Genomic DNA, 56,828 nt, shown 5'->3' with positions numbered 1-56,828 from the left:
CAGGCTGGTGGCCTCCTGCAGCGGAACGCTGTCGGGCACCGGGACAGCCGGATCGGTCGACGGGGGCAGGTCGGGGTCGGTGAGGTCGTCACCGAACCAGGCGCCCACGTCCGGCAGGTCGCCGTCGTCGAGCCCGACAGTGGGGTTGTCGTCGTGGGCCGGCGGGGTGGCGAGTCCGATGATCAGGCTGGACGCGTCGGTAAACCAGCCGGGGTGGTGCCGGCGTCCGCCGGCCCCGCACGCGCCGGTCAGGGCGTGGTCGCGGGTCAGGTCGACCACCGCGTCGCCGGGCCGGCTGTAGGCGGCGACGAGCCGGTAGGCCAGTCGGGCGCCGATGCTGCGGCCGGTGTCGGCGTCGCCGCGGGCGGTGCGCCACACGGTGACCGGGACCGGCGGGTCGCCGACGACCAGGTCGATCAGGGTCGGGTCAGCGCCGGGCGGGTCGACGGGATGGACAGGGTCGTGGTGGTGCTGCGGCGTGTGCTCGCTCATGTGGTGTCGGCTCCGCGCCGCGCATGCAGTGCGCTGACACCCTCAAACCGGTGTTTGTGTGCCCTGGCGAACGCCTGCCGTTCTCACCGCCACTCACAGCCGCTCACAACGATCTACAGGTGCCGCTCACAGCAGCTGCCCGCCTGGGTTCCGTCGGCGACCGTCGCTCAGGGGCGGGTCGGCCGCCGGCCGAGCCTTGGCGGGTTTGCCGCTGGGTCAGCGAGGCGCTGAAGGGCTGTCGGCGGATGTGCAGCGCGGGTGACATGGCATCCGGTCGCGACATCGGCGGCGTTGTCATGACACCGGGCCGCCGGCGGGGTGTGACGTGGCCGCCGGCGCTGGCTCCGGCGTTCCTGACACCGCGCACGCGTCGATGTCAGCCGCCACCGCGAGCGTGAGAGTGGCTGTGAGTGTCACCGCCGGCCGGTGTCATCGCCGCGCCGCCGCTCGCTCGAGGGTCACCGGCACGCCGTCCGACAGCGATGACATGGCCTCCACGAGAGTGCCGCAGCCCAGGCCAGCGGCATTGTCACCCGCCGCTGTCAACGACGGCAGCCGATGCCAAAGATCGAGTGTCAGGTGCGGTGGCGTGGCGGCCGCGGTGGTGCCGGACCTGTCCTGGCCTGCGCTGTGAGGGTCGTGTGTGCCGGCCGTGGCGTAATCGGGTCCCGGCGCCACCGCGACACGACGGCGGTGTCAGTCGACGATTCTTTCTGACATTGGAGTGGTGACATGAGTGTGTCCGACATGGACTGGCCCGCCTCGCCCCTGGACGCCGCTGACGCCGCGTTCGTGGCGCTGACGAGTGACCCGGCGCCCCTGTCCATCGACCTTGACATGTTCGACCCGGACGACGGCCTGCCGTCGGGTGTGACGGCCCTGCCGGCAGTGCGGGACTGGCTGCTGCGGCATCCGCGCGCCTACACGGCGCGGGACATGTTGTGGCGGGAGTTGATCCGCCGTGCCCGTATGTGCGGGCCGCAGTGGGTGATCGCCGCGGTCGGGATGGCGATGCCAGCGCTGCGCCGCTACGCCGGGCAGCTGTGCGCCGGCTACGGCGGCGACCCGGACGACATCGACGCGGAGATCCTGACGGGATTCCTGGCGGCGCTGCGCGACCACGTGGACGTGGCCCGGCCGGCGCCGTACGCGGCGTTGTGCCGGGTCGGATGGCGGGCCGGTCAAGAGCTGCGCAGGCAGGCCAGCGAGTTCACGCCGTTGGAGGACGTGGACCACGTCACGGGGCCGCGCACCCCTAAGGTGCCGTACGGCCATCCGGACGTGCTGGTGCGCCGCGCGGTGGGCCTGGGGATCCTCGACCCCGTCGACGAGGAGCCCTACATCGACGTGCGGTTGGGGCGGCGGGCGGTCGAGCCGATCGCCGCTCGGCTCGGCATTACCGCGGACGCCCTGCGGATGCGGCTACGCCGCATCGACACCCGCATCGCCGACGCCTTGGCCCGCGGGCTGCTCACCGGAGTGTCGGCCCTGCAGCCCGCTGACGAGCGGGAAGCCCAAGCGCAACGCCGGGCCGCGCTGCGCCGGGCCTGCGAACGCCGCGCCCTCGCCCAAGTGGCGACGGTGCAAGCCGCGTAGACTGCAGCCCCCAGTTCCCATAGAAGACCGGCGACGAACCGAACAACCACGCGCGCCCTCACCGATGACCATGGCGAGGGCGCCGCAGCACGTTACCGGGTACGTCCGCTCCCCCGTGGGTTGACGACATCGGTGACCTGCCGCCGGTCTGGGCTGAGCCGGCCGGACCGCGGATACGGCTTCGCCGCCACCACCAGCTTCCGCATTCACAGGAGCTCACAGCGGCTCACAGCGTGCCGCTCGCCCTTTCTTTTGGCCTGGGTGCGCGGGCTATGACGGACATGTCGGCAACTCACAGTGCGGGGAGCCCGACGGCTCTATGCCCGCCCTTCGAGACCTGCCGCGGGCCGGGCGGCGCCTGCATGTTCGGGTCCGGCGGTGCGGGTCAACGGTCGTCGCTGAACAGGTAGTGCAGGTACCGCTGCGGGTCGGCCAGGAACGAGCGGGTCAACACCACCGGCTGCGCCTCGTCGTAGCTGACCTCGCTGATGGTGCCGGTGACGTCGATCTGCAGGATCCGCGCGTGCGGTACGGCCAGCAGGATCGGTGAATGGGTGGCCACGACGAACTGCGAGCCGGTCTCGGCGAGGTCGCGGATCCGGGTGAGCATCGCCAGGCAGCCGTGCACCGACAGCGCCGCCTCCGGCTCGTCGAGCAGGTACAGTCCACGCGATCCGAACCGGTGGGTAGCCAGGTCGAGGAATGACTCGCCGTGGGAACGCTCGTGCAGGCTGCGGCCGCCGTAGCTATTGCCGACACCGAGGCGGTCGATCTCAGTGGCCACGTTGTAGAACGACTCGGCGCGCAGGAAGAACCCGGTGCGTGGCTTACCGATCCCGCGAACCAGTCGCAGGTACTCGCCGAGGGGCGATTCGGTGGCGCGGGTGCTGAACCGGAAGTTGGCTGATCCGCCCTCGGGGTTGAATCCCGCCGCCACCGCGATCGCCTCGATCAACGTCGACTTGCCGGTGCCGTTGTCGCCGACCAGGAACGTCACCGCCGGATCCAGCTTCAGCCGGCCCGCCGCCCGCAGCCCTGCGACGACGGGCAGCGTGAATGGATAGCCCGACAGGTCCGCGTCGGCCTCGGCCAGCTCCACCCACCGCAGGAAACCGCCGCCGTCTCGACGTCGGGCCGACGCACTGGGACCGGTCATCACCACGCGACCCCCTGCCTCGCCGCCATGTCCTCCACCGCCTCAACGGTAGTTGGCCAGGCAACCAGCCTCGCCGCCTCAGCGGATGAGGCAGGCGCCTCACCGCCGTCGGAGGGCGCAGCAAGCACTGCACGTACTTTCCGCTGTGAGGCCCGGCGCATCAGCTCCCGCCAACGGTCACCCTAGGTAGTTACAAGTATTTCGACATGCTGTCCGCCCGCCCGGAGTTCCAGGTGTCCGCTGGCACCGCACGGGACTGTGATCTGCGCTGTGAGAGTCGCGGGCCGCGTGTGAGCGGCTGTGAGTTGTTCAGGCGTTCGCCAGAGCACACAAACGGCGGTTTGAGGGTGCGGAACCACCACGCCCCGACCGTGGGCGTCGATCACGTTCCGCCCGCCGCCGGGCCCGGAACACGTCGGGCCGTCGTGAGCCGGGCGCCTCGGGTGCCGCGCAGTGCTTGGTGCGCTGACACCTCATCGAACACATCGCTACCCGACAAGGGAGGACGTGCTCCTCCCGAGGACAGTGCGGTTCGTGGCGTCCCTCGTGCCCACGCGCCCGGCGGCGGTCTTCCTTTCTTGCCCGCCCGCTAGCGCCCTGCCGCATGCCGTTGCATGGCGGCCGGGGCCGGAGGTGAACCCACCATGTCCCGCATCCCGGCACGTCTTCGTGCCCTCCCCCACTCCCGCACCGCCCGTCGGGCCAGCCGCGCCGCCGCCGTCACCGCGGAGGTGATGCTGTTGCTGTCGGTGCCCGCCGCCGCGTACGCCGACACCGGTCTGCCGGTGCTGGCGGCGAACTCGCTGCCGGTCGTGATCGCGAATCTGCAGTCGTGGCTGATCGGCATCCTCGCCGCCCTGGCCACCCTGTTCCTCGTCCTGGCCGGTGTCTACTGGGCCACGGCCGGGGGTGACCCGGCGCAGGTCGACAAGGCCAAGGGGGCGTTGAAGAACGCCCTGGTCGGCTACGGCCTGGCCGTCCTCGCCCCGGTGCTGCTGGACATCGTCCAGGGCATCGTCGGAGGCTGATCATGGGTTGGCTGCTCGACCAGATCCTGGACTGGCTGGCGGCGGCGATCCTCGCGACCCTGGACGCCCTGTTCGGGTTGATCAGCAGCGCGCTGCTGGTCACCCCGAACGTCACCGGCCTGCCGCAGGTGCAGGCGCTGACCGGCCGTTCGGTCCTCGTCGTGGACACCGTCTTCGTCCTGGCGTTCGTCGCCGCCGGCGTGCTCACCATGACCGCGGGCGGCAGCGAAACTTCCCGCTACACCGCCAAAGACCTCGTCCCGAGGCTGATCGTGGGGTTCGTCGCCGCGCATTTCTCCCAGTTGTGGTGCGGCATGCTCATCGACCTCGCCAACGCCCTTACCGCCGCTCTCACCACGTCCGACGGTGACAGCAACGGCGCGCTGCGGGCGATCAAAACCCATATCGCCGCCGGGCAGGACAAGACCGCAGTGCTGCTGTTCGTTGTCTGCGTGGCGATCATCGCGGTCCTGCTCGCTGGCACCGCGTTCAGTGTGATCGTCAGGTTCGCCGCCGTTTTCGTCCTGACGGCCTTCGCTCCCCTGGCCCTCGCCTGCCACGCCTTGCCGCAGACCGATCCGATCGCCCGCCTGTGGTGGAAGTCGTACGTCGGCACGCTGGCGGTGCCGGTGGTGCAGGGGTTCACCCTGTATGCCGGGCAGTGGATCCTCACCGACCCCGAGCACCTGCTGCCCGTGCTCGGGCTGCCGGTGGAGCCGGGCGGGGTCATCAACCTGTTTGTCGTGATGGTCATGTTGTGGACCACGCTGCGGGTGCCCGCCCTGATGCGCCGCTATGTGGCCGCCAGCGGCGGTGGCCGGGGCGCGAACATGATCGGCGCGGCGGTGCGGGTGATCGTGGTCCAGCAGGTCACCCGGTCCGTTCCCGGCCTCGGCCGGGGCCTGCGGGCGGTGGGCCGATGAACTCCCGCGACAACAGCGAGTCGGGTCGGGCGCGGATGCCCGCCGACGTGGACGCACCCGACAAGGTCCTCTACGGGCTGACGTTCCGTCAGCTGGCGATCCTCGCCGTCGCCGCTCTCGCCTTCTACGGCGCCTGGCGTGCCCTGCACCAGGTCTTGCCCCTACCGGTGCTCGTCGGCGCCGCCGTGGTGATTGGTGGGGTGGTGTTCGGCGTCGCGGTCGGCCGGCGTGACGGCCTGTCCCTGGACGTGTGGCTGCTCGCCGCCGTCCGCCACTCACGAGCGCCGCGGGCGCTGTCGACCACCGACACGACGTCGAAGACCCCGGACTGGGTGCAGGCGCCGAAGACGAAGGTGATGTTGCCCGGACCGCTGAAGCTGCCCGCCGACGCCATCGACGACGCCGGCGAGATATGGCTCGGTGCCGGCCGGGCGGCGATGGTCGCCGCCACCAACGTCAACCTCGCCCTGCGCACCCCGGACGAGCAGGCCGCACTGGTCGACACCTTCGGCCGCTGGCTCAACAGCTTGTCGACCCCGACGCAGATCGTCGTGTCCGCGCAGCCGGTCGACCTGCGCTCCCACGCCCGCACGCTGGCCCAGGCAGTCGAGGCGCTCCCGCATCCGGCCCTGGCCGATGCGGCGGCCGACCACGCCCGGTTCCTCGAGGATCTCGCCCAACGGCGGGACCCGCTGCGTCGGCAGGTCCTCATCGTCACCCGCGCCAGCGCCGGTGAGCGGACTGACCACGCCGCCCGCCGCAGGGCGGAGGACACCGTCCGGGCCCTGTCCGGGCTCGGCGTCGCCACCCGCGCCCTGGACGGCGCGGCCGTCACCGCCGCGATCGCCGCGGCGGCAGACCCCTACCGGCCACCCCGGCCCGGCGGCCTGGCCGCCCCCGACACCGTGATCTCTGGCCCGGCTCCCGACAGCCGCCCCAGGCGCAGAGAGAAGCGATCGAGATGAGAAGCCGCAACCGCTCCCGCACCCCTACCGACGGTGGCCGTCAGTCTGCTGGGCTGGCGGCCACCGTCGCACCGGCGTCGGTCGAGGTGACCCCGCGGATGTTGCGCATCGGTGACGGGTACGCCGCGACCCTCGTGGTGACCGGCTACCCGGCCGAGGTCGGCCCGGCCTGGCTTGAACCATTGCTGTCCTGGCCGGGCCGCCTCGACCTCGCCCTGCACATCGAGCCCCTGCCCGCTCCGGTGGCGGCGTCCCGGCTGCGCAACCAGCGGGCCCGGTTCGAGTCGTCGAGGCGGGCCGACGCCGACCGGGGCAAGCTGTCCGACCCCTACGTGGAGGCCGCCGCGGACGACGCCGCCGACCTCGCCGAACGCCTCGCCCGCGGCGCGGCGAAGCTGTTTCGCGTCGGCCTGTACCTGACGGTGCACGCCCGCACCGAGGAGGAGTTGCTGGACGCGTGTGCGCAGGTCAAGGCCGCCGCCGCGTCCACCCTGATCGAGGTGCAGCCGGCCACCTGGCGGCACCTCGCCGGGTGGACCACCACCCTGCCCCTGGCCACGGACTCGCTGCAGATGCTGCGCACCATGGACACGCAGGCATTGGCGGCCGCGTTCCCGCTCGCCAGCGCCGACCTGCCCGCGCCGCTGCCCGGTGACCCGCCCGCCGAGGGTGGGGTGCTCTACGGCGTCAACCCGGACTCCGGAGGGATCGTGTGGTGGGACCGGTGGGCGCAGGAGAACCACAACTGCGTGGTCCTGGCCCGCTCCGGCGCCGGCAAGAGCTACTTCGTCAAGCTGGAGATCCTGCGCAACCTCTACCAGCGGGTGCAGGTGGCGGTGATCGACCCCGAGGACGAGTACGTGCGCCTTGCCGACGCGGTCGGCGGGACCATCGTCCGCCTCGGCGTGCACGGCGTGAAGATCAACCCGTTCGACCTGCCTGCCGGCGACACCCGCCCGGATGTGCTCACCCGCCGCGGGTTGTTCCTGCACACGCTGATCAGCGTCCTGCTCGGCCAGCAGCCGCCACCGGCGGAACGCGCCGCGCTGGACCGGGCGATCCTGGCCGTCTACCGGACCGCTGGCATCACCCCCGACCCCGCCACCCACCACCGCCCCGCCCCGCTCCTGCGCGACCTCGCCGCCACCCTCGCCGCTGACGACGACGAGGCCGCCCGGCAGCTCGCCGCGCGGCTCGCCCCGTGGGTCGACGGCTCGTTCTCCGACCTGTTCGACGGGCCGACCACGACCCGACCGGACGGGCACCTGGTGGTGTGGTCGCTGCGGCACCTTGCCGACGAGCTGCGCACCGTCGGCACCCTGCTCGCCCTCGACGCAATCTGGCGGGCGGTGGACGCCGTCGACCCGGCGCGGCTGGCCACCCGCCGGCTCGTCGTGGTCGACGAGGCGTGGCTGCTCATGCGCGACGGCGAAGGCGCCCGGTTCCTGTTCCGCATGTCCAAGGCCGCCCGCAAGCGCCACGCCGGCCTGACCGTCATCACCCAGGACGTCGCCGACGTCCTCGGCACCGACCTCGGCCAGGCCGTCGTCGCCAACGCCGCCACCCAGGTGCTGCTCAAGCAGGCCCCGCAGGCCATCGACGCCATCGGCGACGCGTTCGGCCTCACCGCCGGGGAACGGCGGCTGCTGCTCGCCGCCCGAGTCGGCCAAGGGCTGCTGATCTCCGGCACCAACCGCAGCAGCTTCGAGGCCATCTCCTCCGACGCCGAGCACCTGCTGTGCACAACGCGGCCGGCGGAGCTGGCTGGCCTCGACGACGAGGAGAACGACCTGTGAGGCCACCAGAAACACTGTCGTTGCTCGTATCGCCGCCACCGGCGCCCAGCCCGCCCGGGCCGGGCGCCGGCCTCGTCGTGCCGGCGACCGGGCCCAGCCGCTGGGTCGCCGACGCCGCCGACTGGGCGGTGCAGCGGCCGTGGCTGCTCGCTGTGGCTGCGGCAGGGTTCATCGCCTCCGTCGCCGGCCGCAACCTGCTCGACCTGTGGCGGCACCGCCGGCACGCCGACAATGCCCGCACCGTGACGATCGCCCCGCCACCGCAGGTCGACGCCACCGGCGCCGCGGCGCTGTGGGCGAACCTGGCCGGCACCCTGACCCCGTCCCGGCGCCGCCGGCTGCTCTACGGCAGCCCGCACGTGGTGTGGCAGTACACGTGGACCGGGCGGCGGCTGCTGATCTCGATCTGGGTGCCGGGCAGCGTGCCGCAGGGTGCGGTCGAGGCGGCGGTGCGGGCCGCGTGGCCCGGTGCCGCGACATCCACCATCGCGGCAGGCCCGCCGATCCCGCTCGAGGTGCGTGCCGCGGTGGGCGGGCATCTCCTGCCCACCGCCGCCGAATGGTTGCCCCTCGCGACCGATCATGACAGCGATCCGCTGCGGGCGCTGATGTCCGCCGGATCCGGACTCAAGGCCAACGAGCACGCCTGCGTGCAGGTCCTCGCCCGTCCCGCCACTACCCGTCGTGCGGCACGGGCGCGGCGGGCGGCCGGGCGGCTGCGTGACGGCAAAACCGCCGTCCCGATGCTCAATCCGGCGGCGCCGCTGCTGTGGCTGATCGAGCTGTTCCTTCCCCCTCGGACCGTCGGCTCCCGGTCGACCGTCCCGGCCGGACGCCGCGACCCCGGCGTCGAGCGGGACGTGCGGGCGATCCTGGACAAGACCTCCCACCCGCTGTGGCAGACCGGCATCCGCTACGCCGTCGCCAAGAACAGCCAGCGCAGCGGGACCGACCCGCAGGGCCGGCTACGGGCCGTTGCGGACGCGGTCGCCTCCAGTTTCGCCGTCTACGCCGGCCGTAACCGGCTCGCGCACGGGGCCCGCATGTCCTCGCCGGTCGCGGTGCTTGCCCGCCGTCGCCTCGGTGCGGGGTTCCTGACCTCGACGCTGGAGCTGGCCGCGCTCGCCGCGCTGCCGCGGGACCTGGCCGTGCCCGGCCTGGACCGGGCGCGGGCGAAGTCCATGCCCGCCCCGGTGGCCGTGCCCACCGGCGGTCGCGGCGCGAAGGTCCTCGGTGACGCGGAGGTCGGCGGCCACGCGGTGGCCCTGGCGGTGCCGGATGCGAGGTATCACATGCACGTGATCGGATCCACCGGCTCTGGGAAGACGACGCTGCTGGTGAACATGGCCGTCGACGACATCACCGCCGGCCGCGGGACGGTGGTCATCGACCCGCACGGGGACATGGTCCTGGACATCCTTGACCGGCTCCCTGCCAGGGTCGCGGACCGGGTGGTGCTGTTCGACCCCGACCAGCCCAACCCGCCGACGCTGAACCCGCTGTCCGGCGACGACCCCGACCTGGTGGTCGACAACCTCGTGTCGATTTTTGGGAACATCTTCGCCAAGGCGTGGGGACCCCGGATGGACGACGTGATGCGGGTGGCCTGCCTGACCCTGCTGCGACACGCCAACGTCACCCTCCAACACATCCCACCCTTGCTGAACTCGGCGCAGTTCCGGTCGGCGATGACGGTCAACCTCGACGACCCGGCCGGCCTCAGTGGGTTCTGGCAGTGGTACGACGAGCTCAACCCCGCCCTGCGTTCCCAGGTCATCGGGCCCGTCCTCGCCCGCCTGCGAGCGTTCCTGCTGCGCGACTTCGTCAAGCGCACCATGCGCTACCCACGCTCCAGCTTCGACATGGGCGAGGTCCTCGACGGCGGTGTCCTGCTGGTGCGCATCCCCAAGGGCACCCTGGGCGAGGACACCAGCAAGCTACTCGGCTCCCTCGTCCTCGCTCAGGTGTGGCAGGCCGCCACCGCCCGGGCGAAGACCTCACCCGAGCGTCGCCGGGACGCGACCCTGATCATCGACGAGGCGCAGAACTTCCTCACCCTGGCCAACTCGCTGGACACGATGCTCGCCGAGGCCCGCAAGTACCGGCTGTCCCTCGTCCTGTCCCACCAGGACCTCGCGCAGTTCCCCCGCGACCTGCTCGCCGCCGCCTCCGCGAACGCCCGCAACAAGATCTACTTCTCGTGCGCGCCGGAGGACGCTCGCGTCCTCGCACGGCACACCCTGCCCGAACTCGACGAGCACGACCTGACTCACCTCGACGCCTATACCGCCGCCGCCCGCCTCGTGGTCGACGGATGCCAGACACCAGCGTTCACCTTGAAGACGCGTCCACCCAAGCCAGTCGTCGGCGAGGCCACCGCCATCCGGCAGGTTGCTGCGGCGGCGGTGCCCGCACAGGACACCAGCGCCATCGACGACCTCGTTGAGCAGTACTCACGGCGAGGCGGCCACGCCTCCCGAAGCAACGGCCGCCGACGGTAGAGAGGCGCCGCCTTCAGGCCCGCCGCTGACTGCCTCTGCCCCTGTCTGCCAGCGACCGGTCCCGGGAGTTTCCGCTTGTCCTTCCGCGCGGGCTTCAGCCGACCTTCACCAGCGCTCACCCCTTGAAGGGCAGCCAGTACCCGGCATGTGGCCTGTCAGGGCAGCACACGGCCCGTGCCCGGGAGCGGCCGCCCTCGCCGGCAATTCCCGACACCCTCCCCACAGGAGGGTCCATCCCTTCTACCCCCCCAAGGAGAACGCTCGTGTCCCGCTCCCTCATGCGCGACCGTCTCGACCATCTCCGCAGGCTCACCCTGCGCGACCGCCAGCTGCTGGCGTGGCTCGCCGAGCACTACATCCTGTCCGCCGGCCAGATCACCCAGGCCCTATTCCCCTCAGCCCGCTCCGCCCGCCTGCGCCTGGCGACCTTGCACTCCATCGAGGCCGTCAACCGGTTCGTCGACGTCACCACCGGCGACCGGCAATACCTCTACACCCTCGGCCCACTCGGCATGCTCGTGCATCCCACCACCTTCCACGACCCCGACCACCCTGGCGCCCGCACCCCGCGCACCAGCTTCGACCGCGTCGCGCGGATCGTCGGAAGCCGCAATCTGCGGCATCTGCTCGGCACCAATCAGCTGTTCATCGACCTGATCCAACACACCCGCAGCCACCACAGCACCCACCTGCGACGGTGGTGGTCCGAACAACACGCCACGGCCGCGTTCGCCATCGCCGGCATCCGCCCCGACGGGCACGGCATCTGGTCCGCTGACGGCCGGACGGTCGGGTTCTTCCTCGAACACGACAACGCCACCGAGCCCCTCGGCACGGTGCTGGCAAAACTGCGCGCCTACAGCCGGCTCGCCGAGTTCGGCCCCCGTTACCCGGTGCTGCTTCGCGTGCCGAGCCGCCGCCGCGAAGCCAACCTCCTCGACGCCCTCGCCGGCGTGCCCACCGTCATGCCGGTCGCCGTCGGCGTCCACGACGAGCACCCCGCCGGACCCGCCTGGAGCCTCACCGCAGAACCCGGCCTGCGCCGGTGCCTGCACGAGCTGCCCAGCAACCACGGACCCGTCAACCCGGCGACCAACCCCCACCGCCCCATCGAGGACATCGACGGCTAGGGCGCGTATCGGGTCGTGATCAATGAGCACCGCAGCTTCCGGGGCCGGGTGCCCCGTCGGGGTCCGGGGCCCGGCGATCTGCGGCTGCGCCGTGTGGGCGCGAGTGACCGGAAGCGATGCCGCAGGCAGGCAGCGGGGCCCGAGGACCCCGGCTGTGTGCCCGCCGGGACGGTGCGTCAGAGCATGGCGAGCCGGTCCACCAGCAGCTCCACCCTCGGCTCGGTGTCCTCCGGCGGCAGCCGTCCCGCCCGGGTCAGGGTCGCCAGCCCGTGCAGGGCCGCCCAGAACACCTCGGTGAACAGGCCCGGGTGGACGCCGTCGCCGGCGACCTCTCCGAGGCTCTCCAGCAGGGCGGCGAAGGCGTCCTTCAGAGGTTCTGGGGTGTCCGCCTTCGCGAACGCCAGGCCGCCGTCGAGCTGGAACATGGCGTCGTAGACCGCCGGGTTGCGTGCGGCGAAGTCGAGGTAGGTGCGGGCGAGGGCGGTGACCCGGGCGCGCGGGCCGTCCGCGGCGGAGGTCGCGGCCCGCAGCGCCGCGGCCATCTCGGCGGCGCCGTCGAGGGCGACGGCGCCGATGATCTCGCGCTTGCTGCGGAAGTGGCTGTAGAGGACGGGCTGGCTGTATTCGATGCGCTCGGCGAGCCGGCGGGTGGTGACCGCGTCCCAGTCCTGCTGCTCGGCGAGTTCGCGGGCTGTCGCCACGATGAGGCGCTCGCGCTCCGCCCGTTCGCGCTCCTTGCGTTCCTGTACCGACATGATTCGATCCTAGCACCGCTAGACAAGCGAGCGACAGCAGTACTAGTGTTGCCACGTTCGCTATCAATGCTAGATCCCAGGAGGGGTCATCATGCTCAACGCACTCGAGGTGTTCACCACCGTGGTCGTCGGCGTGATGGTGGGGGTGGAGTTCGCCGTCGCCTTCGTCATCAACCCGATCCTCGACGGCCTCCCGGGCGACAGTGGCCAACTCGGCCGCGCCCACGGGGGCCGGATGCTCGGCGCCGTGATGCCGGTCTGGTACATCACCTCGCTCGTCCTCGTTGCGGTCTGGGCCATCGCCGGATGGCACCACCACGGCAACGGCCTCGTCGTCACCGCCGGCGCGCTGCTGATCCTCAGCGTGATCATGTCGATCCTGCTGCTCGTCCCGATCAACAACCGGGGCAAGACGTGGACCCCCGACGACCGGCCCGCCGACTGGAAGCAGCAGATGAACCGCTGGGACCGCTTCCACTACGTCCGCGTCGCCGTCATCATCGCCGCCTTCGCCCTGCTGGTCGCCGCCCTCACCTGAGCCCCCGGGGCGACACCGCGCACGCGGCGCACAATCCCACTCCCCGGGCGGCAGTGGGCCACCGAAATTCCGACATCCGGGTATGCAGCTGCCGCTGAGAGCCCACAACTGCGATCCGACAAGCTACGCCCCTCGATGACCTGCGCGGCTCTCGGCTCTGGTTCGGGTGAGGTCTTTGATCCAGATCACCGAGGCACGCAGCTGAAGCCCGGCGAGGTAGCTTTCCGGGGTCTTGTCGTAGCGGGTCGCGATGCCCCGCCACGCCTTGAGCTTGTTGATCAGGCGCTCGACGGTGTTCCTCTCCTTGTAGAGCTCGGCGTCGTGGCCGACGGGGCGTCCCCCTTTGCGGCCCTTCCTCTTCCGGTTGGCGGCCTGGTCCCGTTTCTCCGGGATGACGGCCTTGATGCCGCGCCTGCGCAGGTGGGCGCGGTTGCCGCGGGACGAGTACGCCTTGTCCCCGGCGACCGCGTCCGGGCGGGTGCGGGGACGGCCGATGGGCCCGCGAACGCGCACCTTGTCCAGTATGGGGATGAACTGCGGGCCATCGGCGGCCTGCCCCGCGGTCAGGACGAACGCCAGCGGGCGGCACCTGCGGTCGGCGGCGAGATGGACCTTGCTGGTCTGCCCGCCCCGAGAGCGTCCCAGGAGTGCGGCCTTCAGTCGGAGTTTGCGACGGCGCCGGATGCGTCGTCGCTCTTCCCGCCCGGGATCGTCTTCGGTCTTCCGCCCGTTTTGCTCTTCGCAACCGCCCCCTTTGACCTGAGCCTCTCCTCCTCGGTGGCCTTCTCCAGCGCGTCGAGCACGCAGGGATCGAGGTGCATCCCGGCGGCGTCGTGGTGGGCTCGGGCGGTGCTGGAGTCGATACTGACCAGCGACAGGTCCACCTCGCCCCGCTTCGCGCCCTCGGCTATCAGCCCCTTCAGCAGGGCCTCGAAGACACCGGCGTCGCGCCACTGCTGGAAACGGTTGTGGACGATCGACCAGGCACCGAACTCGGCGGGCATTTCCGCCACTGCCCGCCCGTCCGAAACCGCCACAGCACCCCCTCGAACTGCTACCGCAGCCGCACCGGATACGGGCCATACTCGCCGATCGGCAGGTACGGCTCGATGAACTCCCACTCCACATCGGCCAGTTGCGCACGTGTCATGCAAGACGATCTACCTGATCGAAGATCAGCGCGAGGGGAAAACCCGCTCATTGATCACGACCCGATACGCGCCCTAACAGCCCCAGCGCCGCTCGCAGCCCAGGTCAGCGCACCGGCTGTTGCCTTGCCCGTACTAACGAGTTGGGGAGCGGTTCGGGTCGACTTGCAAGAGTTACTACGACATCGTATAGTCCGAAATCGTGACTTCTTCCTCGACGCCGCCCCAGCAGTCGGCGCTGCTCGCGCTGCAGCGCGCCACTCATGCCACCCTGCAGATACTCACCGCCGAGCTGGTCGACCTCGATCTGACCGCTTCGGAGATCAACGCGATGGCTATCCTCGCGGACGGCCACGGCCGCACCATCTCCGAGCTCGGAACCGCGGCCGGCACTCGCCCGACCACACTGACCAGCGTGCTGGACCGATTGGAGCGCCGCGGCCACATCACGCGCGGCACCCGCCCGGGCGACCGCCGGGTCGTGGTCATCGGGCTGACCTCCTCCGGCCGCCTCGCCGCCGACACAATCCGCCAGACCCTGGCCGAGGTGGAAGCCCGCGCGCTCGGCGGCCTGCCCGCCGAGGCCATCGCCGACTTCCACACCGTCCTGCGCGCCCTGGCTGAGGTGTCCTCATGACCCCAACCGAATCCGGGGCACCCCGGGACACCTGCGTCTTCGATGAGCTGATGGCCGAGGTGACGGCATCCGCCGGCACCTTCGGCCACCGCGAGCACGTCCACCTGACCTGGCTGGCGGTGCGCCGTGTCGGCATGCCCGCGGCCATAGCCCTGGTCAGCGACGGCATCCAGCGCACCGCCCGCTACGCGGGAGTGCCCCAGAAATACCACACCACCGTCAGCCAGGCCTGGGTGGAGCTGGTAGCCCACCATGCGGCCGAGCACGAGCTGCAGGATTTCGCGGCCTTCGCCGAACGGCATCCCGCGCTGCTCGACAAGCGCCTGCTCACCCGTTTCTACCGCTCCGCGACGCTGGCCAGTGCCCAGGCCCGAACCAGCTGGGTCGAGCCCGACCTTGCCCCGTTCCCTTGGATGGCCCGCAACCGGTAGCGGCCGGAAAACACCCGCTCCACCGGTGGCCACTCCACGAAGCGAACGGACGAGGCGAATTGTGAGTCAAGCCTGGGCCCGCACGGCCCTGTCCCACCCTGCCCTGTCCGGCATCTCCCGTGCCCACCTCGGCGCGTTGCCCGAGCACTAGCCGTCGTAATCTGTGCACCTGGACCGAGCCGCCTACGAGTACCTGCAGGTTGGACAGGTCGACGTCGTAGTGGCTGTCTCGGCGGTTGTCGTACAGGATCTTGTCGCCGGGGTAGCTACCGCCGACGAGCGTCCAGGGGACGAGCCGGAGCGCCTCCGGGTCGTGAAAGCCGTAGGTGACGAAGCCGTATCCGGCGGCCCGTCCACCGCACCGGATCGCTTTACGGCCGCCTTGCCGTTGATGGTGACGACGAGCCATTCCATGCTTGTGCTGTCAAAGGTGAACGCACCTTCGTGCAGCACGGCGCTCACCTTGCCGCGGCCCGAGGCCGGGCGTCCGTCAATGTGACTGTCAGAAACAAGATCACCTGTGAGTGGGGTCTGTGCTCACGGCACCAACCTCCCCAACCCGCCACCAGAGTCTGTTGATCTCTCACAGTGCAGGTCGGCGCCCCTGCATCGCGGATATGCGGTCGGGAGGCGCTGTGAGCGGCGGCCGCTAGCGTTCTCGGCAACACCCCACCCCACATATCGCTCCAGCCGGTTCGGTCCCACCTCAGGGATTCCTCGCCGCACCCCACCCGGTGTGCCACGCCCACCCGCTACGGCCGGTCGGCACGCCCACCGCGCGGTAACCCCTGACGGTCGCACCCACCACCCGCGCCACCGCATCCCTTCTGTCTCTGACCTGACCCATGTACCCGGTGGGCCGGTCACCCCTGCGCGCCTATGCGCGCGCCCACCCGAAGGAGGAACCCCGCCTTGGCCGACACCATCAACGGCACTGCGCTGACCCGTCACGGCAGCCGCGTGCCCACCCTCCCGCCCAGGCCGGCCCCCGCCAGGGCCACCACGGCTCCCACGCCGAGGCCAGCCCCCGCCCGGGCCGCCACTGCCGCCCCGCGACCCACGGTCACGCCGGCGCCGACCATCGCCACGATGATCGTGTGCCTGCCCGACGAGTTGCCCGCCGCGGCGCTCACCGCGCATCACCGCGACAAGCACTTCGGTGTCACCGGCACCCTCACGCCCCTGTTCTGGGCTGTTCCGCAGCTGCGACTGTGGCAGCGCCAGCAGATGATCGGCCTGCGCAAGGGCCGCCCCGCCTCGTGCGCGGGCGGACCGGTGCGGATGCTCGACCTTCAGGGCATGCGCCACGCCGCGGCAGTGGGAGCTGGGATCCGCTACCAGATCTGGCAGCAGGTCGTGCACGGCACCCGCCCGGCCACCCCCTGGCCGGTGTTCGAAACCCGCCACCTCACCGACCCCGACAGGTACCCCTTCGACACCGCGACCGCGGACTTCCACGCCCAGCCCCGCGTCAACGCAATGCGGATGCACGCAGCTGCCACCCCCAGCCCTGGGCAGCCCGGCGTGGGTGAGTTGGAGATGTACCAGGCGGGCCAGATGGCCTATCAGCACTACACCGCCACCAGCGCCGTCGCCGGTGACGCCATGCTCACCGCCGACGGCCGCAAACTCGCCCCCGCCAGTGACGCCCTCACCCATCGGGTGACCTACCTCGAGGAGGCGCTGCGCCACCTCGACACCCTCGAGCCAGGCCAGCGACTGCTCGCGGTCACCCTGTAGCCCCACCCCACAGGTGCCGGCCGGACGGCGCGCCGTGATCCCTGCACAGGAGGGACCTCAGGCGGGCCGCCCGGCCGGTCCGCGTGCAGAGCCAGACGAGCCGGATCGGCGACAGCACAGGGCTGCCATGCGTCGTCGACATAGGGACGCCCCCGAGCCGGTACCAGCGCCTTGCGCCGGTTCGGCTGGTGCTGTGTCGCCTGCCCACCCCCCTCGGCGACCGGCAGGCAGGTGTCGGGCGACCACCACGCCGGGTGCCCCGGGCATGGGGCGCCGATCCCTGCTCGGCCCGTCACAGGCCGCCCTGTTCCTCTTCCTCCCCTTTCCAATTGATGTCCACCCGTGCCGCCCGTTCCCGTCGCCGTCTGCGGCCGCTGGCAGTGCCACCTGCCTGTCCCGAGATTCGGTCCACGCACTTGATCACTGCCGCCATCGAAGCGTGGATCAGTGCGCGGACCCCAACTCCCGCACCCACTCCGACCCGAAAGGACAACGCGCATGACCGACACTCCGCAAGCGACCGCTCCGGCGCCCAGCACGATCAGGGTGCTGGCCGCGCTCGCCGAACTCGGTGAGGCCACCACCGCCGCCGTCGCGGAGCACGCCGGGATCGGCTACTCCACGACCACTCCGAAACTGCGCGCGTGGGAAGAGTCCGGCCAGGCGGAACGGTTCCGCACCGGCGGCGGCCGCACGTTGTGGCGGCTGACCGACGCCGGCCGCACCGCCACCGCCGCCACATCCCCATCCCGCCCGGACGGCGGCCAACCCGTGCCGGCGCTGGCCACCCCCGATCCGTCCACCGAGCCGCACGCCGTGGAAGAGCAGCCCCAAGACGGCGACGGCTCCTCAGTCGAACCCGACGACCCGCCGGCCGCCGAGGGCGACGACGAGCCGGCAGAGTCGGACCCCGGCGTTGACGTACCGGCGGCCCCGCAGGCCCCGACCACGACCACGTCCGCCGACACCGATCGTGCGGTGGAAGCGCCGGCAGAGCCGAGGCCCGAGGACGAGCGGCACGGTTCCGAAGCCGTGGACACGCCGCAGGACGAGGCCCGCCCTGGGAAGGCCCGCCGTGCGGGCGGGTCGCTGCGCGGGGCGGTGCTGGACATCCTCGAGGCCCACCCCGACCGGGAGTACAGGACCGGTGAGCTCGCGAAGCTCGTCGACGCTGGCAACGAAGGGACCGGCGCGGCCAAGGCCAGCCCGGGTGCGGTCGCCAACGCGGTCACCAAGCTCGTCGCGGACGGCAAGGCGGTGCAGACCGTCGATCGGCCGGCCACCTTTCAACTCGCCCCCGCCACCGGCGGCCAGTAGCCACCACCTGTCAGAGCCCGAGGGCGGGCGTCGTAGTTTGCGGCCTCACGCCCGCCCCCGGTGCTCCTTCGTACAAAGGAGCAGACAGAAGTGTCTCCCATCCTGCAAGCGATCGTCACCACTGTCGGCGGGATCCTCGCCGGCCTCGCCCTCGCCGGAGCCCTGCTCTGGCGCCAACAGCAGGCCCTCGAAGCGGCCCGCTACGACGCCACCCACGACGAGATCACCGGCCTGCCCAACCGGCGGCTGCTGCTCACCCGCCTGCGCGGCGCCCTTGCCGACGGCGCGCCGTGTGGGCTGGTGCTGCTCGACCTCGACGGGTTCAAGACTGTCAACGACACCTTCGGCCACGACACCGGCAACGTCCTGCTCGCCCAGGTGGGGCGGCTCCTCGCTGGCCTCGACGCCCCCGTGCAGCTCGCCGCCCGCCTCTCCGGCGACGAGTTCGCGCTGCTCGTCCGAGGTGACCGGGACGATGTGGCCACCGCTGCCCGCGCCGCCTGCCACGCCATCGGCGGCGCCCCCGTCCGCCTCGACACCGGCGAGGTCAGCGTCCGCGCCTCCGTCGGCTACAGCATCGCCCGGCTCGGCATGAGCCCCCGGCAGGTCCTCGCCGACGCCGACCAGGCCATGTACCACGCCAAACGCGACGGCAGCGGGGTGCAGGGCCACGACCCGTTCGCCACACCGCCCAACGGCGGACGTAGCCGCGACCGCCACCACCACTGACGAACCCACCAACCCAGCACCGACATGCGAAGGACCCCGCAGCCACCGGCTGCGGGGTCCTTCGCGTTGGCGCGCCTGCTCTCTTGAGGAGATGACGTGTTGTCCTTCACCGCCGTCCATGCCCTGTCCGAGTGCCTCCTGGCCGCTCACGCCGAAGCCGACCTCACCGGATGGGGTAACCCGTCGACACTGCTGCTCATCCACGACCAGCCCCTCGACGCGGTCAGCCCCACCTACCGGCGCACGATGCGCAGCGTCGAGTTCCCGCTGCACCCCGACGACCGCCACATCGACCCGGCTACCCTGCCCGACCTGCTGCACCGCCTCGCCGCCGACCTCGACCAATCCGGCGGCGCGGCCGTCGGGTATCGGGCAACGCTCGACGCGATCGTCACGCTGATCCGCCGCACCACGCCCGACGCCCGCCTCCACGCGTGGGCCGCCCTCTACACCGACTCCGGTGGGGACACCTCGCTGGTCCGCCGCGTCGACGCCGTCGACACCGACGGCCGCCTTTACCAGGTCACCCAGGCCCGCGGCGAGGGCCAGCCGCTGCTGGCCACCACCGATCACCCTGAGCCCGACAGCGCCCCCGCGACGTGGCAAGGACTGGCCGCGCTCCTCGCCGCGACCCTCCGCCGAACCGCCACAAGCCTGCCCGGGAGCCCGGCCGCCGGTGCCGCGTCGTGGCCTGCGGGCAAGGAGGAGCCGATCTTCATCAGCTGGGGGCCTGATGGGGTGTCGCTGCGGTGCCGGGTCTGCGGGGCCGTCGACGAGTTCGTCCAGGACGAGGTCCCGTCGATGGCCGGCTACGGCGAGGACACCTACGCCCGCTGCACCCGCTGCGGATCGGTGGAGACCAGCGACCCGATCTTCGGCTGGCGAGCCAAACCCGCAACCTGGCCCGGCCAGCCCGAGGGAAGCGCGCGGTGAGCGGCCAGCATGGCGGCATTCGAGGGCCGGCGTCGTCACCGTGTGGGACATGCCCCTACCGCCGCGATGTCCCCTCCGGCGTCTGGGATGCCTCCGAGTACGCCAAACTACCGGCGTATGACGCGCCCACGGCCCTGCAGCCGCCCGGGTTGTTCCTCTGCCACCAGGCAAACGGGCGGGTGTGTGCGGGCTGGGCCGGCTGTCACGACACCCACCACCTCCTCGCCCTGCGACTGGCCGCGCTGAAGGACATGAGCCCGGACGAGGTCGCGGCGACCCGTGACTACGTCTGCCCCGTGCCCCTGTTCGGCTCCGGTCGGGAAGCGGCCGAGCACGGCATGGCGCGCATCACGGACCCGGACGCGCGGGCCCGCCGGGCGATGGACCGCCTGCGCCCGAAGATCACCGCACGAGGCCTCGACGCGGCCGTCAGGGCGCTTCCGGTTCCGCCGTCACCGGTCGACGGGGACTGCCTCACCTGGTCCCCCGCCACCGCCGGGCGGCTGCGGCAACAGGGGTATCCGGCTCAGGTGATCGACGTGGCCGGCTGGACCAACCGGCAGGCCAACCTCATCGGCTTCGTGCACCGCACGGTCCTCGTCGCCGACCCCGACGCAGAGCCGGCCAGCGGCCTTGTGGTGGACGTGACCGCCCGGCAGTTCGACCCGACCCTGCCCGCCCGCTGGCTCACCGCCTGGCCGGACTACCTGACCACCCTGGCCGACGCCACCGACGTGGAATGCGTGACCCGCTGGCCCGAGCCACAAACCTGACCAACCCCCGATCCAGCAGCACCTACCCGCACGTTCCGAAGGCCACGCGGCCCTGAACATCCGTGTGGCCTTCGCCGTGCTCGCCACGCCACCCAGCCCCATGCCCCAGGCCCCGCTGTCGAAAAGAGGTTCCTTGTGAGCACCCGCTGCTACATCGGCACAACCGACCCGCACCGGCCGCACCTGGTCCACGCCCGGTTCGTGCTCTTCGACGGTCACCCGGCCGCCGTCATTCCCGCGCTCGCCGGGATCTGGACCGGCCACGCCCGCCACGACACCCGGGCGCTGATCGCCGCTGTCGTCGCCCACGACTGGGCGTACCTCGACCCCACCATCACCGCCGCCCCCACATGCGGATTCGCCGGGCAACACCCGGTTCCCGGCGTCGGCATGACCCTGGCCAGCACCAGCTCGGACGGCACGGTCGAGGCGCCCGAACCGGTCACCGTGTTCCCGCTGTCCCAGGCCGCGCACCTCGACGGGCTGTGGATCTACCTCATCGACCCCACCGCCGCGCGCGTCACCGTGCACACCGACGACGGTGAACCCGTCGCCCACTACCACCTCGACACCCACGGTCCGACCGCGGAACGGGCGGTGCTCCGATGAGCGCGCGGGCGCTCGGCGGAGTCGCCGCCGCGGTGGTGGCCCTGCTGGTCCTATGCGCCGGCGCGGCAGGCGCCCTGGTCACCGGTGGGGGCAGCACCGCCGCCGGCTGCTACCGCAGCGTCGGCCCCGACGGGTCACCACAACTGCCGCCGATCAGCCCGACACCACCGGCCGGCGGATACACCGGCAGCCAGGGGTGGAGCAGCGAGCAGACAGCCAACGCGGCCATCATCGTCACCGTCGGCGCGCAGCGGCAGGTCCCGCCGCGCGGCTGGGTCATCGCCCTCGCCACGGCGATGCAGGAGTCGTCGCTGGTCAACCTGCCTGGCGGGGACCGTGACTCGATCGGGCTGTTCCAGCAACGCCCCTCCCAAGGCTGGGGCACCCCCGCACAGCTGCAGGGCCCGCGTGACGCCGCCGGCAGGTTCTACGACGCGCTCCTCGCGGTCGACGGGTGGCAGGCCATGCCGCTGACCGACGCCGCTCAGGCCGTGCAACGCTCCGCCTTTCCCGGCGCCTACGCCAGGTGGGAAGACGACGCCATCGCCCTAGTCCGGATCCTGGCCGGCGGTGCCGGGACCGGGCCGTTCGCCGGGGATCTGGAACAGGCGATGAGCAACCCGCTGTGCCTCATCGACGGTGGAGACGGCCAGTTCGGCGGCGGGACGGTACCGCTACCGCCAGGGTTCAGCCTGCCGCCGGGCACCCCGCTGCCGGTCGTCACCGCGATCGGTTGGGCCCTCGCCCAGCTCGGCAGCCCCTACACCTTCGGCGGGGACTGCACCGCCCCGCACTCCGGCATCCCCTTACGCCAATGCGACTGCTCATCACTGCTGCAGCAGGCCTACCGCGCCGCCGGCATCCCCATCCCCCGCACCACCAGCGAACAGATCCACGCTGGCGCACCGGTCGCCGACATGGACCAGCTGCGGCCCGGGGACCTGCTGTTCATCCCCGGTAGCCGCGGCACTGCCAGCCGGCCCGGCCACGTCGGCATGCACCTTGGACAAGGACTGCTCGTGCAGGCCCCCCACACCGGCGACGTCGTCAAGATCAGCCGACTGTCGGCCTGGCGCGGCCAACTCGCCGCCGTCCGCCGCATCGTCAACTAGGTCCCGTCTGGAGTTGTGATCACGGTGGTGTGGGGACCGGCCGGTCGGCCGCTCCATGCTGGGAGAACGGTGGCGTGACGCGCCGGGAGCTGAGTGACGACGGGTGGGCGTTGGTTGAACCGTTCCTGCCGATCGGGGCCTACGGTCCCTATCCGCAGCGGTTGCGGACCAGTTCGAGGGCGTGATCTGGCGGTTTCGTACCGGCAGCCAATGGCGGGAGATGCCCACGGAGTTCGGGGCCTGGCAGACGGTCTACGCCCGGTTCACCCAGTGGCGCGACGCTGGGGTGTTCGCCGCCTTGATGGAGGGGATGATCGCTGAGGCCGCCCGGCGTGACCAGGCCGACCTGTCGCTGGTCAGCGTGGACTCCACGGTGGCGCGGGCGCATCACGATGCGGCCGGGATGGTCGTTGACCCGGCGGTGCTGGCGGCCCTGGAGCAGGCCGCGGGGGCGAAAAGGGGGATCCGGGATGCGGGCAAACCGCCCCAGTGACCGTCGAGGACCAGGCCCGGGCGGCGGTACGGGCCGAGCGTCGCCGGCTGCTACGGCGCCATCGTGCCCGGCTGGCGGCGGCCGGGTTGGGGCGCTCGCGTGGTGGATTGACCAGCAAGGTGCACCTGGCCGCCGACCGTCGCCGTCGGCCCCTGGCCTTCGTCCTCACCCCGGGGCAGGCCGCCGACAGTCCCCGGTTCGAGGCGGTGTTGGAACGGGTGCGGGTGCGCCGACCGGTGGGGCGGCCACGGACCCGGCCGGAGGCGGTGGCTGCGGCCAAGGTCGACCGGTTCGTCGCGGCCCAGCCTCGCCTCCGGTTGCACTACGCCGCCCGCTACAGCCCGCAGGACAACCCGGTCGAGCGGCTCTGGGCCGCGCTGGTCGCATATCTGGCCAACACCGCCGTCGACTGGCACGACCGCATTCACCAGGCACGGGTGTTCTTCCGACGACGGACCCCGACCGACAACCTGGCCACCGCAGCCCCATGGAGCTCACCCTGGCTGCCACCCAGTTACATGCAGAACTTCAGGCAGACTGCTTAGCCCGGGCGGCGTCCCCATGCCGAGATCAGCGGCGCGAGGGTGAGGTCGAGCTCGCCGGCATCGACGGCGGCCAGGTGCGCGTCGATCTCGACGTCGTTGGCCAGCCCTGCGGCGAGCAACTCGGCGCGGACCATGCGCACCGTCGCGGTCTCCAGCCGGTCGCAGCCTACCCCGCCGACCGGGAAGCAGCCGGCCGCCGTGACATCGACCAGGCCCGCCGCACGCAACGCCCGCGGCAGCGTACGGCCGTAGCGCAGATCGGCGCCGCGGCGGGTCATCAACTCCCGGACGGCGCGCCGCAGCCGGTTGGCGCGCCGCTGCGCCGGGCCAACCTCATCGAGGCAGGCCAGCGGCTGCAGCTCGGTGTCGGCATCCTCTACCAATAGCCAACCGCCGGGCCGCAGCGCCGCCACCATCGTCGCCAACGCCCGGGCACGGTCGGGCACGTGAACGAGCACGAGCCGCGCGTGTACCAGGTCAAACGTGCCTGGCTGCGGCGGCGGGTCCCCGACGATGTCGTGCCGGAGCACCTCGTACCCGCCGTGCGGGTCCAACCAGGCCGGATTGATGTCCGTGGCCAGCACGTAACCGGTTGGTCCGACGGCCGTGGCGAGTGCCTCGGGAATGCTGGGGCCTCCGGCACCAACTTCCCAGCAGCGCCAGCCCGCCCTCACTCCGAGCCGGTCGAAGTGCCCACGCGTGACACCGTCGAACAGCTCGGCCAGCCAGGTGAACCGCTCGCCCGCCTCCACCCGGGCGTTGTCGAGCAGGTAGCGGTGATCCGGGGAAGACTCGGGGGCGTCCGGCGATGGGGGCCTGGACCGCGCGCCAGCAGTATTCACCGGCCCGCCCGCGGTCGTGTCCGGCTCGGGCCCGGGGTCGACGACGGGCTGCGATGAACTCATGCCCACATCCTCACGCCCTACCGCGTGCTGTGTCAGCGCGACACGGGATGAAACCAGACACAGCCTGGCTCCAGCCAACCAGGCCGACCCCTCACCCTCGACACGATCGCCCGCTCATCCGGGACCTCGGTGTCCCGACGCTCCCCGGCCGCCTGGCCGCGTTGCGCCAACTCGTACTCCAGGTCCCGCCGCCGATCGTCGCTTAGGTCCTATTTGTAGTTGGTTCAGGTGGTGGGTTGAAGGCTGCGGAGCCAGATCAGCGCCCCGCGTAGCTGGAGCCCTGCCATATAGCTGTCGGGCGTCTTGTCATAGCGGGTGGCCAGGCCCCGCCACGCCTTGATCTTGTTGATGCACCGCTCCACCGTGTTGCGGCGGCGCCGCGTCGACGTAGCCCAGAGCAGTCGTCCAGAAGGCCGCCAGGGCCGGTGGGTCCGCGCTGTCGAAGGTCATGGTCCACATGTCGGCCATCTGGCCAGCCTTCACCAACCACCTGGGCTGGGCAACCCGCGCGCTGCCAGCCCCTTGTCCGACCGTCTTCGGTCCCGCTCCTACGCAGCACGGAGGTTCCCCGTGACCTGTTCCACCCCCATTCGCGCCATCAGACGCATCGTCACCGTCACCTGGGACAACGCAGCCCGCCTGGCGATGCGCCTCCGCGCCGGCGACCGTAACCGCCGCACCCGCCACACCATGCCGCCGGACACCGCCTGGCAGCAGGTCCTCGACGCGCTGCACGCCGCAAGCGCCACCACCGGCCGGTCCGCGGCGCAGTGGTGGGCGCAAGACACCCTCGGCGGCCGGTCCCGCGATGACGTCACTGGTGCCGCCCGGCGGATCCTCGCCGGCCTCGACGACGGCGACCCGGAAATCCTCGACGGGCTACCCGCAGCGGACCGCTACCTCCCAGCACACGACGAGGGCCGGTACGCCGAGGCCGCCCCGGACGGCGCGCCCAGATGGGCCGAGCTGACCGCCGCCCGCTGCGACCAGACGCGGTGGGCGTCGTGTGACGGCTTCGACGACGCGGTCACCGTGGAGGTTGCGCGACACTGCCGGATCGTCCTGAGCCCGACCGGGGACGACCGCGACCTGAGCCACCTGCAGCCAGACGAGCTGCGCATCGGCGCGCCCGGGGTGTTCGCCGGGGACTGGACGTGGACGCCGAACGCCGACGGGGAGATGCGCATCCCGGTCGGGTTCGTCGGCACGCTCGTGGACACGTGGAACGGGTGGGCCGTGTTCACCTGCAGCCGGGACGTGGCGGAGGCGATCGTCGCCGAGCAGCGGGCCGCCCGCGACCGCTACCGGCAGCATCTCGCCGCTCACGGCGTCACCGAGGAGCGGCGCAACCGCCTACTAGACGAGTCCCTCGCGCGGATGCGCTTCGACGGCGACGTCATCGACGTCGACGAGACCGTCATCCACGGCGACCCGGAAGCGGTGCACCGCATCGCCCCCGACGCCGAGGGCCGATACACCGTCATGGGCCGCGCCTGGACCTGGACCGCCGTGCACCCCTACGACTGCGACCGCATCGCCGGTGACATTCCCGCCCCGGCCGGCCAGCCGACGCCCGACGCCCGACCTTGACCCTCCCCTACGACCTCCCTGACCCCTTGGAAGGACCACGACCATGCTCGATGACTGTGACGACGAGTTCGGCGAGTACGGCCACGAGGAGATCCTGCAAGCCCTGACCCGGCACCTGCTCACCAGCGCCGACCTCGACCAGCTCTGCGACGACGCCGACCTGCCCCAGCTCACCCACGACGACGGCGCCCCGGTGACCATCACCTCGGCCCGCGTCTACCGCGACGCCGGGGTGCTGACCCTCGACCGGGGTGTGTGGCTGGAACTGTCCGACGGCAGCGTGTTCGGCCTGACCGTGCACATCTCCCGCCGCCCGCGCAGCGAGGTCACCCTCCGCCGCCGCTAAGGCTCACTTGCGCCAGTCCGGCTCGACTTGATCGATCCCGGGTTCGGTGCGTTCGTTGTCGTCGCCCACCCGCCCGGTGGCGGCGACACCGCTAACCCGCAGCCCTTCGGGCTGTGTCTTGAGCACGTCACGGACGTTGCTGGCCGCCCCTGCCACGGGGTGGGCCCGCCACTGCCCGTCTCCGCCGCGCGGACAACCAACGCCCGCGCACCCGGAGACGGGTGCGCGGGCCCGACCCCTACGACAGGAGGCCCGCATGGACCCTGCAACCCCATCCACCACCAGCCAGGCCGTGCCCGACTCCGGCGACGGACGCCGGCCCGGCTACCTCTACCGGCAGGTCGCCGTCTACCTCGCCAGCCAACCCGACCAGTGGTTGAAGGTTGGCCAGGTCACCACCGCGATCGCCGCCCGCTCCACCGGGGCGGTGTTCGAAGCCTTGAAGAAGATGGCCGGCGCCGGCTACGCCACGCACTACACCGGCCCGCACCGCTTCCAGGTCACGAAGGCGGGCATTGACGCCGCCGGCGCTATGCCACCACCCGCCCCGCGCACCCCCGGCAGCGGCCGCGGGTCGGGGCGCCGGCAGCCGGTGCCCCGGCCAAACGGTGACCTGTACTTCCCGCGCAAGCTCGCCGGCGCCACGGACGTGGACGTGCTGCGCCGGCTGCGCGACAAGCGCATCCCCGTCCTGCTGTACGGGCCGCCCGGCACCGGCAAGACCGCCCTCGTCGAGGCCGCCTTTCCCGACCTACTCACTGTGGCCGGGACCGGCGACACCGTCGTGGAGGACTTCCTCGGCAACTTCATCCCGCTGCCCGACGGCGGCTACGAGTTCGTCTACGGCCCCCTCGTGACCGCGATGCGGGAAGGGCGGGCGCTGCTCATCGACGACGCCACCCTCATCCCGCCGAAAGTCCTCGCCGTGCTGTACCCGGCGATGGACGGCCGGCGGGTCATCACCATCCCCGGCTACCGCAACGAACGCGTCGAGGCCGTCGACGGGTTCTACGTCATCGCCGGCCACAACCCCGGCGTACACGGCGCCATCCTCACCGAGGCCCTCGCGTCCCGGTTCGACGTGCACATCGAGGTCACCACCGACTGGGACCTCGCCCGCCACCTCGGCGTCCCCTCCCCCGCCGTGCAAGCGGCCATCGCGCTCAACACCGACCTGGCGGCGGGGCGGGTGTCGTGGGCGCCGCAGCTCCGGGAGCTGCTCGGCTTCGCCCGCGTCCGCAGAACCCTCGGCCTGCCCGCGGCGGTGGCCAACCTCGCCGGCCGCGCCCCCGAGGACGACCGGTCGGCGGTCACCGCCGCCCTGCAACAGCACTTCGGCGGGGACGTGACCGCACTGACCCTCGGCAAGCAACGCTGACAGGAGCCCCCTCATGCCTCATCCCTCCACCCATCGACAGCCCGGCCACACCACTCCGGCCGGCGGTGATCCGGACTGGCAGGACTGGAGCGACGCCTGGACCCGGCACATCCCGGTCCTGACCGGCCGCACCGACCTGACCGTCACGGTCGCGCCCGGCGCGGGCGGCGGCACCCCCGCCTGCTTCTACCCCGACCAGCGCCGGATCGAAGTCGACGCCACTCACATCGGCGCCCCCGACACCGCCAACCCGAAGCGGGCCGGCCACAAGCGGCTCGTGCCCACCGCCTACGGGCTGCTCGTCCACGAGGCCGCGCACGCCGCCCACAGCCAGTGGCGCACCCCGCCCGGCACCCCACCCGTCGTCGCCGCCGTCGCCGAGGTCCTCGAGGAATCCCGCATCGAGTACCGACAGCGCAGCCGCCGGCGCGGTGACCGCAGGTGGCTGCGGCACACCGTTACCACCCTGATCAGCGCCGGTGACGCCCCCGTCGACGACCCATGGCACGCCGCGCACCTCGCCGGGCTCCTCCTCGCCCGCGTCGACGCCCGCATCATCACCGCCAAGGACATCCGCGGCGTCCGCGCCGCCGTCACCGCGATCCTCGGCCGCAAGCGGCTCCTGCAGCTGCGAGACGTGTGGCGGCAGGCTCACGCCACCGACGACTCCGACGCCGACAGCATGGTCAACCTGGCGTGGCGGTGGTGCCGAATCCTCGGCATCGACCCCCGCCTGCAGCCGCAGACACCGGTACCGGATCCGGGAGTGTTCGCCGGCCGGCTCGCCCCCGCCCTGACCGACTACCTCGCCCACGCCGCCGGGCTCACCCCCGCCGAGTACCGGGCACAGCAGCTCAACGCCCGGTTCTCCGCCCCCGCGACCTGCAGCCGACGCGAGCCCACCGACGCCGAACGCGCCGCCGCCCGCCACCTCGCCGCCCGGCTGCGCCGCGCCCGCACCCACCAACCCGAACCCGACACCCGGCCCAGCCTCATCCCACCCGGCAGGCTACGCACCCGCCACGCCATCACCGCCCAGGCGCAGCGCACCGCCGGCACCATCCCCACCGCCACACCCTGGCAGCAGCGAGCCACGCTGCCGCCGCCGAAGCCGACCCTGCACCTGGGCGTCATCGTCGACGTGTCGTACTCGATGCACCCCTACGCCGGACCCATGTCGTCGGCCGGGTGGATCCTCGCCCACGCCGCCCGCAGCAACGACGCCGTCACCGCCACCATCGCCTTCGGCAGCGACGTCACCCTGCTCATCGGCCCACGGCAACGCCCCACCCACGTGCAGGACATGAACACCTTCGGCGGCAGCAGCACCTTCATCGACGCCGTCAAACTCGCCGACGAGCTGCTGCACCTGCGTCAACCCGGCAGGCTGCGGATGCTCGCGGTCGTCTCCGACGGCGACCTCGACGACATCCCGGCGGCGCAGCGGCTCGTCAGCACCCTGCACCGCGCCGGATGCGCCGTGTTGTGGCTACGCCCCGCCGACCTGGACGGGCACACCTTCACCAACACCACCACCGTCCTGGTCGCCGACCCGGTGCAGGCCACCGACCACATCGCCGACGCCGCCGTCACCGCCCTCGAGCAGGCCTGACAACCGCCAGCTGACCGGCCCTGGACAGACGGCCCCCGGCGACGCCAGACGCCGCAGAACGGCCCCGCGTGCCTCGTCGACCGACACCGATCGGTTCTTCCCCCGCACCGCCTCCAGCCGCTTGCCCGGCTACCCGCGCGACCGCGCACCCCGGGCACGGCCGCACCGCCGTGCCCGGACTTTCCATCCCCACATCTGGGAGACGTCGTGAGCGACAAGCACCGCCTACCGGTCACCTCACCGGCTGACCTGATCGTCGCCGTGCCCTACCTGCTCGGCTTCCACCTTTTCCGAACCACGAAGCTTGTCGATGTGTCAGAGATCTCGGATGACCGGGATGCCGAGCAAGGTCGAGCCGCTGTTAATGGCCCGGCGATCGAGGTTGACCAGCTTCTTTTCGGCCTCGGCGAGGCTGACCTGCAGGCCCTGGACCTCGCCGTGCCAGCCGTTGCGTTGGGCTTCGGCGATGCGGTCGGCGAGATTGCGGATGATTTCGATGAGGCGGGGGCGCTGGTTGTGGTCGACGCGCAGGACCGGGCAGCGGATGCAGGAGTGTTCGTGGCGGCAGGGTGACCCGTAGGGCCGTGCGCAGGTCCCGAGTTCGACCTTACGCAGCTCGAAATGCTGCTGGAACTCTCGCCACTCTTCGTCCGTGGGCTCGCGGTATTCGGCGGCGGGGCGGATCGCCCGGCGTTGGTCGAGGAAGGCCCGGTAGGTGTTGATCAGATCCTCTTGGAAGATCACCAGGTAGTGCTGGGTGGTGTTGATGTTGCGGTGGCCGAGGATCTTCGCCGCGATGTGGACGGGCAGGCCGTTGCTGACGGCTTCGGTGGTGAAGATCCGGCGGAAGTCGTGCGGCGTGTAGCGCAGCGGCCGCCCGGCCAGATCGCGCAGGTCGGTGCGCTTGAGAGTGTCGTTGAGCAGCTCGCGGACGGTGTGCATGGACAGCACTTGCTGGCAGGTGCCCCAGCGGCGCTGGAACAGGTGCGGCAGCGGGGGTCCGGTGACCGCTTCGTAGTGGTCGTAGCGGGCAACCAGGGGGACGCTGCCGCCGTGGCGGCGACGCAACCGGCTGATGATGCAGGCCAGGACACTCGCCAGTTCCGGGCTGACCAGCAGCAGCCGTTCCTCGTTGGTCTTCGACGGGACGATCTGCAGCAACGGGACGGGCTCACCGGTGCTGGGCAACTGGTAAGAGATCAGCGCGAGGTGGGTCAGTTCCAACAGTTCCTCGACCCGGACCCCGCTGTGACGCAGGGTCTCGATGACCGCCCAGGCCCAGAACGCAGAGTCCTCCTCCCGCGTCGCGTTGATCTTCTGCCCGGTGGCCAGGTTCAACGCCGTCACCTGGTCGGGGCCGCCTCTGGTGCGCGGGTCGGACCTGGTGCGCCGGTAGGTGACCCCGTTGTGGACGAACTCGGTCTCCATCCCGGCTCCGCTGGCCGCAGTGAGCAGGCCCTCGGTGAAGACGCGGTGGGTGTCGGCGGCGTTGACGAGATCCAGCAGCAGCGGCATGCGTTCGCGGACCCTCTGGTGCATCTCGGCGAGGTTCTTCTGCTTCTTGCGGCTGGTGCCGTCGGTATCGCCCCGGCGCACCGGGCAAGGCGCCGCCCAGGCCGCCCAGAACGCGTCTTCGGTGGCCCACTCGGCGATGTCGAGGTAGAGGGTGCGCACCTGCCCCATCACGTCGAACCGGCTCTGCCGTTCCCGCACCCGCCCGTCGGTGCCGGTGATGGTGAGCAGGCCAAGCTTCCACGCCTCGGCGACCTCGGCGGGCAGGTGCAGCGTCTCCAGCCCGGGGTGCAGACGTTCGATCTCGGCCCAGAAGATCCCTGCCAGGGTCGCGGCTAGCTGCCGCAGCGTGCTGTAGTCGACCGCCGGGCGGCGTTCGTCGAGGTAGCGGATCAGCACGTGGCGGATCGTGGCCGACTGGATCGGATACCGGTCGACCAGCTCTGCGGTCGCCTGCGGCCCGCGGCGCAGATGCTGGCGCATGCTGCTGTCGGTGGGCAGGACCCCGATCTCGCGCAGCAGGTCCCAAGCCAGAACGGTGCCGGTCGGAACCGTCCGGGTGCGCCCGTTAAAGGATGCCCGGTAGTCGTCAACGTCGGCCGTGGTCAGCTGATCGACGTCACGACCGGTGCGGAAGACCATCTTGGCGATCGTGACCCGCGCGTCGTGATACTGATGATCGTTGACGCCCATCACGACGGCGGCCTGACGCAGCCGCGTGAACGTGTCCGCGCCCGTGGTGGCGATCATCTCCGCGATCAGGACAGCTGGCTTGTAGTGGCGGAAGAAGCCATAACCGGGCCGCAGCACCCGATTGAGGATCAGGCAGCGAAGCCCGGCAGTCACCTCGGCCCGCTTGTGCGCACGGGTTCCCGGTGCGTCGGCAACGAAAACGTCGATCCACCCGGTGTCGGCGTCACCGCCAGCGTTGTGCCATCGTTCCTGCCAGCCCGATCCTGGATGGCCGCCCAGCCAGTCCAGTACCACCGCGGCGCCACGCACCTGTTTGCGCTGCCCGGACACCGACGTCGGAAACGCAGGGTGGGTGGTCAGCAGCTGCAGCACTTGCTCGGCGGGCAGCAGATCAGCCGGCCCGGCCGCGCTGCAGCCCGGCACCGGCACTACGGCCGCCACGACCTGGCCGCCGGTCGATCGTGCCAGCGTCGCGGTCGTCAACGCAGGTCACCGCCGAACAGCACGCGCAGGTCGTCGGCGTCGTATCCGACGCGCGGCGCGGGCATCCGCGGCGCCGGCTGCTGGCGGGCAGAAAGGTGCTCCACAACCCGTTCGATCACGGCCTCGTCGTCTTCGACCAGGTAGATATCGGCGGTCGTGGACAGGTGCGCGTGGCCGAGGATGACCTGGACATCGCGCAGCGACAGCCGCTTGTCCCGGGCCATCCGCAGCGCGCATGTGTGCCGCAGGTCGTGCATCGTCCAGTTCGTGCCCAGCAGGTGGTTCGCCCGGCGCAGCACCGCCCGCAACGCGTCATAGGTCAACGGCTGGTGCGCCAGGCCCTGGCCGCGGTCGCGGCGGCGCAGCGTCTGCCAGACCACGTCCTGCCCGGTCAGGGTGACGGCTTCGGCGAGCCAGAGTCGCAGCCACACGAACGCGTCCGCGCTGGCCGGCAGCCACTGCTCCGCACCGCTGCCCTTGCGCCGGACCCGCACCAGCTGCTCACCCCAGTCCAAGTCGCAGCAACGGATGCCGAGTAGCTCCCCGGCCCGGGCGGCGTTGCTGACAGCCAGCGCCAGCAGCGCCCGGTCGCGGTTCGATCGCAACCCGGCGAACAGGTCCAGCCACTGCTCATCGCTCATCGCGCGGGGTCGGCGCTTGGGCAGCTTCGGGTTATAGCGGATGCGGCCCTCGGGCCGGTAAAGCTGCATCGGGTTGTGGTGCGCGTTGCGCCGACCACCCCGAGCCCGCGCCAACACCACCGGGTTAACCAGCGGACCCTCGCCGAGCTCGATCCAAAACACGTAGAAGCTGCGGATGATCGCGTTGCCGTGACGGATCGTGCGCGGCCCGAACCGGTCGTCCAGATACCGCTTGCCGCTGATCAGGTTCACCGTCCCCGCCGTTGCGGCCGACGCCACCCGAGGCGAATTGCGGTCCTTGACCGCCTGGCCCAGCCACAGCACCAGATCACGCACCTCCGCCGAGGTCGCCCTGTCCCACTCGACGCCCACCACGCGAAGCCACCGCCACCAGCGCAACAGCGCGTACGCATAGCTGCGCACGCTGCCCGGCCGGTTACCCCGCGCCACGAAGTCCCGCAAGAACACCCGGATCGGCTCGACAGGCACCCCGCCGTCGTCGACCACAAGCCACGGAACCACACCCTCGAAAGAGACGACATGACCCCACTTCGGCAACGCGATCGCCGCGATGTCACGTTCCACCCGACCGACCCTCCGAGTCCACTACCAACATCAAGTCGCACGAGTCATACCCGCACGCTCACCCCGCTGGCAGTGCTGAACACGGCGTGTCGCTCCCTAGTCCGGTCAATAGACCCCGCCGACAGCCTCGTCCTCGTCGGTCTCGCCGGCACCCGCGTCGCCGTCGCCAGCCGCACCGACCTACCCGACCCCGCCAATGCGGTCGACTGGGCCGACGAGCTGATGCCTCAACAGCTGCGCATGCTCCTCCACGCCGGCGTGACCACCACGATCGTCATCGGCTACGGCCCCGCCACCCGGATCACCCCCGTCGTCGACACCGTCACACCCCGGCTGCGTGATGCCGGCTTCGACGTGTTCGACGCGCTGCGGGTCACCGACCGCCGCTACTACTCCTACCTCTGCCAGGAACCCACCTGCTGCCCCATCGACGGGGTGCCCTTCGACCCCGACCGCAGCGACCTCACCCTGCACGCCATCGTCGCCGGTTGCAGCACCCTGCCCGACCGGCGGGCGCTCGTTGCCAGCATCGCCCTCATCGACGGTCCCGCCCGCACCGCCGTCACCCGCGCCACCTACAAGGCCCGGGCACGCCGCCGCGCCCTGACGGCCGAGGGTGGCCGGAACGCGCTGATCCGCGCGGGCGAAGACATCGTGCGGGCAACGTTCGCCCGCTACGCCGACGACCAGGTGCTCACCGACGACGAGCTGGCCTGGCTCACGGTGCTCCTACCGATCACCGCGACCCGCGACACCGCGTGGCGGGCCACCGACTCGCAGCCCTGGCATGTCGCGCTGTGGAGCGACATCACCCGCCGCGCCCAACCCGACCTCGCCGCCGCACCCGCCAGCCTGCTCGCCTTCGCCGCCTGGCGCAGCGGCGCCGGAGCGTTGGCCTCCGTCGCCGTCGACCGGGCCCTGCAGGCGAACCCCACCTACTCCCTCGCCCAGCTCATCGACCGGGTGCTACGCGAAGGGCTCCCGCCGTCCGTGCTCGACGGCTGGCCCGCCCAGGACTTCCCCACCGCGCCCTGAACCCGCTCGCCATCACCGGTCACGCCACCATCCCGGAAGGAAACCTGTGTCTGCCTATCTCGATGTCCTGCGACACCTCATCCGCAGGGAGGGTTATGCCCTCGACGCGGACGAGTTGGACCAGACCTGTGCGCAGCATCCCGACGCCGTGTGCGCGCTGTTCTCGGCCGGCTGCACCATCGCTGCCGCCGACGCGCAGATCGCCACGCTGACCAACGCGGCGGACCTGCTCTGCGACGTTCACTCCGACGGCGACATCAACACGGTCCTGTCCATGCGAGAGCACCTCGACCGCGTCGCCGACGCCCTCACCCGCGCCCTCGCCCAGCGAGACAAGGCCACCGCCCGCCTACGGCGGGAGTGCGACGCCCTCACCGACCTGGGCACCGGTCTGATCACCCGTCCCGGCGACAGCACCCCTCCCCTTGATCACCCCGACAGCGCATACCCGGCCACGCCGTGACCACAGCTGCATAGAGCCCACCGACACGCACCGGCGAGCCGGCCCTCTACCGGCACCGCCGGCAATTCCCGCGCCCCGCGCCTCATCCCGGCCGCGGGGCGCCTCCACATCCGTTGACTGAAACCAGAACAGGAGCACACCGCAGATGACCAACGCGGACAGCCCACCCCGCGAGCCGGCACTCGAAACCATCCTGCGCACCAGCTGGGAGACCTTCCACCCCGGCCAGCAGGCACCACTGGGCTGGCTCACCCACACCACCGCCCAGGTCCTGTCCCACCTGCGCCAGACCCACACCCAGCCCGACACCGCCCGGCACCCGGACGCGATCGACCGGTTCCACCGGCAACTGCGGGAAGCGCTCGCCGACGCCATCTGCACCGAGCAGGTCAGCACCGACGCCGCGAACAGCCTCCTGGAGGTCCTCGACCTGCCGCTGCTGCCCCGCCGCTGGCAGGTCCGCCTCACCCTGCCCCTGCTCATCGACATCACCGCCACCACCCGCGAGGACGCCTTCACCAACGCGGAAAACACCATCGAAGCCGCGCTCGCCGATCTACCCGCCCACATCGAGTGGGACGGGCAGGAAGGCTACGAAGCCCTCGGCGGTGACCTCGACGCCGACGAGCCACTCCGCCAGGACGGCGATGGCACCGCCCACGGCTGACACTCGGCCTCCTCCCGCGTACGCGCCGGCACTCGACTGGGCCTTGCACGAGCTGCGGCGCTATCAGGGTCTCGGCCGTGCGCGCTCTCGTCCTTCCCTTCGCGCGGCGTCCCGGTCCTGACCGGGACGCCGCCGCTGCTTTCTCCCTGGAGATAGTGATGCCGTATCGCATGTGGTGGCGCACGCAGGACGTGCTGCCCCTCGCCGAAACCACCATGGCCGCAGCCCGCCGCGGTGCCCGGCGGCGACGCCGCCCCGCCCTCCTCTTGACCAGCGGCCCCGATGGCCTCTCGCTGACCGGTTCACCCGGTCCCGCCGGCCACCCCACTGCTCCGAGGGCGCGGGCGGAGACCTGGGTGCGGCCCGCCACGGCGCCGCCCGCGCCGGAATTCCGGGTGGTGCTCCCGCTGCCCCGCTGCCGGATCGGCCGGCGCAGCCTATGGCGGCTGCTCCACAAGGCAAGACTTCGCCGGTTGCACTGGATCAGCATCACCGTCGACCCCTCCCGCGGCGGCCGGGTTCGCTACGAGGCGGCCGCCAGCCGAGGTGATGTTCTGCCGCCCGGGGCCACGTGGACGCCGATGGCCGTCACCTGCGACGTCGTCGGCGGCCGGGCGTTCCGCGCGCTGGTCGCCGACGGCCACACCAGCATCGACGACGGCGCGGTGCTTGCCCGGTTCCCCCGCTACGCGGCGCAACTCATGGCCACCCACCTCGACGGGCTGCGGCTCGGTGACATGCCCGGCGAGCACCCGATGCTGCGCTTCGACGCCGACACCGTTGTCGTCGAGTGGGAACACGACGAGTTCGCCTTCACCCGCCGCATCGAGTGCGACCGCATCAATCCGGACGCCAACGGCTGCTACGCCATCGGCGCCTACCAGTGGCCCTGGACACCGCTGCCCATCCCCGACAGCGGCACCCGCCGGGAGGATGCCGCCACCGGGCAGACGCACCCGCTGCCACCGGCCGCGGTGGCCCGATACGCCGATCTGATCCTGGCCGAAATCGACGACGACATCGCCGAGAGCGTCGTGCCGGCGGGTGTGCGCTCCTTCGCCGACCTGCACCGATACGTAGACGCCAATGACTACCTGATCGCCGCCGGCGTCCCCCACGACGCCACCCCCACCACAATCGAGGTCACCGTCGACGTGCAGAACGAGGTCACCGCCCGGCTGCGCACACCCGACCGGCCGTTCTGCACTTGCGACACCTGTGCCTTCCCCGCCCACGACCACGCCACGTACACCGGCCGCGACGGCGAGGACCTCGACGTTGCGGCACCGATGCGGTGCCACCACTGCGGCCAGCCCGCCCACTACGACGAACGGCTACAGGACTACCGACACGACGACCCCTCCACACCCGACTGCTTCCTCATCCGGAGAGACACCTGACCGGCGGCGCGGGACGCGGGCAGCTGCCCGATGTCACGGCGACGACTTGATCTATCCGGAAAGCCGAGCGTCACTCATCGCGGCCGCCACCCCGGCGTACCCGACAGCGGTCCCCCACACCGCTGGCCAGGGTGGCGGCCACCCGAGTCGCACCCGCACCGGAAAGGCAGCCACTGATGTCGCAGCCGCACCGCCGCGCCGTACCGCCCCATGTCACCGACGTCCTGCTGTGGCTCCTCGCCACCGACGTCGCCGCCCAGCACCCTCCCGACCCCGAGCAGCCCGGCCGCTGCGCCAACCTGCGCTGCCACCGGCAGGCGTACCCGTGCCCGCCGGCGCGCGACGCCCAGCGCGCCCGCCGGGCGGCGACCCAGCCCCCGCTGCTCGTCCGTGGCCGGGCGCGGGTCATCTCCCCGGCCGTCGCCGCGGCGGCACGGTTCGCCGGCTGGTTCCGGCCTACCCGGCCACAGCAGCGGGCGACGCCGGCACCCTCCAATCCTGATCCACACCGCCGCCAGGCACGGCCACCACCTTCGCCGATCCCGGCACAGGGGGCGCCGCAGCTGGCGGCGTCCCCTTCCCACCAGCAGGAAGAGACACGATGGAACCTGTGCCCGACAACGAGACAACGGACACCGCCAGCGGAGACCTCAGCGTCGGCGACCCCGTCCTCGGCAAGTCACGGCTGCTGTCGCGCCAATGCGACACCTGCGTCTTTGCCCCCGGCAACAAGATGCACCTCACTCCCGGCCGGCTCCGGGACTTCGCCGCCGAAGCCCGCCGCAGGGAATCGTTCATTGTCTGCCACTCCACGCTCCCCCACTACAAGCACCCCGACGCCAAGCCGGCGATCTGCCGCGGCTTCGCCGACCGCTACCAAACCCAAGCGCTGCAGCTCATTGAACGGCTCTTCGGCTTCGTCGAGGTCGATCCGCCACAGCCTGCCGACCCGCAGCCAGGGCCAAACGACACCCCCGGGACGTGACAAAGGCCCGCGACAGCCTCCGGCCCCGCCGCGCCGCCGAAAGGGACGCCACGGAAGCCGGACCGCACACCGAGAAGGAGCTGGCCCATCGTGGGCATCGAAGAGTTCATACGCCGCCGGGACGAGATCATCGACGAGGTCGGCTGGGCGGTCACCCTCGTCATGCCAGCCGCCGACGACTCCGAAGACGGCGAACCGATCGGCTACACCGTAGGCCTCACCGCCCACTTTACCGACCTGGTCTTGAGCGACCGGGTCGTCCGTGCAGGGACTTCGTAGGGCCCGTGCCGTTGCCCTTTACCGATGGGACCCGCCGACGTACGTGCCAAGATCCTCAGCCAGGTAAGGCTGCATTGTCGACACGCAACGCATCCTCTATGCCGATGACAGTGCGGTGCCGACCGTCAGAAGTTGAACGACCTCATGCGGGTATTAGGCCGATCTGATTGCCATTACCGGGGCATCGTCTGCGCGTCGCGGGGTCGGCGGCCGCCGCTGCGCGCGGGGTTTCGATCGGGATTCGTGGGCGCTACCGCAGTTGGTCGCGGCGGCGGGTCAGGTTGGCGATCTGGGCGCTGTTGCCCGCCAGGTTGATGGCTTTGTCGTAGGCCGCGCGCGACTGCTGACTTTGGCCCAGCCGGCGCAGCAGGTCGGCGCGGGTCGCGTGGTAGGCGTGATAGCCGGCCAGCTTGTCCTCAAGACGGTCGACGGCCGCCAGCGCCACCTCCGGTCCGTCGAGCTCGGCGACCGCGATGGCCCGGTTGAGGGCGACGATCGGCGAGGAGTCGAGGTGGACGAGTTGGTCGTAGAGGGCGACGACCTGCGACCAGTCGGTGTCGCGGATGTCGCGGGCGGAGGTGTGCACGGCGTTGATCGCGGCGAGGATCTGGTAGCGGCCCGGAGCCACCCCGGCAGCGGCGAGGCGCTCGCGCACGAGCCGGTGACCCTCGGCGATCAGCGCCTTGTCCCAGGCCCCACGGTCCTGCTCGTCGAGGGTGACCAGTTCGCCGCTGGCCGAAACCCGAGCGGTGCGGCGGGCCTCGGTGAGCAGCATCAGCGCCAGCAGCCCGGCCACCTCACCGTCCTCCGGCAGCAGAGCGCGGATCAGGCGGGTGAGCCGGATCGCCTCGGCGGTCAGGTCGTGACGTACGGGATCGGTGTCGGGGCCGGTCGCCAGGTAGCCCTCGTTGAAGACGAGATACAGCACGGCGAGCACGCCGGAGACGCGTGCCGGGAGATCCTCGGCGGCCGGCATCCGATAGGGGATCCGAGCCGCCTTGATCTTGGCCTTCGCGCGGGTGATCCGCTGCTCCAAGGTGGTCTCCCGCACCAGGAAGGCGCGGGCGATCTCGGGCACGGTCAGCCCGCCGACCATGCGCAGCGTCAGCGCCACGCGGGCTTCCATCGCCAGCGCCGGGTGACAGCAAGTGAAGATCAGCCGCAGCCGGTCGTCGTCGATGGCGCCGACAGGCTCGGGTGGGGTGTTGTCGTACACCATCTGAGCCTCCTTGTGCTTGTCGTCGCGCTTGTTCTCGCGCCGGATCCGGTCGATGGCCTTGCGAACGGCGGTGGTGGTCAGCCAGGCGCCGGGGTTGGGAGGCACGCCGTCGGCCGGCCACCGCTCCACGGCGGTCGCGAACGCCTCGGCCGCTGCCTCCTCGGCGATGTCGAGGTCACCGAAACGCCGGGTCAGCGAGGCGACCACCCGGGCCCACTCGTCGTGGTGGGCCCGGGTGACCGCCTCCTCGACGTCGCTCACTGGAACGGCCGCACCTCGATCTTCCGATCGCAGACCTTCGACGCCTCGGCGGCGAGCTTGAGCGCCACATCCAGATCGGGGACCTCCCACACCCAGACGCCGGCGAGGTACTCCTTCGACTCCACGAAAGGCCCGTCGCTGAACACCGCCTGCTCGCCCCGGTTGTCGATGACGGTGGCCGCGTCGGTGTCCGCGAGTCCGCCCGCGAAAACCCAGTAGCCCTCGGCGATCAGTCGTTCGTTGAACGCGCTGATGGCAGGCCGCCTGTCCGTGCTGCCGGGATTGCTCTTGTCATCGATCACGGAAACCAGGTACTGCATCTGAAGATCATCTCCTCTGGTGTCAAGACAGCGTGGTTCGGCGGTCAGGGACTTCAGGCCGTTGCATACCGCGGGCGCCCGGCCGGCCGGTAGACCTGGATCGTCACGCCCTTCGAGTCGACCCGCGACTCGACCAGGTCGAGCGCAAGATCCGGACCGGTCTCCGGGAACAGTCTCGCGCCCAGGCCGACGATCACCGGGATCACGATCAGAGTCATCTCATCGACCAGATCGTTGGCCAGCAGCCACCGGACCAGGGCGCCACTGCCGTGCACCTGCAGCTCACCCCCGGGCTTGGCCTTCAGCTCACCGATGGCCGCCACGAGGTCACCGCGGAGAACGGTCGTATCCTCCCAACGCGACGCGGTGAGCGTGGTCGAGGCAACGTACTTGGGGGCCTCGTTCAAGGCCACGCCGATGGGATGTGCGCGCATCTGGTCGATCGATCCCCAGGAGCCGGCGAACAACTCGTAGGTGCGCCGGCCGAACAGGAACGCCTCGGCCCGCTGGTAGGTCTGCGTGATGAACGTCCTGGTCCCGTCGTCGCCCTTCCCCAGGGCCCATCCGCCGCGCTCGAACCCATTCGGGTGGTCGTCCGTGGGGGCGCCGTTGTTCTGCATGACTCCATCAATGGAGATCTGGGTCATGGTCGTCAGCTTCATGATCGCGGTTCCTTTACCTCGGCGCCGCCCCCTTGTCGGCGGCCTCACCCCTGCTACGAACACCACCGCCCCGATCCGACACCCCCTCCCGGACTTCTTTGAAGAACTTTCCGGGACGCCTCTTCGGCAGCACGTCGGAGTCGAGCCTGTCGGCCCCCGAGGTTGCGCACCGCCGCTCGGCCTGACCGCCCGCATCCAGCGCTTCGGCGGCTACGCCACCGACGAGGTTGCCCTCGCGCCCGAGCCGTTCGACGCCCGCCACCACCGGTCAGGATCTTCGCGTCCGCGAGGCGGTCACCCGGGCCCACCACGAGGAGTGTGCCCGGGTGGTCGCCGCCCTGACCAGGCGCTTCGGTGACCTCGACATCGCCGAGGAAGCGGCCCGCGATCATCGCCCGAAATGCGGGCAACGCGGCGTCGACCGGCTCCCCAACGTGACCATCCCGCCGCATCGGCTCCCGCCGGGCAACTCCGCGAGCCAGTACCGCAGATCCGCACCCATGTGCCGGTACAGCGCACGGTAGTTGCGCCGGTCCACGCTCAACCTGCGGGTGGCATGGTGCTGGACGTCGGCGTACGCCCGCTCGGCGGCGCGTAGCTTCCGCTGCCAGGTGCGCTGCGGCCGACACGCGCCAGCGAGCCGTCCAAGATCAGGTGTGCGGATCTGCCGCGATCCGCTCGTCACATGACGTAGCGGAGGTCGGCGGCACTGGCATCCGGTCGTGCCGAATTGAGGATGTCTGGCTCGCGACTCAAGCGACTGGCAAGAGAGGTACGGCCCGTCCCCGGTAAGACGGGTAGGGACGGGCCGTAGCTGTGCGCAAGGGGTGGACAGGACGGCGGTGAGCCGATGATCAGATGGTGAAGCCGCCGTCGACGTTGACCGTCGCCCCTGTGATGTAACGCCCGTCCGGGCTGGCGAGGAACGCCACCGCGGCGGCCACGTCGGCTGGCTCCGCGTAGTGGCCGAGGGCGGTGAACCCGTTGATCGTGTCGGCATTAGGGCCGTCGGCTGGGTTCAGTTCGGTGTCCGTGGCCCCTGGATTTACCAGATTCACGGTGATCGCCCTGCCGCCGAGTTCGCGTCCGAGCGCCTTGGTCAGGCCGATCAGGGCGGTCTTGCTCATCGCGTACAGCGAGAAGCCCGGGAAGACTGCCCGCTCGGCCACGTTGCTGCCGATGTTGATGATCCGCCCACCGGCCGACATGTGGCGCACTGCGGCCTGCGAGGCGACGAACGGCGCCCGGACGTTGACCGCGACGGTCTGTTCGAACTCTTCCAGGCTCAATTGCTCCAGCGGTCCGAGCAGGAACGCGCCGGCGTTGTTGACCAGGATGTCCAACCGACCCAGCTCACCGGCGACCCGGTCAACCGCGGCGACCACCGCCGCCGGGTCGGAACTGTCCGCCTGCACGGCGATCGCCCGCCGTCCCGCGGCCTTGATCTGGTCCACCACGTCGTCGGCGCGTTGCTGATTCTGCTGGAACGTCAGCGCCACATCGGCGCCCTCCTTGGCCAGGCGCAACGCCACTGCAGCGCCAATGCCACGACCACCACCGGTAACCAGAGCTACCTTGCCGTCAAGTGCGTTGTTCATGACGGCAAGCCTGGTCGACAAAAGGCCAGCCGTCCGGCGGTGATCGGACGCCGCGTTCGGGGTCACCGGTACCAACGGCCCCACCTGCCCGGTGGCAACCACCCCCGACCGCACCGCCGACAACATCCTCTTCTGCCGCAAAGCGCGCGTGAGCCGGCCTAGTTAGAGCTGGCCGAACTGTCGGCGGAGTCGATCCCGTGCCCGGGCATCCGTCTGCTTGAGCGCCTCTGTCGATCCTGGCTGTTTCAGCCACTCCAGCGCGGTCGGCAGAGAGTGCCGCCAACTGATCCCGCAGGGCAGTTGGCGAGGCGGGCCGGCCGAGAAGTCGACCGCGGGCGTCTCCCAATCGCGACCCTCGCGGGCGGCGGTCAGGATCGCGAGGCTGAACCACGCGCCTCCGGCAGCGGGCGACACTGCAACGTCCCACTGCCCACGATCGCGCACGATCCTCACTTTTGCGTCGCCGCTGAAGACCAACAGCGCGTCGCCAAACGATTCGCGCCTACCGCCTTGACTTGCAGCCAAGCGAAAGCCGGCATCGTCGAGCCAGGCCAGGGTGGCGCGTACATCGTGGCTTGCGACTTCCTCGACGTACTCCCGGACCGGGTCCACGTACCGATTATGCCGCGACCGCGATCCCACCGCGCGTCCCATCACCAACGGCTCAGACACGCGCTCATGCCGCTGTCCGCCCGTTGGCCCCGCCCGGCGCAGTGCGCTGTCGTGCCGAAAGTAGTGAGCGCGTCGCGGGCTAGCTGACTCGGTGTTGGATGCGCCACAGGCCGACCGCCGCGAGCAGCGCGCTGAAGCCGAGATACAGCGCCAGTTCGATCCATTGGAACAGCCAGAAGCGCCGGTTGGGCTGGTAGGCCATGTCGACGTGGAGGTCGAGCTTGCCGAGACACACCGCGATTTCACCGAACTTGCCGGTGGCGCCGGTCTTCGGGGCGTTGTTGAAACACTCGTTGAAGGCGGCGTCGGAGAGTTGCCGGCCGTCAGACGTCAAGAGTTTGCTGGTGTACGCGACCCAGGCGTCTGGTATCTCCAGCCCTCCGACGACGGGCCCGCCGGTGATGCTGCCCAGCATCCGGGCTTGGTTGATGGTGTCGGCACTCATCGGTACGGTGACCCGCTCGGGCGGCATGTAGTGCGGTCGCAGCAGGTTCGGTACGACGAACTGCGCCGCGATCACGGCCAGGAACACCAGCGCCATCGCCGGCAGGGTACGGCGTACCAGCAGCCCCGTGACGGCGCCGGACGTGAAGCCGAAGGCGGCGTACCCGATGGGCGCGATGCCGCGCGCGCCGAACAGGATCGTGCTGAACCGGTCGCCGGCCACCTGGTCGACCGGGGCCGCAGCCCACGTCAACAGCGCGCTGAGCGTGCCGGCGACGGCCATGCTGGCAAGGCCGAGCACCGTCAGCTTGACCGCGAGCCAGCGGCGGCGGGGTACACTTTGGTTCCACGCCAGTCGATGGGTACCGGTCTCCAGTTCCCGGGCGATGAGCGGCGCGCCCCAGAACGCACCGATAAGCGCGGGTACCAGGCCGAAACCGGCGGCGAGGAACAGCATTGTCTGCCCGTACTGGCTCGGAAGCTGGGATGTGTCGCGCGCGGCACTGACGTCCCGGCCGAGGTGGACCAGGTAGATGGCGGCCAGGATCACCAGGATCGCTGCGACGAGCGCCTGGATGCGGAACTGCCGCAGGATCATCCGGATCATCGCGACACCGTCGCACTCGCGTGGGGCGCGGCAACCGTTCCGGCGGCCCGCGACATGTAGGCGAGGACCAGCTCCTCCAGCGTGGCCGGCTCGGCGTCCCGGGCCGCCGCACCGTCCCGAACCGCTGCATTGTCCCGGACTAGGGCGCGACCGTGCTCGGTCCAGATGACCTCGACCCCGGCGGGCATCTTGGCCGGATCGCCGGCGATCCTGTGGTGCGAGGCGAGCAGGTCCCGTACCGGGCCGGCGACCTGGATGCGCGAGTTGCAGAGTACGACGAGGTAGTCGCAGACCTGTTCGACGTCGCTCAACAGGTGCGAGGAGAGCACGGCACTAGCGCCGAGTTCGCTCACGAACTCCACAAGAGCGCGCATGAAGCCTTTGCGCGCCAGGGGATCCAGCGCGGCGGCGGGCTCGTCGAAGATGAGCAGCTCGGGTCGCTTCGCGGCGGCGATGGTCAACGCGAGTTGTGCGCGCTGGCCACCGGACAGCCGGCCCGCCTTTTGCGCTGGATCCAGCCCGACCGCCGCGATCCGCCGCTTGGCCAGCGCCCGGTCCCAGGACGGGTTCAGCCACGCGCCCATCTTCAGGTGGTCGGCGATGCTGAACGAGGCGTACACCGGGGTGTCCTGGGCGACGAAGCCGACCCGGGCCAGGTGCGCCGCGTTGGCTGCCGGTCTGGACCCGAGGACGGACAACGTGCCCGAGGTCGGCTCGATCAGGCCGCAGGCCAGTTGCAGGAGTGTCGACTTGCCGGCACCGTTCGGGCCGACCAACCCTACGACATGCCCGCGCGGAATCGCGAGGTCACACTCAGTCAATGCTGCGCGGCGGCCATACCGTTTGGTGAGTCGCTTGGCGCGCAGGAGAAGTGGGGTTTCCATGGACTTATCCTGCGAACGGCGGGCGGGGCCGGGCATCGGTCAAAAGCAGGGGCCGGCACGCAGACGCCCCAACTTTCGGCTGGTTCGCGCGGGCCGGTGATCTCCTAGCGTCCTCGGCATGGACACGACACACCGAACGGCGATGAACGTCGTGCTGGGGCTGATCTTCGTCATCGGGCTCGGCCTCACGGCGTATCTGATCGCGGACAGTTGGGGCGGGCTCTATTGGCTGTTCGACTGCGTGGTCGGGGTGGCGGCGTGGGTGCTCGCGCTGCTGCGCGGGCCGCAACGTACTTGGCCGGTGGCGGGCGGGATCGCGGTTGCGGCGGTGGCCGTCGTGGTGGCTTGGGTCGCGGACCTGCCGCAGGAGCCGGGACCGGTCACCGCACTGGCGCTGACCGTACTCGTCGGCTCGGGGATCCGCACGCTGCCGGGACCGCGCGCCGCGGCCGTTGCGGCGGGCGGGCTCGCGGTGGTGGTGGGTACCTGGCTGACCGCGCTTCCGGATGCGGCGGGCTTCACCGTGGTGACCGTCATGAACACGGTCACCTGGCTGGTCGCCGTGGCGTTTGGGGTCAGTCTGCGCGCGGCCGGGCGGGCCTCGTAACTTGACCAGGGTGAGTATCTGGGACCGGCTGTTTGGGGTCGCGGCCACGGCGGTACTCGCCGTGGTCTTCCTCGCCGCGATCGGCGTTGAGGCCGTCGGGATCGCCCAGACGTGGGGTGCCCGGTACTGGCTCGCGGGCGGTGCGGCCGCCGTCGTGGTCTGTGTGCTGGCGCTGGTACGGCGGCGGCAGCGGGCGTGGGCGGCTGTCGCCGGTCTCGGGATCGCTGGACTGGCCATCGCGGCGGCCCGGGTGTTCCACCTCCCGACCGAGCCGGGACCGGCCATGGCGCTGGCGCTCGCCGTACTCGTCGGGTCGACGGTGCGCGCGCTGCCTCCCGTACCGGCTGGCGTGCTTGCCGCCGGAGGGCTCGCGGTGGTCGGCGGCGCCTATCTCGCCGCCCGGCCGCACTCCTCGGGCGCCTCGGCGGTCGTGGCAATGAACGCCGCGGCCTGGCTCGGCGCGGTCGCGGTCGGGCTGGCCCTGCGGCTGCTGGACGACCGGGCGGCGGCCACCGCCGAGAAAGTACGCCGGGACGAGCGGCTGGAGCTGGCCCGGGAACTGCACGACGTGGTGGCCCACCACATCACCGGCATGCTGATCCAGGCCCAGGCCGCCCAGCTCCTCGCGCGGAAGAACCCGGAGCAGGTGGCCGAGTCGCTGATCGGGATCGAGGCCGCCGGCGCCGAGGCGCTGCGCGCGATGCGCCGCGTGGTCGGGCTGCTGCGCGACACCGATGACGCACCGCCCGCCTCGGCCGGGCCGGAACAGCTCGGCGTACTCGTCGAGCGCTTCAACCGGCAGGGCCCGCCGGTGCGCCTGCGGATACCCGACGAGAGCGCGGCGTGGCCGCCGGAGGTGACCAGCACCGTGTACCGGATCGTCCGGGAGGCGCTGACGAACGTGGCCCGCCACGCGCCGCACGCCCACGGCGTCACCGTCACCGTCGACCAGAACCCTTCCGGTGTCACGATCGAGGTGGTCGACGACGCGCCACCGGGCCCGGCCCGCGCCTCTCACCGAGGCGGGTACGGCCTCATCGGCATGCGCGAACGCGTCGAAACCCTCGGCGGTGCCCTACACGCCGGTCCCCGCCCCGATACCGGCTGGTCGGTTCTGGCCACCCTGCCTATCCATGATGGACGGCCGCTATGACGATCCGCGTACTGCTCGCCGACGACCAAGCGATGATCCGTGGTGGCCTGCGGCTCATCCTCGAAGACCAGCCGGACATCAGCATCATCGCTGAGGCGTCGGACGGTGTCGACGCAATCGCGCAGGCCCGCCGGCTGCGTCCCGACGTCTGCCTGGTGGACATCCGGATGCCCCGGCTCGACGGCATCGAGGTGACCCGGGCACTGGCCGGGCCCGGCGTACCCAACCCGATGCGGGTCATCGTGGTCACCACGTTCGACCTCGACGAGTACGTGTACGGTGCCCTGCGCGGCGGCGCGGTCGGCTTCATCCTCAAAGACGCCGGCCCGGCCCTGCTCGTCGAGGCGGTACGCGCGGCCCACAACGGCGACGCGCTCGTCTCTCCGTCGGTCACCGTACGGCTGCTGCGCCACCTGACCGCACCGGCACCAGAAGCCGGCAAGTCGCTGCCGCCGTTGTCGGAACGCGAAATCGAGGTGGTACGGGAGATCGCGCGCGGCCGTACCAACCTGGAGATCGGGGCCGAGCTGTTCATCTCCCTGAGTACGGTCAAGAGTCACGTGTCGACCATCCAGACGAAGCTCGGCCTCCGCAACCGCACCGAGATCGCCGTCTGGGCCTGGGAGAACCGGATCGTCGAAACCGCCTGAACAGCAGCCAGAGCAGCGGTGTCGCGCGGGACGCCGGAACTGCACGACTGGCCTTCCGCTCGGTAAGGCGTGGCCGTCTCAGTATCCGGATCTGCCGCTGACCGCGCGCCCGATCAGCGTCCGGTCGTGCCGAATTGAGGATGCTCCGGTCCTACTGGCCGGGCGGGTGGCCGACCGCGCCGGTGGACGAGGGCGTGCTCGTAGGCGTAGACGACGACCTGCACCCGGTCGCGCAGGCCGAGCTTGGCGAGGATGTGCGCGACATGCGTCTTGACCGTGCCCTCGCCGATGAACAGGCCAGCGGCGATCTCGTGGTTCGACAGACCGCGTGCTACCTGGCGCAACACGTCGAGCTCGCGATCGGTGAGGGCGTCCAGCTCCGCCGGCCGAGAGTCATGGGGCGGTGGGCCGGCGAGGAAACGTTCGATGAGGCGGCGGGTCGTCTCCGGCCCCAGGAGCGCGTCCCCGGCGGCGACGACGCGTACGGCGTCGACGATGCGCTCCGGTGGATCGGTCTTGAGGAGGAATCCCGCCGCGCCGGCGCGCAGTGCCTCGTACACGTACTCATCGATGCCGTACGTAGTGAGTATGAGCACCCGGCTACGGACTGTTGCTCCGGCGAGCCGGCGAGTCGCCTCGATGCCGTCGAGCACGGGCATGCGGATGTCCATCATTACGACGTCGGGTTCCAGCGTCTTCGCGAGCGTCACCGCCTCGGCGCCGTCGGCTGCCTCGCCGACGACTTCCAGATCCGCTCGGGACTCCAAGATGGTGCGCAGGCCTGCGCGTACGACGGCCTGGTCGTCAGCGAGGAGGAGGCGAATCATGACCCGGTGGGGAAGGAGGCGCGGACCTTCCAGCCGCCACGATGATCGCTCCCGGCCTCGAACCGGCCGCCGAACACGGCGACCCGCTCGCGTAGCCCGATCAGGCCCCGGCGGCCGCCGGGGCCCTGCCCAGTGCCCGCGCCGTCGTCGGAGACCTCCACCTCGATGCCGTCGGCGCGGTAGCGCAGGACCACGCGCACATCGGCGCGGCCGGCGTGCTTGAGCGCGTTGGTGAGCCCTTCTTGGACCACACGGTACGCGTTGAGTTCGACGCTCGCGGGCAGGTCACGCTCCTTCCCCTCGGTCTGCACATGCACGGCGAGGCCTGCTGACCTGGTCGTGGCGACGAGCCGCTCGATATCGCCCAGGGTCGGCTGCGGGTCACGTCCTGGCCCCGGCTCGTCGCGGATCAGTCCGACGAGGGTGCCCATCTCCGTGATCGCTTCCTGCCCGGCGGCGCGGATCAGCCGGAGAGCCTCGCGAGCCTTGTCGGGATCGCGGTCGAGGACCTGCTCAGCCGCGCCGGCGTGGAGCACGACAACACCGAGGCTGTGGCTGATGACGTCGTGCAGCTCGCGCGCGATGCGGCGCCGCTCCTCGCTGGCGGCGGCCTCGGCCAGCGCCTGCTGGTCCTGCTTCAGCACGTCGGCGCGGTGCTCGGCGGCCCGTGCCTGCCCGCGTAGACGCCGTGCGGTCAGGCCCACGGCGAGCGGCAGGGACAGCGCGACGCAGGTCCACAGCAGGTCGGGCACCGCCTCCGCGGCGGGCTGCCCGAGCCCCGTCGTCGCGGCGAACCCCGCGAGCACGGCCACCGCGAATGGGAGGTTGCGGCCGTAGGCACCCACTGAGTACGCGGCCACAAGGCCGATGAGCACGCTCGCGCCCGCCTCGTAGTGGCCGAATGCCACGTAGATGACCGCGAGCGCACCGAGGGCACCGGCGAAGGAGACGAGCGGACTGATCCGCCGTACCGTCAGGAAACAGGCGGACGTCACCGCTAGCCCGGCCGACGCCGAGTGAGGCTCTGGCCAGTCCGAGGTGCGAAACGCGTCGAGTCCGACGTAGGCGGCCAGCGAGAGCGCGAGCACGATGTCGAGCAAGGGCGACCTCGCCACGCGCCGCACAACGGAGCCGAGCCGCCGGGCCTGCATGAGCGAACAGTAGTCCCGACTCCGCCGCGGGCGCGTCCGCCGTGAGGCAGATCCGGCCTCACCCGCGCGGCCGGGCCGCCTCTGACCGCATGGTGACGACAGGGACGTCCCCGGGTCCGTACCGTCGGCACCGGTGGCCTGAGCGGGTCGCCGGGACCGAACCCGAGGGAGCACGATGATGGACCGATTCACGCGTGCGGGGACCGTCGCCGCAATCCTGGGAGGACTGCTGCTCGCGCTCGGGTCCTTCCTCCGGCTCCTGCCGCCGCACTACGAGCAGTTCTCCGACGAGGCCGTCACCGGCGCGTTCGCCCTGTCCTCAGCACTCCGCTTCGCCGGGGCCATCCTCATGACGTGGGGGCTGGTCGGGATATACCTTCGCCAGGCCGACCGAGCGGGCCGGCTCGGACTCGTTGCCGTCATCGCATGCCTGGGCAACATGGCCCTCCAGGGTGGATGGATATTCGCCGACCTCTTCGTCGCACCGACCTTCGCCGAGAGCGCGCCACAGGTCCTCAACGCCGATTCACCCGGCCGCCTGGCGGCGGCCGGCATGACCGCGTGGCTGGCCAACACGTCCTTCGTCCTGCTGGGCGTCGCGAGCCTGCGCGCCCGAGTGCTGCCGAAGGTCTGCGGTATCGCACTGGTCGTCGCCGGTGCGGTCACACTGGTTCCGCTGCCCGTCGACGGGCCCGCCTACGAAGTCATCATCGGAATCGCCTTCGCCATCGCCGGAGTTCGCGCATTCGGGGTGCGGGCGCCTGTACCGCTGACCACGGCCCAGCCCGCAACCTGACGGCCACCACCCGCCGCCAGCCGCAAGGCCTGCGGCAGGCGGGAGTCACGCGTACAGCATGCCGGCCTCGTTGAGCCCGGCTGCCCGGTCCGATCGGCAGGCCGCAGGTTAGCTGCCAAACGTTGGCGCGACATCCTCATTTGCCGCGATCCGCGCGTGGCGGAGCGTGACGGCGGCCGCTACCGCTCGGCATCCTGATCTGCCGATGAGAGTGGCTTGTCGGCAGGGGCAAGACAAGGGTGACAGCTTTATCGTGATCGAGACGATATTAGGAAACCGCTGGGTGGCGCAGTGGCAAAAGTCCAACTTCGCGCTTCTTTGAGACGACCTCACATGATCTCGTGCTCCGAGCATCCGCTAAATCCGTTCGCCGCCCCTCGCTTCCTGCATCATCGGGTTGTAGTCTGATTTTGTGATTTGTCTACCGCTAGATGGGCTCGCGCGAGACGGGGGGCACCGTGCTGCAGTGGGGTTCTGATATTCTCGAACGAATTTCTTTATCGAGCACGGCCGAAAAACCATCTTCTTACCTTCTTGAGCACTTCCCTCCGCTGCTTGCTGACGAATGTCTCCAAGGGCAGACGGAAGGAGTGGTCAAGCATGTTGAGGCAGCCCTTCGGCGAGGCCACGTTCCGAGTCACGAAATCATTCCGATGCCGCGCGGTCTGGATGGTTACAGACCTGTCGTGTATGCAGATACTACAACTCGTATAGCATATGCGGCACTTGTCGAGGCCGCGCTGCCGGTTCTAGATCCCCCCTCGCGGTCCGAGGCGAACCGCTGGGAGTTTCGAAACCTTGGCACGGATGAATCAAAACCAGGATATGTAATCCTTTCTGATATTGCATCGTGTTACGAGTACATAGCGCCAGCGATTCTTTCAGACGAGCTATTCATGCGGTCGGATGATTTCGAACTCGTCAGGCACCTTCTCGACCTCCTGCAACATCTGACCACTCTGGAACGGGGCATTCCCCAGATGCTCGAGCCCAGCGATCGGCTTGCCGATCTGTACTTGAGCAGGATCGACCGGTCTCTTGAGAGATCCGGGCTGCGATGGATGCGCACGGCCGACGACTACAAGGTAGTCGTGCCTTCCTGGGAGGAAACTGCTGGAGCGCTCGAGTTGCTCGATAGGGAAGTTCGCAATGTGGGATTGATACTCTCCGCCGAGAAGACCCGCATCGTGCGGGCTGGAGTGAGGGCTAAAGCTCGATCGAGTAGCTCGCCGGAGACGGACGCGGAGGTAGAGGAAGGAGAGGAGGAGACATCTCCAATCGAAGCGCTCCTAGAATGGCACGAGTCTTGGCGTGGACGCTCGCGCACCGTTGTCATGAACATTCCTGGGCCTCCTCCGACTCGAGAGATACGCCGTCTCAGTTCAGCCGAAGACGTTACCGCCGACTTGTTGGCAGACCTCGTTTTCGCCTACCCGCCCCATCTCGAGTATGTCGTAGGCATACTCGCTCGGCTGGTCTCCACCTCTGACGAGAATGATGCTCTGGCAGTAGAGGCGTTTAGCAAAATTCTGGAGCAGAGTCGTCCAACCTCTTGGAATATGCTATGGCTGCTGGAAGGCGCCAGTGCCTTATTGCGAACGGGTAGAATGTCGGAAAGCGTAGACGCTAAAGCGGCAGCTATGAAGGGCTTGAAGGACGACAAGGAAGTAGTGCGCTCGCAGTCCGCATGGTTTCTTGCTAGATTCCACTCCCTTCGATTGGGTGACATTCAGGACCTGCACCTACATGCAAGCTATCTGACAATCCCAGCCGTTTCTGCTGCGGCAACGCTTGCGGCTACGCGGGCCGACGGTGAGGAGGGACGGAAGCTGAAGCAGCTAGCGTCCGCCATCATCGCTAAGCAGCCATTGAGTGAGATGGCAGCAGCTTGGGCGAAAGCGTATGTCTAGCTGGCCCGCAATCCTGACTGAACGGCAGGAGAGGGCGCTGGGGCGATTGTCGACGATCCGTGATGCGCTAAGCCGTGGGACCGTTTCTCCCGAGTGGGTTGTGATCACCGTTTGCACTACTCTGGAGACCTACTGCTCAGAGATGCTTGAAGAGCTCGTTAAGAACCATTTGGTTAGTGCCGGTAAATTCGAAGCCGCGTTGATCTCTGCCCAGAAATCGGACATGAATAAGTCATGGTTCAGCCGGCTTAAGTGGCTATCCGTAGGCTTCTCAGTGCAGCTGGATGATTCGTGCCGGCAGGAGCTGCTCGCGTTAATAGAGCTTCGCAATGCAATCGCACACAACGGCTACTCATTCACTGCAAGACAGACTGCTCACTACGAAGAGTTCTTGAAGCAGAGAAAGGTGCTTGAAAGTAATTTCGGCGTCCTTTTCCGTGGTGCTGATTTTAGAGTTGGTTGCACGAGTGGTGACATGGCAATCCGACTGGGCCGCAAGATCGCGCTGGAGTTTATTAGGTAAACGCCCCATCCCGTCATACCGTGATCTGCGCGCCGACTGCATGCTCGCTGACCAGGCCGTCAGGCGGCGTGCCGCGATGGCATCAGCCGTAGTAGTGGTGAAGGCCTACGGGTAGGCCCGAACCAGCCGGTAAACCTGGCGCCGTGGTGGCCTGGGCAGTGATGCGGCCGCGGCCTCGGGCGGGTACGGCCAGAAGCTACGCCGGCTTCGTCCTTGAATGCAGCGGATAATCGGCCAGGACCCCATCCTGATTGGCCGCGATCCGCGCTACGCAGCGTCACGCCGAGCTGGCCCGGTGGCCTTCCGGACGTGTCGATGAGAGGGCACTCGATCTTGTTAGCGGATTACCCAGTCGGCGGCTGTTTTACCAGGACGACTGCTGTCGGATCGATGCCCTGAGCCGTCGCGAGGTAGGGCAATTCGTGCTCCCCGCCTGACAGTTCGATGGCGGCCTTGCCCGCAAGATGGGCGGAGTTGACTGACTGGCCGTTAGCAACCGAAGAATAAAGGGCAGCGGCGTAGTTAAGGGCGTCGCCGTCGTCGATGCTGTCTGTCATACCGATCGCCAGGGGTGCGAAGCGGTCGACGAGCGCGTCGGCCGTGCCGGAGGACTTGCAGGCGTTGAACACGATCAGGGTCGGCGGAGAGTCGGTGGCTTGGCACGCCGAGGCGAAGGCGCTCGCAGTCACCACGACGCCGGTGTGGAAGTAATCCACATCTTCCTCGAAGGAGATCAGCTGCTCATCGCCGTGCCCAGAGAAGTGGACGACGTGAGGGCGGAATTTGGCGATGCCGTCCTGCAAGTCCTGTGTAGTAGCCGAAAGCCGCACGTCAATCTCGACCTGGTCACGGTGCAGCGCAGCTTCGACCGCTCGGCGGATTCTGGTGTGTTCGCGCGTCACGCGGAGGTCCCCCTCGGAGGACGCGCCCAACATGAGGATACGGAGTTTTTCGGCTCTCGGCGCGCTGAGTGCATGCAACGCCTTCTCTGACATGGCGATTCTTTCCTGCGATGATGCAACCTGCTGCGCGAGCTGGCGTTGCTGTGCCTGTGCTGCCCGCTGGGCGATGGTCTGCTGACGGGCGGCTCGTTGACGTTCAGCTGTTTCCGCATTCGCGATCTTGGTTTGTAGCTTCGCCGCATCGGAGCCGTAACCAGCGGCTTTGGCCTCCAGTGCGGATGCGTCTCGGCCGTACTTGTTGGCTGCCTCCAAGGCCCGGGCGGCTTCGCGTCTCTTGCTTTGAGCTTGCGAAGGGCTGCGAGTGCGGCGGGCGGCCTGATCGGCTTTGGCTGCGTCGACGCGCTTGCGCGCCTCCTTGGTGCGCAGGTCCGCGGCCCTGCGCGCGCTGTCCGACTGCACCTTCTGCTTGCGCTCCAACTCTCGCCGATCCTGCTGGATACTCACGAGTCTCCTATCGGGGCGGTTGATGATGATGTTAGCCGCTGCCGTTACTGGCCTTCCCATACACGGGTTGCCGGACCGGTGAACTCTAGGTCATTTGTCCGAGTTAGGAACGACGCTCGGGATTCGGTGGAGAGCTGCGTGTTTAGGTCGAATTGAAGCAGACGGCGCCACCTGTCTTTCTGCCACCACCGACGCGGAGCCGACCGAACCTCGACGGTGACGACGTAGGGACCGTCCGCGAGCGTCGTGAGTGGACCATCCCACTGAAACTCCACGAACTTCTCCACCATCCCTCGTCCATCCACTGCGAACGGCGCGTTGTATGTCCGTGAGTCGGAGTAGACGTGGGACCGACAAGCAATCCACGGCATAATCTTCGGTAGAGCGACAGAATCCGCCGTCGGCTCGGCAACATCCCGGCGTCTGGCCTCGGGTAAGTCGACCCGCAATCGAAGCCCAACCACCGCGAGCGGCGCCGGTGCCGGATTATGAATCACCAGCGGCAGCACTATCATTATCTTGTTTGGCCCAAAGGCAGCTGCGTAGACCTGCGGCGGATAGCTGCGTAGTCGGCCACGTCGAACCTGGATCCACCAGAACGAACCGATCGTGAAGAAGAGCGCGCAGATGGACGCGACCAGGCCGGGAGTAATCCACGCATCTGAGGCGCCAATGACTGGCTTGGCGAGCGGCATGGGCGCACGCTACCGCAGAGGAGCCCCCAGCTGCGCCCTCGGATCAGGCCGAACCTATCCAATGCTGCACGGCCACGCCAATCTCGCCGAGGTTGCTACCGTTCTCCTGCTCGACGAACTGCCATAGCGGCCATCCGCAGCCGTGAAGTTCGGCCCAACCGCGTACCGCCGGCGCTGGCAGCTCCTTCTCGACCATCGTTCCGACGTCGCCCGCGACCGTCCCGCAGCCAAAACGGACCGGCACGCCACCGATGCTGCGCCACCTGATCAGGAAGCGTTGGTTGGCACAACCGTTCATGGTGGCCGGATAAGGGTTATCGGGGTCGTCGGGCGATAGAGATCGCCATTCCCCGCAGAACACCCGCAGGTGAGCTTCCCACTCCCGACGGAGACGCCAGCCCCGCAGAACAGTGGGGAAGTCTGGGCCCTGATCTGCGTGGATCGAGTTGCCTGTGTTGGCGCCGTTCCACAGGAGCGTATCGTCCACGTTTGAACAGTAGCGCATCACCAAGCATCTCCACGACGCGGCCTGGCCTGGCTCACGTGGCCGTCGTCTACAAACTCAAGCCAACTGTTACGGCGGACTTCTGTAAGTGCTCAAGGCTCGTGCGGTCGCTTTCAGCGACGCATCCTCTCATGCCGCCGACCGGGCGTCACAGCGTGTGACGGACGTACGGTGGTGCTCGACGCGCGGTCACGCCGATGAGCGAACGCAAGTCCTGAGAGTGCCGGTCACCTGCACACCACAAGGCTGGCTGCGGGATCAGCAACCACGGCGTGGCCCCAGTCGCCGACTATCTCCCATGTCAGCGTGCCGTCGGGGTCCTGGCTGACGACGTGGAAGAGATCGATGTTCCCGTAGTCGGCAGTGCCGTCTGGGTCGACAGTCGGGAGAGCCTCAGGCCGGATAAGCGTGATCGGATGATCGCTGCTCACGGTAAGACGCGCCCGGCGAAAGCATGCCCACTCGTTCGGAGGCGGCGCCTGGTACTCGCCGTGGTCCGGCGTCAGCAGTGCCTCTAGTTCGAACACCAGATCCGCCGTGGCGTGCTCGATCCCAAGCACCCACGAATCCTCCAGCAGAACGGCAGCGAGATCAGGAGAGTACTGGTCGTAGCCCTGGAAACCGTCAACCACGCCCTTAGGATAGAGAGGCCAGTCGCCTGGTCACGTGTCGATGGCGTGCACTCATCTGCCGCTGGTCGGGCGTCGCGGCGTCCGGTCCTGCCGAAGAGCGGATGTTCGGGCTCACCCGGGCCACCGAGCGTGGGGCGCCGGGCCTGCTCCGGACGGCGCCCGGCCGGCACACTGAGCCTTGGATATGAAGAGTCTCTGTCGTACTAGTCTGCGGATCATGGCCTTGCAACCGGATGAGTTCTATGACCACGCAGTCGCCGCTGCGGATAGCGCGCGCCGGCTCCCGCTGGCACGTATGACGGGGTGGGAGATCAGTCCGTTCGAGCCGGACGGGCTGCGCGTCGCGCCGCTGCGCCCGCCGGTTCTGCCCGAGCCGGCGCGGCACGGCGAGGACCCATCGGACTGCAACGACTGTCGCAACCGGGACGAAGGAATCTGGTTCGACGACCACTGGCGGCTGGCCCAGATCACGGGAGTCGGCGTGCCGCTGGTGCTCATGCTATATCCGCGCGATCACTACGACATGGCGGACCTGCCCGATGAGCTGGCCGCCGAGCTGGGACTGTTAAACACACGCATCGTCCGCCACATGCAGGCACTGCCGCACGTCTCGCGGGCCCACGTCTACCGCATCGGGGACGGTGCTGCACACCTGCACATCTGGTTCTTCGCCCGGCCCGAGGGACAGGCCCAGCTGTACGGGTCGTGGCTGGTCGTCTGGGACGACCTCTTGCCGGAGTACCCGGCGGACGTGGCGGAGGCAGACGCTGCGATCGTGGCGGACGCGTTGGTCGCCTCCTACGGAGGCCGCCGGTCGGCCACCAGCGAACCGCCAGCCGATCCTGGGCGACTGGATCAAACGGCGATGACCCACGAGCCGAGGTGACCGATGCCGACAACGTCGGCGTCCTGCACCCAGAGCCGCCGGGTGTCGTGGACCCGCTCGGCCGACAGGTGAGCGCCATGAATGCGACTCGCGCGAAGTACGACCTCGACGATCAGGAACTCGCTGACGTGGCCGTCCTTCTCGGCCGCCCCGTCACGCGGATCCTCGCCCATTGGTGATCAAACGGGCCTCATACTCGGTTCGAAGGTTGATCGAATGCATGCTCATGCCGCGATCCGCGCGGTCATGCCGATGACAGTGCGTCAAAAGTGCCCGTCGGCGACGGTGCCGCGCAACGTGCAGCGGCGTCAGCGAGGATCGCCTGGAGTCGTGCTCGGCATTCGGCGACGAAGGTGGGATAAGTGCGCCAGTAGTAACGAGGTCGTGCACGATTAGGACCCGGTAGTGCTTGTATGCCGGGTTCGGTTTGGTGGTTTGCTTACCGTTCGGCGCAGCGGTCGGAGACCAGTCCGGCGATGGCGAGCGTGGTGTCTTCGAA

General features: G+C 69.9%; 55 protein-coding genes and 3 pseudogenes (1 of these 58 running past the window's edge). 36 read left to right on the top strand and 22 right to left on the bottom strand.

Going from position 1 to position 56,828, the window contains the following annotated elements; genetic code table 11:
- On the bottom strand, nucleotides 1–492 hold the 5' portion of the coding sequence (locus SLP03_RS16465; protein ID WP_319461475.1) for a hypothetical protein. The gene continues 420 nt to the left of window position 1, outside the view; the window shows 492 of its 912 coding nt (coding positions 1–492); its start codon is at nucleotides 490–492; its stop codon lies beyond the left edge, outside the window.
- 732 nt (nucleotides 493–1,224) lie between these two features.
- Here SLP03_RS16465 and SLP03_RS16460 point away from each other — a divergent pair.
- Nucleotides 1,225–2,088: a hypothetical protein gene (locus tag SLP03_RS16460; RefSeq protein ID WP_319461474.1), complete on the top strand. Its 864-nt coding sequence runs from the start codon at nucleotides 1,225–1,227 to the stop codon at nucleotides 2,086–2,088.
- 385 nt (nucleotides 2,089–2,473) lie between these two features.
- Here the strand turns inward: SLP03_RS16460 and SLP03_RS16455 are convergent, their stop codons facing one another.
- Complete coding sequence (locus tag SLP03_RS16455) at nucleotides 2,474–3,244, bottom strand: AAA family ATPase (RefSeq protein ID WP_319461473.1); 771 nt, start codon at nucleotides 3,242–3,244, stop codon at nucleotides 2,474–2,476.
- A 644-nt stretch (nucleotides 3,245–3,888) separates the two neighbouring features.
- Here SLP03_RS16455 and SLP03_RS16450 point away from each other — a divergent pair.
- From SLP03_RS16450 to SLP03_RS16425, 6 genes are all read left to right on the top strand, one after another.
- Entirely contained in the window at nucleotides 3,889–4,272 is a 384-nt protein-coding gene (locus SLP03_RS16450; RefSeq protein ID WP_319461472.1) for a pilin, read from the top strand.
- 2 nt (nucleotides 4,273–4,274) lie between these two features.
- Complete coding sequence (locus SLP03_RS16445) at nucleotides 4,275–5,195, top strand: conjugal transfer protein TrbL family protein (RefSeq protein ID WP_319461471.1); 921 nt, start codon at nucleotides 4,275–4,277, stop codon at nucleotides 5,193–5,195.
- Nucleotides 5,196–5,230: 35 nt separating this feature from the next.
- A complete protein-coding gene (locus SLP03_RS16440; RefSeq protein WP_413644534.1) occupies nucleotides 5,231–6,160 on the top strand; it encodes a PrgI family protein in 930 nt (309 codons plus the stop codon).
- On the top strand, nucleotides 6,157–7,956 hold the full coding sequence (locus SLP03_RS16435) for a VirB4 family type IV secretion system protein (RefSeq protein WP_319461469.1): 1,800 nt from the start codon (nucleotides 6,157–6,159) through the stop codon (nucleotides 7,954–7,956). Before SLP03_RS16440 ends, SLP03_RS16435 begins: the two co-directional genes overlap by 4 nt.
- The gene (locus SLP03_RS16430; protein ID WP_319461468.1) at nucleotides 7,953–10,457 is read left to right on the top strand and encodes a type IV secretory system conjugative DNA transfer family protein; all 2,505 of its coding nucleotides are present in this window, start codon (nucleotides 7,953–7,955) and stop codon (nucleotides 10,455–10,457) included. Before SLP03_RS16435 ends, SLP03_RS16430 begins: the two co-directional genes overlap by 4 nt.
- Before the next feature lie 278 nt (nucleotides 10,458–10,735).
- Nucleotides 10,736–11,587 carry a replication-relaxation family protein gene (locus SLP03_RS16425; protein WP_319461493.1) on the top strand — a complete coding sequence of 284 codons (852 nt, stop codon included), beginning with the start codon at nucleotides 10,736–10,738 and terminating at the stop codon, nucleotides 11,585–11,587.
- A gap of 176 nt (nucleotides 11,588–11,763) precedes the next feature.
- Here SLP03_RS16425 and SLP03_RS16420 read toward each other — a convergent pair whose 3' ends face one another.
- Nucleotides 11,764–12,342 (bottom strand): TetR/AcrR family transcriptional regulator, encoded by a 579-nt coding sequence (locus SLP03_RS16420; RefSeq protein ID WP_319461467.1) that lies wholly within the window; start codon nucleotides 12,340–12,342, stop codon nucleotides 11,764–11,766.
- A gap of 91 nt (nucleotides 12,343–12,433) precedes the next feature.
- Between SLP03_RS16420 and SLP03_RS16415 the strand changes: the two genes are divergently transcribed.
- Entirely contained in the window at nucleotides 12,434–12,880 is a 447-nt protein-coding gene (locus SLP03_RS16415) for a DUF1772 domain-containing protein (RefSeq protein ID WP_319461466.1), read from the top strand.
- Nucleotides 12,881–13,003: 123 nt separating this feature from the next.
- Here SLP03_RS16415 and SLP03_RS16410 read toward each other — a convergent pair.
- Nucleotides 13,004–14,030 (bottom strand): annotated as a pseudogene (locus SLP03_RS16410) (IS5 family transposase).
- 200 nt (nucleotides 14,031–14,230) lie between these two features.
- Between SLP03_RS16410 and SLP03_RS16405 the strand changes: the two are divergent.
- The 10 genes and pseudogenes from SLP03_RS16405 (at nucleotide 14,231) to SLP03_RS31655 (ending at nucleotide 23,347) form a co-directional block, all read left to right on the top strand.
- Entirely contained in the window at nucleotides 14,231–14,665 is a 435-nt protein-coding gene (locus SLP03_RS16405) for a MarR family winged helix-turn-helix transcriptional regulator (RefSeq protein ID WP_319461465.1), read from the top strand.
- A complete protein-coding gene (locus tag SLP03_RS16400; protein WP_319461464.1) occupies nucleotides 14,662–15,096 on the top strand; it encodes a hypothetical protein in 435 nt (144 codons plus the stop codon). Before SLP03_RS16405 ends, SLP03_RS16400 begins: the two co-directional genes overlap by 4 nt.
- A 1,089-nt stretch (nucleotides 15,097–16,185) precedes the next feature.
- Nucleotides 16,186–16,836: a hypothetical protein gene (locus SLP03_RS16395; protein ID WP_319461463.1), complete on the top strand. Its 651-nt coding sequence runs from the start codon at nucleotides 16,186–16,188 to the stop codon at nucleotides 16,834–16,836.
- Nucleotides 16,837–17,334: 498 nt separating this feature from the next.
- Nucleotides 17,335–18,153 carry a MarR family transcriptional regulator gene (locus SLP03_RS16390; RefSeq protein ID WP_319461462.1) on the top strand — a complete coding sequence of 273 codons (819 nt, stop codon included), beginning with the start codon at nucleotides 17,335–17,337 and terminating at the stop codon, nucleotides 18,151–18,153.
- Between the two features lie 90 nt (nucleotides 18,154–18,243).
- The gene (locus SLP03_RS16385) at nucleotides 18,244–18,882 is read left to right on the top strand and encodes a GGDEF domain-containing protein (protein WP_319461461.1); all 639 of its coding nucleotides are present in this window, start codon (nucleotides 18,244–18,246) and stop codon (nucleotides 18,880–18,882) included.
- A gap of 96 nt (nucleotides 18,883–18,978) precedes the next feature.
- Nucleotides 18,979–19,815, top strand: a complete 837-nt coding sequence (locus SLP03_RS16380) for a hypothetical protein (protein ID WP_319461460.1) — start codon at nucleotides 18,979–18,981, stop codon at nucleotides 19,813–19,815.
- Complete coding sequence (locus SLP03_RS16375; protein ID WP_319461459.1) at nucleotides 19,812–20,588, top strand: DUF6283 family protein; 777 nt, start codon at nucleotides 19,812–19,814, stop codon at nucleotides 20,586–20,588. Before SLP03_RS16380 ends, SLP03_RS16375 begins: the two co-directional genes overlap by 4 nt.
- Before the next feature lie 135 nt (nucleotides 20,589–20,723).
- Nucleotides 20,724–21,197: a hypothetical protein gene (locus tag SLP03_RS16370; RefSeq protein ID WP_319461458.1), complete on the top strand. Its 474-nt coding sequence runs from the start codon at nucleotides 20,724–20,726 to the stop codon at nucleotides 21,195–21,197.
- Nucleotides 21,194–22,309 (top strand): C40 family peptidase, encoded by a 1,116-nt coding sequence (locus tag SLP03_RS16365; protein ID WP_319461457.1) that lies wholly within the window; start codon nucleotides 21,194–21,196, stop codon nucleotides 22,307–22,309. Before SLP03_RS16370 ends, SLP03_RS16365 begins: the two co-directional genes overlap by 4 nt.
- 74 nt (nucleotides 22,310–22,383) lie before the next feature.
- Nucleotides 22,384–23,347: pseudogene (locus tag SLP03_RS31655) on the top strand (transposase).
- On the opposite strand, the gene SLP03_RS16355 reads toward SLP03_RS31655, so the two are convergent.
- Nucleotides 23,344–24,252 (bottom strand): methyltransferase domain-containing protein, encoded by a 909-nt coding sequence (locus SLP03_RS16355; RefSeq protein WP_319461456.1) that lies wholly within the window; start codon nucleotides 24,250–24,252, stop codon nucleotides 23,344–23,346. The pseudogene SLP03_RS31655 and the gene SLP03_RS16355 overlap by 4 nt on opposite strands.
- Nucleotides 24,253–24,476: 224 nt before the next feature.
- A pseudogene (locus SLP03_RS16350) lies at nucleotides 24,477–24,629 on the bottom strand (IS5/IS1182 family transposase); the annotation flags it as partial.
- A gap of 193 nt (nucleotides 24,630–24,822) precedes the next feature.
- Between SLP03_RS16350 and SLP03_RS16345 the strand changes: the two are divergent.
- A complete protein-coding gene (locus tag SLP03_RS16345) occupies nucleotides 24,823–25,842 on the top strand; it encodes a DUF4314 domain-containing protein (protein WP_319461455.1) in 1,020 nt (339 codons plus the stop codon).
- A gap of 43 nt (nucleotides 25,843–25,885) precedes the next feature.
- Complete coding sequence (locus SLP03_RS16340) at nucleotides 25,886–26,188, top strand: hypothetical protein (protein ID WP_319461454.1); 303 nt, start codon at nucleotides 25,886–25,888, stop codon at nucleotides 26,186–26,188.
- A 3-nt stretch (nucleotides 26,189–26,191) separates the two neighbouring features.
- On the opposite strand, the gene SLP03_RS16335 is transcribed toward SLP03_RS16340, so the two are convergent.
- Complete coding sequence (locus SLP03_RS16335) at nucleotides 26,192–26,314, bottom strand: hypothetical protein (protein WP_319461453.1); 123 nt, start codon at nucleotides 26,312–26,314, stop codon at nucleotides 26,192–26,194.
- A 130-nt stretch (nucleotides 26,315–26,444) separates the two neighbouring features.
- Here SLP03_RS16335 and SLP03_RS16330 point away from each other — a divergent pair, with 130 nt between their 5' ends.
- Both SLP03_RS16330 and SLP03_RS16325 read left to right on the top strand, forming a co-directional pair.
- Nucleotides 26,445–27,566, top strand: a complete 1,122-nt coding sequence (locus SLP03_RS16330; RefSeq protein ID WP_319461452.1) for an AAA family ATPase — start codon at nucleotides 26,445–26,447, stop codon at nucleotides 27,564–27,566.
- A gap of 13 nt (nucleotides 27,567–27,579) precedes the next feature.
- On the top strand, nucleotides 27,580–29,178 hold the full coding sequence (locus SLP03_RS16325) for a VWA domain-containing protein (RefSeq protein ID WP_319461451.1): 1,599 nt from the start codon (nucleotides 27,580–27,582) through the stop codon (nucleotides 29,176–29,178).
- A 315-nt stretch (nucleotides 29,179–29,493) separates the two neighbouring features.
- Here SLP03_RS16325 and SLP03_RS16320 read toward each other — a convergent pair whose 3' ends face one another.
- Nucleotides 29,494–31,866 carry a site-specific integrase gene (locus SLP03_RS16320; protein ID WP_319461450.1) on the bottom strand — a complete coding sequence of 791 codons (2,373 nt, stop codon included), beginning with the start codon at nucleotides 31,864–31,866 and terminating at the stop codon, nucleotides 29,494–29,496.
- Complete coding sequence (locus tag SLP03_RS16315; RefSeq protein ID WP_319461449.1) at nucleotides 31,863–33,092, bottom strand: site-specific integrase; 1,230 nt, start codon at nucleotides 33,090–33,092, stop codon at nucleotides 31,863–31,865. The genes SLP03_RS16320 and SLP03_RS16315 overlap by 4 nt, the downstream gene beginning before the upstream one ends.
- A gap of 72 nt (nucleotides 33,093–33,164) precedes the next feature.
- Here SLP03_RS16315 and SLP03_RS16310 point away from each other — a divergent pair, with 72 nt between their 5' ends.
- From SLP03_RS16310 to SLP03_RS16285, 6 genes are all read left to right on the top strand, one after another.
- Nucleotides 33,165–34,127 carry a DUF4192 domain-containing protein gene (locus SLP03_RS16310; protein ID WP_319461448.1) on the top strand — a complete coding sequence of 321 codons (963 nt, stop codon included), beginning with the start codon at nucleotides 33,165–33,167 and terminating at the stop codon, nucleotides 34,125–34,127.
- A gap of 46 nt (nucleotides 34,128–34,173) precedes the next feature.
- On the top strand, nucleotides 34,174–34,590 hold the full coding sequence (locus tag SLP03_RS16305) for a hypothetical protein (RefSeq protein ID WP_319461447.1): 417 nt from the start codon (nucleotides 34,174–34,176) through the stop codon (nucleotides 34,588–34,590).
- A 145-nt stretch (nucleotides 34,591–34,735) separates the two neighbouring features.
- Complete coding sequence (locus SLP03_RS16300) at nucleotides 34,736–35,257, top strand: hypothetical protein (protein ID WP_319461446.1); 522 nt, start codon at nucleotides 34,736–34,738, stop codon at nucleotides 35,255–35,257.
- Between the two features lie 356 nt (nucleotides 35,258–35,613).
- Nucleotides 35,614–36,657 carry a hypothetical protein gene (locus tag SLP03_RS16295; protein WP_319461445.1) on the top strand — a complete coding sequence of 348 codons (1,044 nt, stop codon included), beginning with the start codon at nucleotides 35,614–35,616 and terminating at the stop codon, nucleotides 36,655–36,657.
- Between the two features lie 601 nt (nucleotides 36,658–37,258).
- A complete protein-coding gene (locus SLP03_RS16290) occupies nucleotides 37,259–37,642 on the top strand; it encodes a hypothetical protein (protein ID WP_413644532.1) in 384 nt (127 codons plus the stop codon).
- A 90-nt stretch (nucleotides 37,643–37,732) separates the two neighbouring features.
- Entirely contained in the window at nucleotides 37,733–37,921 is a 189-nt protein-coding gene (locus SLP03_RS16285; RefSeq protein WP_319461443.1) for a hypothetical protein, read from the top strand.
- Nucleotides 37,922–38,171: 250 nt separating this feature from the next.
- Here SLP03_RS16285 and SLP03_RS16280 read toward each other — a convergent pair whose 3' ends face one another.
- The 7 genes from SLP03_RS16280 to SLP03_RS16250 form a co-directional block, all read right to left on the bottom strand.
- Nucleotides 38,172–39,401: an RNA polymerase sigma factor gene (locus SLP03_RS16280; protein ID WP_319461442.1), complete on the bottom strand. Its 1,230-nt coding sequence runs from the start codon at nucleotides 39,399–39,401 to the stop codon at nucleotides 38,172–38,174.
- Nucleotides 39,398–39,721, bottom strand: a complete 324-nt coding sequence (locus SLP03_RS16275) for a YciI family protein (RefSeq protein ID WP_319461441.1) — start codon at nucleotides 39,719–39,721, stop codon at nucleotides 39,398–39,400. The genes SLP03_RS16280 and SLP03_RS16275 overlap by 4 nt, the downstream gene beginning before the upstream one ends.
- Before the next feature lie 53 nt (nucleotides 39,722–39,774).
- Nucleotides 39,775–40,383, bottom strand: a complete 609-nt coding sequence (locus SLP03_RS16270) for a dihydrofolate reductase family protein (protein WP_319461440.1) — start codon at nucleotides 40,381–40,383, stop codon at nucleotides 39,775–39,777.
- Between the two features lie 854 nt (nucleotides 40,384–41,237).
- Nucleotides 41,238–41,981, bottom strand: a complete 744-nt coding sequence (locus SLP03_RS16265; protein ID WP_109945170.1) for an SDR family NAD(P)-dependent oxidoreductase — start codon at nucleotides 41,979–41,981, stop codon at nucleotides 41,238–41,240.
- A 162-nt stretch (nucleotides 41,982–42,143) separates the two neighbouring features.
- Entirely contained in the window at nucleotides 42,144–42,593 is a 450-nt protein-coding gene (locus SLP03_RS16260) for a hypothetical protein (protein WP_319461439.1), read from the bottom strand.
- Nucleotides 42,594–42,732: 139 nt separating this feature from the next.
- Nucleotides 42,733–43,704: an ABC transporter permease subunit gene (locus tag SLP03_RS16255; RefSeq protein ID WP_319461438.1), complete on the bottom strand. Its 972-nt coding sequence runs from the start codon at nucleotides 43,702–43,704 to the stop codon at nucleotides 42,733–42,735.
- Nucleotides 43,701–44,588, bottom strand: a complete 888-nt coding sequence (locus SLP03_RS16250) for an ABC transporter ATP-binding protein (RefSeq protein ID WP_413644533.1) — start codon at nucleotides 44,586–44,588, stop codon at nucleotides 43,701–43,703. Before SLP03_RS16250 ends, SLP03_RS16255 begins: the two co-directional genes overlap by 4 nt.
- 118 nt (nucleotides 44,589–44,706) lie before the next feature.
- Here SLP03_RS16250 and SLP03_RS16245 point away from each other — a divergent pair, with 118 nt between their 5' ends.
- Genes SLP03_RS16245 through SLP03_RS16235 form a run of 3 tightly spaced genes read left to right on the top strand, consistent with a single transcriptional unit; the run spans nucleotide 44,707 to nucleotide 46,998 of the window.
- Nucleotides 44,707–45,195, top strand: coding sequence for a hypothetical protein (locus SLP03_RS16245; RefSeq protein WP_319461436.1), 489 nt, complete (start codon nucleotides 44,707–44,709; stop codon nucleotides 45,193–45,195).
- A 10-nt stretch (nucleotides 45,196–45,205) separates the two neighbouring features.
- Nucleotides 45,206–46,348 (top strand): sensor histidine kinase, encoded by a 1,143-nt coding sequence (locus SLP03_RS16240; RefSeq protein ID WP_319461435.1) that lies wholly within the window; start codon nucleotides 45,206–45,208, stop codon nucleotides 46,346–46,348.
- On the top strand, nucleotides 46,345–46,998 hold the full coding sequence (locus SLP03_RS16235) for a response regulator transcription factor (RefSeq protein WP_319461434.1): 654 nt from the start codon (nucleotides 46,345–46,347) through the stop codon (nucleotides 46,996–46,998). Before SLP03_RS16240 ends, SLP03_RS16235 begins: the two co-directional genes overlap by 4 nt.
- Before the next feature lie 113 nt (nucleotides 46,999–47,111).
- Here SLP03_RS16235 and SLP03_RS16230 read toward each other — a convergent pair whose 3' ends face one another.
- Complete coding sequence (locus tag SLP03_RS16230) at nucleotides 47,112–47,825, bottom strand: response regulator transcription factor (protein ID WP_319461433.1); 714 nt, start codon at nucleotides 47,823–47,825, stop codon at nucleotides 47,112–47,114.
- Entirely contained in the window at nucleotides 47,822–48,925 is a 1,104-nt protein-coding gene (locus tag SLP03_RS16225; protein WP_319461432.1) for a sensor histidine kinase, read from the bottom strand. The genes SLP03_RS16230 and SLP03_RS16225 overlap by 4 nt, the downstream gene beginning before the upstream one ends.
- Before the next feature lie 226 nt (nucleotides 48,926–49,151).
- Between SLP03_RS16225 and SLP03_RS16220 the strand changes: the two genes are divergently transcribed.
- The 3 genes from SLP03_RS16220 to SLP03_RS16210 all read left to right on the top strand — a co-directional run bounded on the left by SLP03_RS16220 (nucleotide 49,152) and on the right by SLP03_RS16210 (nucleotide 52,205).
- Entirely contained in the window at nucleotides 49,152–49,772 is a 621-nt protein-coding gene (locus tag SLP03_RS16220) for a hypothetical protein (RefSeq protein ID WP_319461431.1), read from the top strand.
- A 431-nt stretch (nucleotides 49,773–50,203) separates the two neighbouring features.
- Complete coding sequence (locus SLP03_RS16215; RefSeq protein ID WP_319461430.1) at nucleotides 50,204–51,682, top strand: RNA-directed DNA polymerase; 1,479 nt, start codon at nucleotides 50,204–50,206, stop codon at nucleotides 51,680–51,682.
- A gap of 142 nt (nucleotides 51,683–51,824) precedes the next feature.
- Nucleotides 51,825–52,205: a hypothetical protein gene (locus tag SLP03_RS16210; RefSeq protein WP_319461429.1), complete on the top strand. Its 381-nt coding sequence runs from the start codon at nucleotides 51,825–51,827 to the stop codon at nucleotides 52,203–52,205.
- A 344-nt stretch (nucleotides 52,206–52,549) separates the two neighbouring features.
- Here the strand turns inward: SLP03_RS16210 and SLP03_RS16205 are convergent, their stop codons facing one another.
- From SLP03_RS16205 to SLP03_RS16190, 4 genes are all read right to left on the bottom strand, one after another.
- Entirely contained in the window at nucleotides 52,550–53,611 is a 1,062-nt protein-coding gene (locus tag SLP03_RS16205) for a hypothetical protein (RefSeq protein ID WP_319461428.1), read from the bottom strand.
- Nucleotides 53,612–53,655: 44 nt separating this feature from the next.
- Complete coding sequence (locus SLP03_RS16200) at nucleotides 53,656–54,306, bottom strand: hypothetical protein (protein ID WP_319461427.1); 651 nt, start codon at nucleotides 54,304–54,306, stop codon at nucleotides 53,656–53,658.
- Between the two features lie 43 nt (nucleotides 54,307–54,349).
- Complete coding sequence (locus SLP03_RS16195; RefSeq protein WP_319461426.1) at nucleotides 54,350–54,793, bottom strand: hypothetical protein; 444 nt, start codon at nucleotides 54,791–54,793, stop codon at nucleotides 54,350–54,352.
- 245 nt (nucleotides 54,794–55,038) lie between these two features.
- Nucleotides 55,039–55,443, bottom strand: a complete 405-nt coding sequence (locus SLP03_RS16190) for a hypothetical protein (RefSeq protein ID WP_319461425.1) — start codon at nucleotides 55,441–55,443, stop codon at nucleotides 55,039–55,041.
- 217 nt (nucleotides 55,444–55,660) lie between these two features.
- Here SLP03_RS16190 and SLP03_RS16185 point away from each other — a divergent pair, with 217 nt between their 5' ends.
- Together SLP03_RS16185 and SLP03_RS16180 are read left to right on the top strand one after the other, a co-directional pair.
- Complete coding sequence (locus tag SLP03_RS16185; RefSeq protein ID WP_319461424.1) at nucleotides 55,661–56,329, top strand: hypothetical protein; 669 nt, start codon at nucleotides 55,661–55,663, stop codon at nucleotides 56,327–56,329.
- On the top strand, nucleotides 56,326–56,508 hold the full coding sequence (locus SLP03_RS16180; protein WP_319461423.1) for a hypothetical protein: 183 nt from the start codon (nucleotides 56,326–56,328) through the stop codon (nucleotides 56,506–56,508). The genes SLP03_RS16185 and SLP03_RS16180 overlap by 4 nt, the downstream gene beginning before the upstream one ends.
- Nucleotides 56,509–56,828 lie beyond the last annotated feature (320 nt).

This window comes from Micromonospora sp. RTP1Z1 (genome assembly GCF_033804685.1).
Lineage (GTDB): Bacteria > Actinomycetota > Actinomycetes > Mycobacteriales > Micromonosporaceae > Micromonospora.
This window is presented reverse-complemented; position numbering and strand designations above follow the sequence as displayed.

Coding starts and splice junctions, on each gene's coding strand:
- SLP03_RS16460 (WP_319461474.1), top strand. CDS start 1,225: ATGAGTGTGTCCGACATGGACTGGCCCGCCTCGCCCCTGGACGCCGCT.
- SLP03_RS16455 (WP_319461473.1), bottom strand. CDS start 3,244: ATGACCGGTCCCAGTGCGTCGGCCCGACGTCGAGACGGCGGCGGTTTC.
- SLP03_RS16450 (WP_319461472.1), top strand. CDS start 3,889: ATGTCCCGCATCCCGGCACGTCTTCGTGCCCTCCCCCACTCCCGCACC.
- SLP03_RS16445 (WP_319461471.1), top strand. CDS start 4,275: ATGGGTTGGCTGCTCGACCAGATCCTGGACTGGCTGGCGGCGGCGATC.
- SLP03_RS16440 (WP_413644534.1), top strand. CDS start 5,231: ATGCCCGCCGACGTGGACGCACCCGACAAGGTCCTCTACGGGCTGACG.
- SLP03_RS16435 (WP_319461469.1), top strand. CDS start 6,157: ATGAGAAGCCGCAACCGCTCCCGCACCCCTACCGACGGTGGCCGTCAG.
- SLP03_RS16425 (WP_319461493.1), top strand. CDS start 10,736: ATGCGCGACCGTCTCGACCATCTCCGCAGGCTCACCCTGCGCGACCGC.
- SLP03_RS16420 (WP_319461467.1), bottom strand. CDS start 12,342: ATGTCGGTACAGGAACGCAAGGAGCGCGAACGGGCGGAGCGCGAGCGC.
- SLP03_RS16415 (WP_319461466.1), top strand. CDS start 12,434: ATGCTCAACGCACTCGAGGTGTTCACCACCGTGGTCGTCGGCGTGATG.
- SLP03_RS16400 (WP_319461464.1), top strand. CDS start 14,662: ATGACCCCAACCGAATCCGGGGCACCCCGGGACACCTGCGTCTTCGAT.
- SLP03_RS16395 (WP_319461463.1), top strand. CDS start 16,186: ATGATCGTGTGCCTGCCCGACGAGTTGCCCGCCGCGGCGCTCACCGCG.
- SLP03_RS16390 (WP_319461462.1), top strand. CDS start 17,335: ATGACCGACACTCCGCAAGCGACCGCTCCGGCGCCCAGCACGATCAGG.
- SLP03_RS16365 (WP_319461457.1), top strand. CDS start 21,194: ATGAGCGCGCGGGCGCTCGGCGGAGTCGCCGCCGCGGTGGTGGCCCTG.
- SLP03_RS16355 (WP_319461456.1), bottom strand. CDS start 24,252: ATGAGTTCATCGCAGCCCGTCGTCGACCCCGGGCCCGAGCCGGACACG.
- SLP03_RS16340 (WP_319461454.1), top strand. CDS start 25,886: ATGCTCGATGACTGTGACGACGAGTTCGGCGAGTACGGCCACGAGGAG.
- SLP03_RS16330 (WP_319461452.1), top strand. CDS start 26,445: ATGGACCCTGCAACCCCATCCACCACCAGCCAGGCCGTGCCCGACTCC.
- SLP03_RS16325 (WP_319461451.1), top strand. CDS start 27,580: ATGCCTCATCCCTCCACCCATCGACAGCCCGGCCACACCACTCCGGCC.
- SLP03_RS16300 (WP_319461446.1), top strand. CDS start 34,736: ATGACCAACGCGGACAGCCCACCCCGCGAGCCGGCACTCGAAACCATC.
- SLP03_RS16290 (WP_413644532.1), top strand. CDS start 37,259: ATGGAACCTGTGCCCGACAACGAGACAACGGACACCGCCAGCGGAGAC.
- SLP03_RS16275 (WP_319461441.1), bottom strand. CDS start 39,721: ATGCAGTACCTGGTTTCCGTGATCGATGACAAGAGCAATCCCGGCAGC.
- SLP03_RS16270 (WP_319461440.1), bottom strand. CDS start 40,383: ATGAAGCTGACGACCATGACCCAGATCTCCATTGATGGAGTCATGCAG.
- SLP03_RS16265 (WP_109945170.1), bottom strand. CDS start 41,981: ATGAACAACGCACTTGACGGCAAGGTAGCTCTGGTTACCGGTGGTGGT.
- SLP03_RS16255 (WP_319461438.1), bottom strand. CDS start 43,704: ATGATCCGGATGATCCTGCGGCAGTTCCGCATCCAGGCGCTCGTCGCA.
- SLP03_RS16250 (WP_413644533.1), bottom strand. CDS start 44,588: ATGGAAACCCCACTTCTCCTGCGCGCCAAGCGACTCACCAAACGGTAT.
- SLP03_RS16245 (WP_319461436.1), top strand. CDS start 44,707: ATGGACACGACACACCGAACGGCGATGAACGTCGTGCTGGGGCTGATC.
- SLP03_RS16235 (WP_319461434.1), top strand. CDS start 46,345: ATGACGATCCGCGTACTGCTCGCCGACGACCAAGCGATGATCCGTGGT.
- SLP03_RS16230 (WP_319461433.1), bottom strand. CDS start 47,825: ATGATTCGCCTCCTCCTCGCTGACGACCAGGCCGTCGTACGCGCAGGC.
- SLP03_RS16220 (WP_319461431.1), top strand. CDS start 49,152: ATGATGGACCGATTCACGCGTGCGGGGACCGTCGCCGCAATCCTGGGA.
- SLP03_RS16215 (WP_319461430.1), top strand. CDS start 50,204: ATGGGCTCGCGCGAGACGGGGGGCACCGTGCTGCAGTGGGGTTCTGAT.
- SLP03_RS16210 (WP_319461429.1), top strand. CDS start 51,825: ATGCTTGAAGAGCTCGTTAAGAACCATTTGGTTAGTGCCGGTAAATTC.
- SLP03_RS16200 (WP_319461427.1), bottom strand. CDS start 54,306: ATGCCGCTCGCCAAGCCAGTCATTGGCGCCTCAGATGCGTGGATTACT.
- SLP03_RS16185 (WP_319461424.1), top strand. CDS start 55,661: ATGGCCTTGCAACCGGATGAGTTCTATGACCACGCAGTCGCCGCTGCG.